The 57,059-nt window shown below is 68.7% G+C and carries 50 protein-coding genes and 1 pseudogene (1 of these 51 only partly in view); 26 read left to right on the forward strand and 25 right to left on the reverse strand.

Annotated features, from left to right (window positions below; translation table 11 throughout):
- Positions 1 to 6: 6 nt before the first annotated feature.
- Entirely contained in the window at positions 7 to 870 is an 864-nt protein-coding gene (locus ACFYWY_RS28025) for a sulfurtransferase (RefSeq protein ID WP_389190905.1), read from the forward strand.
- A 199-nt stretch (positions 871 to 1,069) separates the two neighbouring features.
- Here ACFYWY_RS28025 and ACFYWY_RS28030 read toward each other — a convergent pair whose 3' ends face one another.
- On the reverse strand, positions 1,070 to 1,327 hold the full coding sequence (locus tag ACFYWY_RS28030; protein ID WP_389190807.1) for a hypothetical protein: 258 nt from the start codon (positions 1,325 to 1,327) through the stop codon (positions 1,070 to 1,072).
- 213 nt (positions 1,328 to 1,540) lie between these two features.
- Here ACFYWY_RS28030 and ACFYWY_RS28035 point away from each other — a divergent pair, with 213 nt between their 5' ends.
- Both ACFYWY_RS28035 and ACFYWY_RS28040 read left to right on the forward strand, forming a co-directional pair.
- On the forward strand, positions 1,541 to 2,437 hold the full coding sequence (locus tag ACFYWY_RS28035; protein ID WP_389190808.1) for an LPXTG cell wall anchor domain-containing protein: 897 nt from the start codon (positions 1,541 to 1,543) through the stop codon (positions 2,435 to 2,437).
- A gap of 10 nt (positions 2,438 to 2,447) precedes the next feature.
- Complete coding sequence (locus ACFYWY_RS28040) at positions 2,448 to 4,307, forward strand: DUF4012 domain-containing protein (protein ID WP_389190810.1); 1,860 nt, start codon at positions 2,448 to 2,450, stop codon at positions 4,305 to 4,307.
- Between the two features lie 16 nt (positions 4,308 to 4,323).
- On the opposite strand, the gene ACFYWY_RS28045 is transcribed toward ACFYWY_RS28040, so the two are convergent.
- From ACFYWY_RS28045 to ACFYWY_RS28055, 3 genes are read right to left on the reverse strand one after another with little or no spacing between them, the layout of a single operon-like run.
- Positions 4,324 to 4,887, reverse strand: coding sequence for a low molecular weight phosphatase family protein (locus tag ACFYWY_RS28045; RefSeq protein WP_389190812.1), 564 nt, complete (start codon positions 4,885 to 4,887; stop codon positions 4,324 to 4,326).
- A 22-nt stretch (positions 4,888 to 4,909) separates the two neighbouring features.
- A complete protein-coding gene (locus ACFYWY_RS28050; protein WP_389190814.1) occupies positions 4,910 to 5,863 on the reverse strand; it encodes a class I SAM-dependent methyltransferase in 954 nt (317 codons plus the stop codon).
- Positions 5,864 to 5,888: 25 nt separating this feature from the next.
- Entirely contained in the window at positions 5,889 to 7,199 is a 1,311-nt protein-coding gene (locus tag ACFYWY_RS28055; RefSeq protein ID WP_389190816.1) for a hypothetical protein, read from the reverse strand.
- Between the two features lie 475 nt (positions 7,200 to 7,674).
- On the opposite strand from ACFYWY_RS28055, the gene asnB reads away from it, so the two are divergent.
- The 3 genes from asnB to ACFYWY_RS28070 all read left to right on the forward strand — a co-directional run bounded on the left by asnB (position 7,675) and on the right by ACFYWY_RS28070 (position 12,257).
- Positions 7,675 to 9,594 (forward strand): asparagine synthase (glutamine-hydrolyzing), encoded by a 1,920-nt coding sequence (asnB, locus tag ACFYWY_RS28060; RefSeq protein WP_389190818.1) that lies wholly within the window; start codon positions 7,675 to 7,677, stop codon positions 9,592 to 9,594.
- A complete protein-coding gene (locus ACFYWY_RS28065) occupies positions 9,587 to 10,903 on the forward strand; it encodes a lipopolysaccharide biosynthesis protein (protein ID WP_389190820.1) in 1,317 nt (438 codons plus the stop codon). The genes asnB and ACFYWY_RS28065 overlap by 8 nt, the downstream gene beginning before the upstream one ends.
- A gap of 235 nt (positions 10,904 to 11,138) precedes the next feature.
- Positions 11,139 to 12,257, forward strand: a complete 1,119-nt coding sequence (locus ACFYWY_RS28070) for a glycosyltransferase (RefSeq protein WP_389190907.1) — start codon at positions 11,139 to 11,141, stop codon at positions 12,255 to 12,257.
- 141 nt (positions 12,258 to 12,398) lie between these two features.
- Here the strand turns inward: ACFYWY_RS28070 and ACFYWY_RS28075 are convergent, their stop codons facing one another.
- Positions 12,399 to 13,286 carry a class I SAM-dependent methyltransferase gene (locus tag ACFYWY_RS28075; RefSeq protein WP_389190822.1) on the reverse strand — a complete coding sequence of 296 codons (888 nt, stop codon included), beginning with the start codon at positions 13,284 to 13,286 and terminating at the stop codon, positions 12,399 to 12,401.
- 308 nt (positions 13,287 to 13,594) lie between these two features.
- Here ACFYWY_RS28075 and ACFYWY_RS28080 point away from each other — a divergent pair, with 308 nt between their 5' ends.
- Together ACFYWY_RS28080 and ACFYWY_RS28085 are read left to right on the forward strand one after the other, a co-directional pair.
- Positions 13,595 to 14,803, forward strand: coding sequence for a glycosyltransferase (locus ACFYWY_RS28080; RefSeq protein WP_389190824.1), 1,209 nt, complete (start codon positions 13,595 to 13,597; stop codon positions 14,801 to 14,803).
- On the forward strand, positions 14,800 to 15,777 hold the full coding sequence (locus ACFYWY_RS28085; protein ID WP_389190826.1) for an NAD-dependent epimerase/dehydratase family protein: 978 nt from the start codon (positions 14,800 to 14,802) through the stop codon (positions 15,775 to 15,777). Before ACFYWY_RS28080 ends, ACFYWY_RS28085 begins: the two co-directional genes overlap by 4 nt.
- Positions 15,778 to 15,820: 43 nt before the next feature.
- On the opposite strand, the gene ACFYWY_RS28090 is transcribed toward ACFYWY_RS28085, so the two are convergent.
- Both ACFYWY_RS28090 and ACFYWY_RS28095 read right to left on the reverse strand, forming a co-directional pair.
- A complete protein-coding gene (locus tag ACFYWY_RS28090) occupies positions 15,821 to 16,855 on the reverse strand; it encodes an MraY family glycosyltransferase (protein WP_389190828.1) in 1,035 nt (344 codons plus the stop codon).
- The gene (locus ACFYWY_RS28095) at positions 16,843 to 17,913 is read right to left on the reverse strand and encodes an NAD-dependent epimerase/dehydratase family protein (protein ID WP_389190830.1); all 1,071 of its coding nucleotides are present in this window, start codon (positions 17,911 to 17,913) and stop codon (positions 16,843 to 16,845) included. Before ACFYWY_RS28095 ends, ACFYWY_RS28090 begins: the two co-directional genes overlap by 13 nt.
- A gap of 254 nt (positions 17,914 to 18,167) precedes the next feature.
- On the opposite strand from ACFYWY_RS28095, the gene ACFYWY_RS28100 reads away from it, so the two are divergent.
- From ACFYWY_RS28100 to ACFYWY_RS28110, 3 genes are all read left to right on the forward strand, one after another.
- Positions 18,168 to 19,436 carry a nucleotide sugar dehydrogenase gene (locus tag ACFYWY_RS28100; protein ID WP_389190832.1) on the forward strand — a complete coding sequence of 423 codons (1,269 nt, stop codon included), beginning with the start codon at positions 18,168 to 18,170 and terminating at the stop codon, positions 19,434 to 19,436.
- A gap of 125 nt (positions 19,437 to 19,561) precedes the next feature.
- Positions 19,562 to 21,061, forward strand: coding sequence for a polysaccharide biosynthesis tyrosine autokinase (locus ACFYWY_RS28105; RefSeq protein WP_389190834.1), 1,500 nt, complete (start codon positions 19,562 to 19,564; stop codon positions 21,059 to 21,061).
- A gap of 103 nt (positions 21,062 to 21,164) precedes the next feature.
- Entirely contained in the window at positions 21,165 to 22,001 is an 837-nt protein-coding gene (locus ACFYWY_RS28110) for a glutaminyl-peptide cyclotransferase (RefSeq protein ID WP_389190836.1), read from the forward strand.
- A 1-nt stretch (position 22,002) separates the two neighbouring features.
- On the opposite strand, the gene ACFYWY_RS28115 is transcribed toward ACFYWY_RS28110, so the two are convergent.
- A complete protein-coding gene (locus ACFYWY_RS28115) occupies positions 22,003 to 23,064 on the reverse strand; it encodes an NAD(P)H-dependent flavin oxidoreductase (protein ID WP_389190838.1) in 1,062 nt (353 codons plus the stop codon).
- Positions 23,061 to 23,675, reverse strand: coding sequence for a flavodoxin family protein (locus tag ACFYWY_RS28120; RefSeq protein WP_389190840.1), 615 nt, complete (start codon positions 23,673 to 23,675; stop codon positions 23,061 to 23,063). Before ACFYWY_RS28120 ends, ACFYWY_RS28115 begins: the two co-directional genes overlap by 4 nt.
- Before the next feature lie 121 nt (positions 23,676 to 23,796).
- Between ACFYWY_RS28120 and ACFYWY_RS28125 the strand changes: the two genes are divergently transcribed.
- The gene (locus ACFYWY_RS28125; RefSeq protein WP_389190842.1) at positions 23,797 to 24,399 is read left to right on the forward strand and encodes a TetR/AcrR family transcriptional regulator; all 603 of its coding nucleotides are present in this window, start codon (positions 23,797 to 23,799) and stop codon (positions 24,397 to 24,399) included.
- Between the two features lie 31 nt (positions 24,400 to 24,430).
- Here ACFYWY_RS28125 and ACFYWY_RS28130 read toward each other — a convergent pair whose 3' ends face one another.
- On the reverse strand, positions 24,431 to 25,522 hold the full coding sequence (locus tag ACFYWY_RS28130) for a sugar ABC transporter substrate-binding protein (protein ID WP_389190844.1): 1,092 nt from the start codon (positions 25,520 to 25,522) through the stop codon (positions 24,431 to 24,433).
- Between the two features lie 284 nt (positions 25,523 to 25,806).
- On the opposite strand from ACFYWY_RS28130, the gene ACFYWY_RS28135 reads away from it, so the two are divergent.
- The 6 genes from ACFYWY_RS28135 (at position 25,807) to pstS (ending at position 32,411) form a co-directional block, all read left to right on the forward strand.
- Complete coding sequence (locus ACFYWY_RS28135; RefSeq protein WP_389190846.1) at positions 25,807 to 26,736, forward strand: metal ABC transporter solute-binding protein, Zn/Mn family; 930 nt, start codon at positions 25,807 to 25,809, stop codon at positions 26,734 to 26,736.
- Positions 26,736 to 27,626, forward strand: coding sequence for a metal ABC transporter ATP-binding protein (locus tag ACFYWY_RS28140; protein ID WP_389190848.1), 891 nt, complete (start codon positions 26,736 to 26,738; stop codon positions 27,624 to 27,626). Before ACFYWY_RS28135 ends, ACFYWY_RS28140 begins: the two co-directional genes overlap by 1 nt.
- A gap of 8 nt (positions 27,627 to 27,634) precedes the next feature.
- Positions 27,635 to 28,552, forward strand: a complete 918-nt coding sequence (locus ACFYWY_RS28145; RefSeq protein ID WP_389190850.1) for a metal ABC transporter permease — start codon at positions 27,635 to 27,637, stop codon at positions 28,550 to 28,552.
- Between the two features lie 47 nt (positions 28,553 to 28,599).
- Complete coding sequence (locus ACFYWY_RS28150) at positions 28,600 to 28,911, forward strand: DUF1490 family protein (RefSeq protein ID WP_389190852.1); 312 nt, start codon at positions 28,600 to 28,602, stop codon at positions 28,909 to 28,911.
- 2 nt (positions 28,912 to 28,913) lie between these two features.
- On the forward strand, positions 28,914 to 31,097 hold the full coding sequence (locus ACFYWY_RS28155; RefSeq protein ID WP_389190854.1) for a heavy metal translocating P-type ATPase: 2,184 nt from the start codon (positions 28,914 to 28,916) through the stop codon (positions 31,095 to 31,097).
- 195 nt (positions 31,098 to 31,292) lie between these two features.
- A complete protein-coding gene (pstS, locus tag ACFYWY_RS28160; RefSeq protein ID WP_389190856.1) occupies positions 31,293 to 32,411 on the forward strand; it encodes a phosphate ABC transporter substrate-binding protein PstS in 1,119 nt (372 codons plus the stop codon).
- A gap of 66 nt (positions 32,412 to 32,477) precedes the next feature.
- Here the strand turns inward: pstS and ACFYWY_RS28165 are convergent, their stop codons facing one another.
- Positions 32,478 to 32,852, reverse strand: a complete 375-nt coding sequence (locus tag ACFYWY_RS28165) for an ArsR/SmtB family transcription factor (protein ID WP_389190858.1) — start codon at positions 32,850 to 32,852, stop codon at positions 32,478 to 32,480.
- Between the two features lie 169 nt (positions 32,853 to 33,021).
- Between ACFYWY_RS28165 and ACFYWY_RS28170 the strand changes: the two genes are divergently transcribed.
- From ACFYWY_RS28170 to ACFYWY_RS28180, 3 genes are all read left to right on the forward strand, one after another.
- Positions 33,022 to 33,807: a DUF72 domain-containing protein gene (locus ACFYWY_RS28170; protein ID WP_389190860.1), complete on the forward strand. Its 786-nt coding sequence runs from the start codon at positions 33,022 to 33,024 to the stop codon at positions 33,805 to 33,807.
- 186 nt (positions 33,808 to 33,993) lie between these two features.
- Positions 33,994 to 34,314, forward strand: coding sequence for a GYD domain-containing protein (locus tag ACFYWY_RS28175; RefSeq protein WP_389190862.1), 321 nt, complete (start codon positions 33,994 to 33,996; stop codon positions 34,312 to 34,314).
- 292 nt (positions 34,315 to 34,606) lie between these two features.
- Complete coding sequence (locus tag ACFYWY_RS28180) at positions 34,607 to 36,520, forward strand: protein-arginine deiminase domain-containing protein (RefSeq protein ID WP_389190864.1); 1,914 nt, start codon at positions 34,607 to 34,609, stop codon at positions 36,518 to 36,520.
- A gap of 124 nt (positions 36,521 to 36,644) precedes the next feature.
- On the opposite strand, the gene ACFYWY_RS28185 is transcribed toward ACFYWY_RS28180, so the two are convergent.
- Positions 36,645 to 39,077 carry a SpoIIE family protein phosphatase gene (locus tag ACFYWY_RS28185; RefSeq protein ID WP_389190866.1) on the reverse strand — a complete coding sequence of 811 codons (2,433 nt, stop codon included), beginning with the start codon at positions 39,075 to 39,077 and terminating at the stop codon, positions 36,645 to 36,647.
- Between the two features lie 269 nt (positions 39,078 to 39,346).
- Complete coding sequence (locus tag ACFYWY_RS28190) at positions 39,347 to 40,384, reverse strand: M28 family peptidase (protein ID WP_389190868.1); 1,038 nt, start codon at positions 40,382 to 40,384, stop codon at positions 39,347 to 39,349.
- Positions 40,385 to 40,547: 163 nt separating this feature from the next.
- Between ACFYWY_RS28190 and ACFYWY_RS28195 the strand changes: the two genes are divergently transcribed.
- Positions 40,548 to 41,288 carry a PP2C family protein-serine/threonine phosphatase gene (locus ACFYWY_RS28195; RefSeq protein ID WP_389190909.1) on the forward strand — a complete coding sequence of 247 codons (741 nt, stop codon included), beginning with the start codon at positions 40,548 to 40,550 and terminating at the stop codon, positions 41,286 to 41,288.
- Between the two features lie 58 nt (positions 41,289 to 41,346).
- Here ACFYWY_RS28195 and ACFYWY_RS28200 read toward each other — a convergent pair whose 3' ends face one another.
- Together ACFYWY_RS28200 and htpX are read right to left on the reverse strand one after the other, a co-directional pair.
- Complete coding sequence (locus tag ACFYWY_RS28200; protein WP_389190870.1) at positions 41,347 to 41,967, reverse strand: hypothetical protein; 621 nt, start codon at positions 41,965 to 41,967, stop codon at positions 41,347 to 41,349.
- A gap of 20 nt (positions 41,968 to 41,987) precedes the next feature.
- A complete protein-coding gene (gene htpX, locus ACFYWY_RS28205) occupies positions 41,988 to 42,923 on the reverse strand; it encodes a zinc metalloprotease HtpX (RefSeq protein ID WP_389190872.1) in 936 nt (311 codons plus the stop codon).
- A 207-nt stretch (positions 42,924 to 43,130) separates the two neighbouring features.
- Between htpX and ACFYWY_RS28210 the strand changes: the two genes are divergently transcribed.
- A complete protein-coding gene (locus ACFYWY_RS28210) occupies positions 43,131 to 45,266 on the forward strand; it encodes an NPCBM/NEW2 domain-containing protein (RefSeq protein ID WP_389190874.1) in 2,136 nt (711 codons plus the stop codon).
- Between the two features lie 43 nt (positions 45,267 to 45,309).
- Here ACFYWY_RS28210 and ACFYWY_RS28215 read toward each other — a convergent pair whose 3' ends face one another.
- The 5 genes and pseudogenes from ACFYWY_RS28215 to ACFYWY_RS28235 all read right to left on the reverse strand — a co-directional run bounded on the left by ACFYWY_RS28215 (position 45,310) and on the right by ACFYWY_RS28235 (position 50,031).
- Entirely contained in the window at positions 45,310 to 45,975 is a 666-nt protein-coding gene (locus tag ACFYWY_RS28215) for a potassium-transporting ATPase subunit C (protein WP_389190876.1), read from the reverse strand.
- Between the two features lie 4 nt (positions 45,976 to 45,979).
- A pseudogene (kdpB, locus tag ACFYWY_RS28220) lies at positions 45,980 to 48,129 on the reverse strand (potassium-transporting ATPase subunit KdpB).
- Complete coding sequence (kdpA, locus tag ACFYWY_RS28225) at positions 48,126 to 49,790, reverse strand: potassium-transporting ATPase subunit KdpA (protein WP_389190878.1); 1,665 nt, start codon at positions 49,788 to 49,790, stop codon at positions 48,126 to 48,128. Before kdpA ends, kdpB begins: the two are co-directional and overlap by 4 nt.
- An 8-nt stretch (positions 49,791 to 49,798) precedes the next feature.
- Entirely contained in the window at positions 49,799 to 49,888 is a 90-nt protein-coding gene (kdpF, locus tag ACFYWY_RS28230) for a K(+)-transporting ATPase subunit F (RefSeq protein ID WP_175264873.1), read from the reverse strand.
- On the reverse strand, positions 49,885 to 50,031 hold the full coding sequence (locus tag ACFYWY_RS28235) for a hypothetical protein (RefSeq protein ID WP_389190881.1): 147 nt from the start codon (positions 50,029 to 50,031) through the stop codon (positions 49,885 to 49,887). The genes kdpF and ACFYWY_RS28235 overlap by 4 nt, the downstream gene beginning before the upstream one ends.
- A gap of 222 nt (positions 50,032 to 50,253) precedes the next feature.
- Between ACFYWY_RS28235 and ACFYWY_RS28240 the strand changes: the two genes are divergently transcribed.
- A complete protein-coding gene (locus ACFYWY_RS28240; RefSeq protein ID WP_389190883.1) occupies positions 50,254 to 51,336 on the forward strand; it encodes a magnesium and cobalt transport protein CorA in 1,083 nt (360 codons plus the stop codon).
- Between the two features lie 113 nt (positions 51,337 to 51,449).
- Positions 51,450 to 51,833 carry an ArsR/SmtB family transcription factor gene (locus ACFYWY_RS28245; protein WP_389190885.1) on the forward strand — a complete coding sequence of 128 codons (384 nt, stop codon included), beginning with the start codon at positions 51,450 to 51,452 and terminating at the stop codon, positions 51,831 to 51,833.
- A gap of 68 nt (positions 51,834 to 51,901) precedes the next feature.
- Here ACFYWY_RS28245 and arsM read toward each other — a convergent pair whose 3' ends face one another.
- Both arsM and ACFYWY_RS28255 read right to left on the reverse strand, forming a co-directional pair.
- Entirely contained in the window at positions 51,902 to 52,681 is a 780-nt protein-coding gene (gene arsM / locus ACFYWY_RS28250; RefSeq protein ID WP_389190887.1) for an arsenite methyltransferase, read from the reverse strand.
- A gap of 76 nt (positions 52,682 to 52,757) precedes the next feature.
- Positions 52,758 to 53,564, reverse strand: coding sequence for a TIGR01458 family HAD-type hydrolase (locus ACFYWY_RS28255; protein ID WP_389190889.1), 807 nt, complete (start codon positions 53,562 to 53,564; stop codon positions 52,758 to 52,760).
- 85 nt (positions 53,565 to 53,649) lie between these two features.
- Between ACFYWY_RS28255 and ACFYWY_RS28260 the strand changes: the two genes are divergently transcribed.
- Positions 53,650 to 54,978, forward strand: a complete 1,329-nt coding sequence (locus tag ACFYWY_RS28260) for a phosphoribosyltransferase family protein (RefSeq protein ID WP_389190891.1) — start codon at positions 53,650 to 53,652, stop codon at positions 54,976 to 54,978.
- 54 nt (positions 54,979 to 55,032) lie between these two features.
- Here the strand turns inward: ACFYWY_RS28260 and ACFYWY_RS28265 are convergent, their stop codons facing one another.
- The 3 genes from ACFYWY_RS28265 to ACFYWY_RS28275 all read right to left on the reverse strand — a co-directional run.
- A complete protein-coding gene (locus ACFYWY_RS28265) occupies positions 55,033 to 55,218 on the reverse strand; it encodes a hypothetical protein (protein WP_389190893.1) in 186 nt (61 codons plus the stop codon).
- A gap of 81 nt (positions 55,219 to 55,299) precedes the next feature.
- Complete coding sequence (locus tag ACFYWY_RS28270) at positions 55,300 to 55,860, reverse strand: PadR family transcriptional regulator (RefSeq protein WP_389190895.1); 561 nt, start codon at positions 55,858 to 55,860, stop codon at positions 55,300 to 55,302.
- A gap of 24 nt (positions 55,861 to 55,884) precedes the next feature.
- A protein-coding gene (locus ACFYWY_RS28275; RefSeq protein ID WP_389190897.1) for an FAD-dependent oxidoreductase crosses the window boundary here: on the reverse strand, positions 55,885 to 57,059 show its 3' portion. It continues 853 nt past the right edge of the window; only the last 1,175 of its 2,028 coding nucleotides appear in the window; its start codon lies beyond the right edge, outside the window; it ends in the stop codon at positions 55,885 to 55,887.

Here is a 57,059-nt window from a genome sequence, read left to right on the forward strand (position 1 = left end):
GGCCCGCTGGTCGGCACCGACTGGCTCGCGCCCCGGCTGGGCGCGCCGGGGCTGGTGGTCCTCGACGCATCCGTGGGCGCGCACCGCGGCGCGGCGCATGGCGTATCCCCCGAGCGAGGAGCTTGGGGAAGCATCCCCGGCGCACGGCCCTTCGACATAGACGGGGCGCTGTCCGACCATTCCAGCCCGCTGCCCCACACCATGCCGGGCGCCGACCGATTCACGGAGGAAATGCGCGCCCTCGGGGTCGACGACGCCGACACCGTCGTCGTCTACGACGCCGCGGGCATCTATTCCAGCGCCCGCGCCTGGTGGATGCTGCGGGCGATGGGCTTCGACCGGGCCGCGGTGCTCGACGGTGGCCTGCCCGCCTGGGCCACGGCCGGGCAGCCGCTGGAGAGCGGCGATCCCGTGCCCGCGTGGCCGCGCGGCGCCTTCACCGCACGGCCACGCGCGGGGCTGGTCGTCGGCAGCGGCGAGGTGGTGGCGGCCCTGGCCGACCCGGCCTCGGCTGTCTTCGACGCCCGCTCCCGGGAACGGTTCTCCGGCGCGGCCCCCGAACCCCGCCCGGGGCTGCGCTGCGGCCACATGCCCAGCGCGGTGAACCTGCCCTTCGGGGAGATCCAGCACGAGGGCCGGATGCGCTCCGCGCCGGAACTGCGCGCCGCCTTCTGCGAACTCTCCGGGGGCCGGGAGAAGCTGGTCTTCAGCTGCGGGTCGGGGGTCACCGCCTGCATCCTGGCCCTGGGCGCGGAACTGGCCGGGTATCGCGAGCTGTCCGTGTACGACGGATCCTGGAGCGAATGGGGGCTGCCCTCGGATCTGCCCGTCGTGACCGGCGACGCGGAGAGCTGGGGCCCGCTGCCGTGACGGCATCCCCCACCGCACCGTAGAGGACCTTGAAGTAGAGACCTTCACCGGGCTTCAGCCAAGCCCGGACGCGCGCCCGGCCGCCCGGTGCGGCACCAGAGTCGGGCCGCAGCCGCGAGCGCTGAGGGCCACATGAGTGCAACCACTGCGCCGTCCTGCGGAGCACCAGGCGAGCCTGTTTGGCCCGAGCCGCCCACGTCTATGGATCCTGTTGCTTGATTTCGGTCAATGGCCTTGCTGTCCGATGAGTCGTGGCCCAGAAGTCGTCCGAATCGGGCAGTCGGCGATGGCAGAAGGCCTGCGGCAGTGCCGATTGAGGCAAGGGAGTGATCAGCGCGATGTTGGTGGAGGTGGTGCAGACGGCGGAACTGTTCAACGACGCCATGGTGCGCCCTTTCAGCGCGCGAACACGGACCGAGTCGAACTCGGACTGGGGCCAGTCCACGTGGTCGTCCACACCGAGCTGCTCGAGGACTACGCGGTGGGGCCCATGCCACACCGGCGCGGCGGTTCAGTCGGTAAGGAAGCGCTGCAGCACATGCCGAAAGGCGCCGAAGACCGGCGGGAGTTGCCACCAGGCCATAGCCGGCCACGGAGCCACGGCCTGAAACGGAAACATCCCACCACGAATGATCACTCATCAAGCGTCTTCCGAAGGAGCCCCGAACCGATGCCCAGACGTTCTAGATGGCGTGTCGCCATGGCCGTCGCCACCGCAAGCTTGATTGCAGCTGTTCCGCTGGTGGCCGCCGAGCCGGCGTTCGCACAGTACCCACCAGCTCCCGGTGTTGTGATCGACGACGCCACCGTGGCCCCCGGTGATCCGATCAACTTCACCGCTACTGGCTTCCAGCCGGCCGAGCCGGTTGTCGCCAGCCTCGTCCCCGGCGCCGCCGCTGGAGCCGCGGCTGCGGCCGCACGTTCACTGAGGACATCGCCCTCGTCCGTACAGCCCATTGCGGCGGCCACACCGAAGGGCGATGACTGCGATGACGGAGGAGACGGGGACACCGTTGTGCTCGGCACCTTCACCGCCGACGCCAACGGCATTGTGACTGGAACGGTCACCATCCCCGAGAGCGTCCCACCGGGCATCTACCTCTTCCAGCTCGTCGGCAGTACATCCGGAGTTACGGTGTCCGCGCAGGTGACCGTGACCGGTGACGCGAGCCCACCGCCCGGGGACTGTGACGGGAGCCCACCGCCCGGGGACGGTGACGGGAACGGGCGGCCCGGCGACGACGACGGGAACGGCCGGCCCGGCGACGGTGACGGCGACGACGACCACGGTCGGCCCGGTGACGGCGGCGGTGACGGCGACCATGGCCGCCCCGGTGACGGCGACGACGACCACGGCCGCCCCGGCAGCGGTGACGACGACCACGGACGGGGGGACGATCGTGGCAACGGATCCTCCGGTCACGGCGACCGATCCCCGGGGCTTGCGGACACCGGTTCCTCTGACGCACCGGTGGCGCTGCTCACCGCGGCAGGTGGTCTGGTGCTTCTCGGCGGCGCGTCACTGGTGATCGCCAGGCGTCGGCGTTCTGACACTGACCGCGGCTGAGCGGCAAACGATGCCGTGGACCATCCACAAACTCTCGGACAGCTCCGTTCTGTCCCATCTCACCGGCCTGGTGCGACGGAACCACCGTCGTACCAGGCCGTTGATGTGGGCGGCGGCCGGCCTTCTCCTCGCCGGTTCGGGCTGGGTGCTCGTAACGGGCCTGTACGCCCGTAGCGAGCTGCTCGCGGCCCAACACGACCTGGAAACGCTGCGGAACACAGTGACGGCTTCCCCCTCGCCGGTCTCGACGGCGAGGGAGGACACGGACCGGAAGGAGCGCGCCGAAGCAGCGGCCCGTTCTGCCGCGGCGCACGCGGCCCGGGCACATCGGCTCACCACCGGACCTGCGTGGTACGTGGCCGCGCATCTGCCCCGCCTCGGAGACCCTCTCGAGACCGTCCGCGGTACGGCCAAAGCCGTCGACCGGCTGACCGGCGAGGTGCTGCCTGCCGTCGTACGCACCGCCGCAAACCTCACCAACGACGCGGGCGCCAGTGGCGGTCACCTCAATCTGTCCGAACTGCGCAGGGCCGCCCCGCCTCTCGAGCAGGCCTCACGCCAGGTGGCCGCAGCTCGCACGGAGGCCCGCAGGTTGCCCCGCCGCACCTGGCTGCCCGCCGTGGACCGGGTCCGAAACCAACTCGTCAGCAGGCTGGACCGGTTGGCGCCCGCTGTGGAGAATGCCGCCACGGGTGCCCGCCTCCTGCCGCTGATGCTGGGGGCGGACGGTCCGCGGCGTTACTTCGTGGTGTTCCAGAACCCCGCGGAGTCGCGTGGAACCGGTGGAATGCCCGGTGCTCACGCCACGCTGACAGCCGACCGGGGCAAGCTCGCGTTGACGCAGTTCGGACACGACACCGAAATGCTGGACGTCAGCCCCAAGGTGGACCTCGGTGCCGAGTTCGCTGCCATGTACGGCCACAACAAAGTGGTGGGCACGTGGCCCAACTCCAATATGAGCCCGCACTTCCCCTACGCCGCGCGTATCTGGTCGGCCACCTGGCTCGGCAAAAGCCGCGAGCGTGTCGACGGCGTACTCTCCCTGGATCCGGGCGCCCTGGCCCGGCTGCTCGCAGCTTCCGGGCCGACGCGCACGACCGCCGGCACAGTCGTCGCCGCGGACAACGTGGTGGATCTCAGCGAGCGCACCAACTACATGACGTACCCCGACCCGCACGAGCGCAAGGCTTTCCTGCTGGACGTGGCCCGCGCCGCTGCCGGGCGGTTGCTGGCCGCCGCCGAAGACCCCCAGCGGCGGCCCGCGCTCCTCCTCGGCCTGTACGAGGTGCTGAGCAACGGGCAGATGACCGCCTGGAGCGCCCACCCCGATGAGCAGCGGGAGCTTGAATCACGCCCGGTCGGCGGCTCCTTGCCGCAGAGTCCGGAGCCCTATGCCGGGCTGGTGGTCAACAATGCCGCCGGCACCAAGCTGGACTACTACCTCGACCGCACCCTGGACTGGTACCCCGGCCGCTGCACCGCCGACGGCCGCGAGGTCACAGTCAAGGCGGTCTTCTCCAACGGTGCACCGTCCGCAGGACTTCCCACCTACGTCACCGATCGTCTCGACAAGCCCCCCTATCCGACGCGTCAGGGGGACAATCGCCTGCTGGTCTCCTACTTCGCGACCGGTGGGGCCCATCTGGTCAAGGCTGCCCTCGACGGGCGGCCCGCCCGCCTGACACCGGGTGTCGAGCGCGGCCATCCCGTGTACACGTTCGACGTCGAAGTGCCCGCAGGCAGCAGCCGGACGTTGACGCTGCATCTGCTGGAGCCCCCGGCCGACCACGGACCCGTCGTCTTCCACCAGCGACTGCCACGCCCCCTGCGGGCCAAGGTGCACCCGTCGGGCGGCTGCCCCGGAGCCTGAGCGAGGGCCCTGCCGATCAGCCCAGCACTGCTGCCGCGATCCGTTCCACGGCTTCGGTGATACGGGCGGCGCACGCCCTTGCCTCTTGCTCGGACGCACCGTACGGATCGGCCAGGTCGTCGTCCCACGATCCCCCTCCGCCCACTCCTCTCCGTGCGGCGGCCCCTTTGGTCAGGGCCTCGGCCCGCTCTGCCGGGTCGGTCAGACCCGCCGCGTCGTCCTCGTGCAGCAGCCGTGCGAACTCCCGCAGCGTGAAGGCGCGTCCGAGCCCATGCACCGGGCAGAGCCGTACCGCGGCCTCGCGGTGCTCTGTCGCGGCACCCAGAACCAGTGCCGCGCCGCTCACGAGGCCTGCGGTGAGCCTTCGGGCGGCGGCTCCGGTGGGTTCCCCGCCCATATCGGTGAGCAGGGATGCGGCGACCGGGTCCATCGGTGTGCCGTTCACCGCGACGGTCCCCGCGCTCGACACCCGGAACTTGCCTGCAGCCGACGCCAGTCGGAAGGTCAGCAGACGTTCTGCCAGTGGCGAGCGATGCACGTTTCCGGTGCAGACGACGAGCACGCGGAACGGTTCACGCACGGTTGAGCAGCGGATCACGCCATCACCCACGACGACGGAGCACCGCGAACATGGTGTGTCCGTACTCGCCCTGGGAAGGGAAGCGGCCTTCGGCGGCCAAGCGCGCATGGCGGCGTTCCGGCATGCGAACCCGAGCGGTGGCACGGCCCGCCCACTGCGCCACCCGTGGACCGGTCACCGGACGCAGCGTTGTCCGGACGGATCGCTGGCGTGATGCCCTGGCGTGGGACAGAGAAGGCGGCTGGTACTCGACCAGGGCGAGGTCCAGGCCGAGGACCTCGGCCACAGCCGTGAACTGCCGAGGGCTCCACCTGGAGAGGTGGTGCGGTGGGCAGTCGTTCGGTTCCATACCCTGACGGAACCGCTCCCGGTTCGGCACAGAGAGGAGAATCTCACCGCCCGGCACGACAATCGTCGCCAGCGCGGAGAGAAAGCCGCGTACGTCCGCCACATGTTCCAGGACCTGGAAAGCGCAGACGACGTCCGCCCGTCCGGGACGGACCAGGGCATCGGAGCGGACGTCGTCCTCGCTCACCTTGATGCCGGCCGCACGCAGCAGGTCCGCGGCGCGAGGGTTCTTCTCGATCGCTTCGGCGGACCTGCACCGTGGAAGTACGGAACGGAGGAAGGCTCCTTCGCCCGAGCCCACTTCGACGACCCGCGCCCCGTCAGCGATACGCTGCGCGGCTTGATCGAACTCCCAGCGCCATGTCTCGTACGTGATCCCGCCGGTGAAGAGCTGGGAGTAGAAGGTGGAATCGCCCTCAAGCGCCGGGTCGAACCATTCAAGCTCGCAACGGCTGCAACGGCGAAGGGCGACGGGACCGTTCCCGTACTTCGCGATGACATCGTCCGAGAATGACGTGGCCCACTGCTCCGCGTATGCCTGCCAGACGTCGGAGAGGTGGATCTGAGACAGCGCAGCCGCGGATGAGGCCCCGCAGAGCGGGCAGGGATTCGGTGAAGAAACCAACACCGAGCAATCCTTTCAGGAGGCGTGTCTACGTTCGGCGAACACGAAATCGGCGTGCTGCACCCTGCCGGAGGCTGAACATAAATGTCAGAAGGACAGTCAGAACTATTACGCACACAGCCAGCCACTTGCCCCACATCGTGGGCGTGAGGTGCGGGCTGTGAACAACGGCAACGCCTGCGACGAGAGCAAGCCACACATGGATCCGAGTCATTGCCTCGGCCGGAGAGAGAGGGAGGTAAAGCACGACCAGAATGATCAGCATGCATTCGAGCAGGGAACGCTGCCGGTAAAAAGCTCCGCCGAAAGTTGCCATATACACAGCGGCGTACGCCGCCGATCCCAGGACGGCAGCACGGCCGATCCCTGTGGTGTCCGCCCATGCCCTGCGCAACACCGTAGGAGCAAGGACAAGGGAGGCGATCCAGATGATGGTGCCAAGATAAAGCCAACGTCCCGGAACCGCGGTCCCAGGCCCGAACTCCCAAGGGAACGGCCCGAGCAGCAATGTCACCAGATACTGCGGGTGAGCCAACAGATTCTGTGAGCCGTATCCGCCGACGAAGCCCAGACGAGTCCCGTCCTCCACCTCCAGACTGTCCACAAGACCGAGCAGCATCATCAGGTGAGGCAGAACGAAGAGGGCCGCGGCCCCTACGACAATCAAGCAACCCGCAAGGTACTCGCGGCGGAATCTCACCCGAGCGAGCAAGGCGACCGCGAGAAAGAGCGCCGCTGCCGGTCTCAGGTACATGCATGCGTAGATGCTCAGCATCGTGGTGACACAAGTAAGCGAGAAGCGTGCTCGAGTCTGCACCAGCAAGGACCACAGGACGAAGGTGGTGATCAGCCCGTCCTTCAGACCCCAGGCATCCCACAGCAAGAGGGACGGACTCGTGCCGACCATCACCCCGACGACGACGGCGCGCTTGCGACCCCGCCCGGATGCGATGGCCAATCCGTACGCTGCGACCGCGCCGGTGGCCGCGAGAAGGGCCAGTACCGTCTTGGCGGCAAGCCACCCACCGCCGGTCATGACTCTGCACAGCGCCATGATCGCTGGGTAGCCCCACACCGCCGAACCGGCCAACCCTGACAGATCTCGCGCCTCTAACCGGCTCCCGCTGCGCCAGGCTGCGGCAATCGCATTGCTGGTCGAATCGTATCCCCGAGCGTCGGGAAAGAGTGCGTATCCGTTCGTCTGCGAGTGAACGACCAGGACAACACAGACGTGGAGAACCGCCGCTACCGTGAATACCGCGAGAGCGCCCCAGAGCGAACTGCGCGGGCTGTCAGGGGTGGAGGGATGAGCAACGGCTGGTGTCCTGAGCACAGTCACTGCGCGCATGGTGAAACCGGCCTCTTTCGATCTGTGCGCTGGCGCATACCGGCCATTGGGACTGTGGCCTACCCCTTGCGTGCAAGCACGACCCGGGTATGAAAGCCCCGTACAGCGACTCGACCACGGGCCACGAGATTACAGGAACCAGAAGTCCGGAGGCCCGGCTGATGTTCCGTGTCGCCACGACGAAATCACGCTCTACAAACGCGACTCGAGAAGTGACGAACGAAGGCTTGAGAAATTTCGTGCCTGCTGAGGTGCCGGACGGAAGAGTTCACCGGATCAGAGCACACGGTGATATTTCTCGAAGTGCAAGGAGTGGCCGTTGCGCGGACAGGGCTCGACGAAATGTCCACATACATGTGGTATGTATCAGGCTTTGGTGGTCAGCCCGGGAAGCAGTGCACCGGCAAGCAGGGGCCGACGATGTCGGCGGACCAATCATCTGACGGTGCATCACGTTGGGAGCGTCATGTGCGGTGTAGCTGGAATCGTGTCAACCAGCCCTCCCGATCCCGAACAGGTGCGCGTGATGTGCCGCCTCATCGCCCACCGGGGGCCGGACGGAGAGGGCTACCACACCGACGCCAACGCGGCCCTGGGAATGCGCCGGCTCGCCATCATCGACGTGGCCGGCGGAGGACAGCCGGTTTACAACGAGGACGGCACCGTCGCGGCGGTCTTCAATGGCGAGATCTACAACTTCGCGGAGCTGCGGGAGCGGCTGACCGGGCGCGGGCACCGGTTCACCACCGACAGCGACACCGAGGTACTGGTCCACCTCTACGAGGACCACGGAGAGGACCTTGTCGGGCATCTGCGGGGCATGTTCGCCTTCGCGATCTGGGACGCGGCGCGACGCCGACTGCTGCTTGCACGGGACCGCGTGGGCAAGAAGCCGCTGTACTACCGGCAGGCCGGGGCCTCACTGTCGTTCGCGTCGGAGCTGAAAGCTCTTGTGGCCGATCCGTCGGTGCCCCGTGAGCTGGACCCGGTGGCTCTGCATCACTATCTGACCTACCAGTACGTGCCGGCTCCGTGGTCCATCTACCGCGGTATCCGCAAGCTGCCCCCCGGGCACCTGCTGGTATGGCAAGAGGGCGAAGTGCGCCTGCGGCGCTACTGGAAGCTGGATTTCACGCCGCAGCCGGTGGGCTGCGAGCAAGAGGCAGCAGAGCGGGCACGGCAGTTGCTGCTGGACGCCACTCGGGTCCGCATGGTCAGCGAGCGTCCGCTAGGGGCGTTTCTGTCCGGCGGTATCGACTCCTCCGCGGTGGTGGCCGCCATGGCCCGGCTCAGTGATCAGCCGGTGAAGACGTTCTGCATCGGATTCGACGACCAGCGTTACGACGAGCGGTCCTACGCGGCGTCCGTGGCCCGCCGCTATGGAACCGACCACCACGAGTCCGTGGTGGCCGGGTCGGCCGCGCTGGAGATTCTGCCCACGGTGACCCGGCACTTCGACGAACCGTTCGCCGACTCCTCGGCCATTCCCTCCTTCTTCGTGGCCGAACTGAGTCGCCAGCACGTGACGGTGGTACTCAACGGCGACGGAGGGGACGAATGCTTCGGAGGCTACCGGCGCTACGCGTTCATGAAGAGAGTGGGACGGATGCAGCCCCCGGACCCGCTGCGCGGCGTGCTGAGTCGTATCGGATCCGCGCTGGCACAGGGGAGGTCCACGCCCCGGTTGCGGAGGGTCGGCCGGGGGTTGCGGGTGCTGGGCGAGGCACCACAGCACCGCTACGCCAGCCTCATGTCCTACTTCACGAGCGAGGCCAAGGACTCTCTGTACACCAAGGCGATGCAGGAGCAGGTGGTCGGCGTCGACAGCTACGAGCTGGTCAGACAGGTGTTCGACGCTTCCCGCGCTGGTGAGGACGTCAACCGGTTGATGGACGTCGACGTCAACACCTATCTGCCGGGCGACTTGCTGGTGAAGGTGGACATCACCACCATGGCTCACTCACTCGAGGCTCGCTCTCCGTTCCTGGACCACCATCTGATGGAGTGGGCCGCAGGCCAGCCGGGCCGACGGAAGGTCGACGGCCAGGTGACCAAGGCGCTGCTGAAGAAGGCGATGATTCCGTGGCTGCCATCTGAACTGCTCTCCAGGCCGAAAGCAGGCTTCGGGGTGCCGTTGGCGGACTGGCTGCGCTGCGAACTGCGGCCGCTGGCCTTCGATCTGCTGACCGACCGCACCGCTCGCTCTCGCGGCCTGTTCCGGCCCGAGGTCGTGCGACAACTGCTGCAGGACCATGACGAGGGACGCGACCGCTCCAATCAGCTGTGGTCACTGCTGCAGTTCGAGCTTTGGCAACGCACCTGCGCAGAGCCCTCATCGGACACCACGGCTGCCGCTGCCCAACCCGCCCAGGGATTCCGTGGCTGACACCGCGAGGCAAGTGCTCGGCATGCTGGGCAGCCGGGCCGCGTGCCTGGTGCTGTCCGTGTTCACCAGCGCTGTCATCGCCCGGTCGCTGGAGCCGGAGGGCCGCGGGATCTACTACATGGCGGTGACGGTCGCCACCACCGCCACCATGCTGGGGCACCTGTCCGGGGAGCAGGCGCAGAGCGCGTTGTGGACGGACGCCGAGCGCCGGGAGGCGCTCGCCGGCAACAGTGTGCCCCTCGCCCTCGTGCTCGGGACGCTCAGCGGGCTGGCGGCGACCGCACTGGTGGTCGTGATCGGCCCTGAAACCCTGAATCTGCCAGGGCAGTTCCTCGTGATGGTGGCCTGCCTGAGCGTTCCGTTCGGCATCGCGTCGAACTACGCCGGCAATATCGCACTGCTGCGGGGGCGAGTGCATCTGGCGAACTGGTCGATGCTGGCCGGCTCGCTCGCCCAGTGCGCTGCTGTGGCCGCGCTGGCGGCCGGTGAACGGTTGAGCGTCGTAGCGGCGCTCATCGTCTGGGTCGCCACCGGAAGTGTTCCGCTGGTGGTACTCATCGCCGACGGGGCGACCGCGCGGCTCCGCCGGGATTTGAAGCTGGCGCGTACAACGGTGTTCACCGGCGCCCGGTACCACCTCGGGCCCGCCTCGGTGTTCCTTCTGATGAACGCAGACATCTACTTGCTCAGCGCATACGCCGGCGCTCGGGAGGTGGGCATCTACTCATTGGCGGTCGGCCTGGCCGGGTACAGCCGCGTGCTGGCGGATGTCGTCTCCCAGGTGATGCTCAAGCGCCAGTTCGCATCCAGCGACACCGAATCCGCCGACGTCACCGTGCGGATTACCCGGTACGCGATCCTGCTCGCCCTGGCCTCGGCACTGGTGCTGACGCTGGCCGCACCGGTGCTGGTTTCCGCCGTGTACGGTGCGGCGTACTCCGATGCGGTGCCGCTCGTGATGCTGCTGGCTCCTGGCGTGATGGCTCTGGGGGCGAGTCGGCTGCCGAGCGCCTACTTGCTGCGGATGCGCCGTGCGAAGCTGGTTGTCCTGCCGTCCGTGATCGCCCTGGCGGTCAACATCGCGCTGAACCTGCTGCTGATTCCCGTGTGGGGCGCTGCCGGCTGTGCGCTGGCCTCCTCAATAGCATACTTACTGCTGGCTGCCCTTCAGACGCGACTGTTCACCAAGATGACGGGGATCCAGGCCCGGAACCTGCTCCCCGTGGCCGCCGACCTGCTCACTCTCCTCGCCGCCGCGCGTCGATGCGTCCCGGGCAAGCACGTTGCAGCCTCGCTGCCGCCCGGATAGCCGCCCTCGGCCTGCCGGACGCCACCGGAGGGCCCATCACCCGGACGACGGCGCGTCGCGGTTGATATCGGTGCAAAAACTGCTGAGAGCCTGAACAGGACGGAAATGCACGCTGTGTCGTGCCTCAACTGCTGGCTGGATGGAGCTGATGTCAGTGACTGGATGCCGCGAGACCAGGGCCGTAACGATCGCCGGGAATGTCGTCGGCGATGCCGAGCTGTCCCGAGTGTGCCTGATGATTGGCCAATTGGGACTGGGTGGCGCGGAAAAGCAAGTCGCGATGCTGGCCCGCGGTCTGGTCGCTCGAGGTATTGAGACCACATTGCTACTGCTGTCCGAATCAGGGCCGCGTGAGGCGGAGTTGTCCGGTTCCGGGGTGAGGATCGTCTGCCTGGGATATCGGGGAATCACCCGGCCATGGGTCGATCTCCGGGGCACCGTGAAGGACACCGCGGCCGGCATGAGGGCGTTCGCCCGACTCATCGCACACCTGCGACGCACGCGGCCGCAGGTCTTCCACGCCTACCTGTTCCACTGTTACGTCCCGGCGCCTCCCGCAGCCCGCCTGGCACGGGTTCCGGTGTGCGTGGCCGGGCGGCGCAGCCTGGGCACGTTCAAGGAGGGGCGCCGTGGACTGCTCGCCGTGGAACGGGTCGCAACCGGCATGACTGACTTCGTCGTGGCGAATGCGCATGCCGTCGCCGAGGATGCCCGGCGCCAGGAGGGCCTGCCACAGGACAAGATCACCGTCATTCACAACGGAATGGAGGAACGGGATTTCCAGACGGTCGCTCCGGCCGACCTGACCACGGACCTGCCAGTGGTGCTGTGTGTGGCCAACCTGCGTACCTACAAAGGCCACCGGTACCTGCTCGACTCCGTCGGCCGGATGCAGCAGCGGGGGCAGCGCTGCACACTCGTGTTGATCGGTGAGGGTCCCCAGCGACTCCAACTGCAGCAACAGGCCGACCGGCTGAGCATCGACGTACGCTTTCTGGGCCATCGCACCGATGTGCCCGCCTTTCTCGCTCGGGCGGACGTCGTCGTGCTGCCCTCCCTGGAGGAGGGCCTGAGCAACGCGGTCATGGAAGCAATGGCGGTCGGTCGGCCCGTGGTTGCCACCGCTGTGGGCGGAACACCGGAGTTGCTGCGCGACCGAGGTGTACTGGTGCCCCCAGCAGACACCGAAGCTCTGGCGCAGGGCCTGCAATGGATGCTCACCGACCGCGCCGCTGCAACACAGCTGGCGAAGTCTGCCCGGCATTGGGCTCTTGAGCACTTGAGTGCGGACGCCATGGTGGAGCGGCACATCGGCCTGTACCGGCACCTGCTGGAGCGCAGATCCGTCAGGTAAGCGCGGTGAGCAGCGGGGCCGGAGCACCGTTGCGGTGGCACGCCAGGCACGGCCGGCCGCCGCCCGTCTGCTGACGTCGGCGGCGCCGGCCGGGCCCGGCAGCACAGAAGGGACCGCGGGCACCTCAGCTCGTAACGCTGGTCAGGCCACCGCCGTCGCGCTGCGAGCCGCGGGTGAAGTCTGCGGGGTGTCCTGGTCGGCGAACGATGCAAAGACGTACTCGTTGCAGCCCAGCCCCCCTCCGCAGGTCTTGAGATGACGCAGTTCCAGCCCATGGCGCCGGCCCAGGCGGAACACGTCTTCCGGAGCGGCGACTTCGAAGGGATAGCCTCCGACCCAGTCGATGAAGTCGTACCGGGCGGACATGCCGCGAGCCCGTCGGCCCTGGCCTCCGGCAGGGCGTCGCCCCTTCCCCGCCAGCTTCAACAAGGCGACCGCGCTTCGAGGAGCCGTCAGATACATCCGGCTGCCGGCGACCAGCAAGCCCCGCATCACCGGGCCGGAGGTGTTGTAGGTGCGCTTGACGTGCGTCCACGCGCGGCTGCGCAGGCCCTGATCGTTATAGATCGACACATACAGCAGCCCGCCAGGGGCAACCAGTCGGCAGGCGGTGTCCAATGCCTCCCACAGGGCGCCCGTGTGGTGCAGCACTCCCCAGGAGTAGACGATGTCGAACTGTCCGAGGCGGGAGATCAGTGAGGAATCCAGCACCGAACCGTGCTCCACCCGCCAGTCGCTGTCGGGCGCGTACCGGTCACGCAGCTGCCTGGTGGTCTCCACGGCGTCGGGGTCGTAGTCGAAGGAGTGTACCTTCGCACCGAGTTGGGTTGCGGCCAGCGAGAACAGCCCGCTGCCGCAGCCGATGTCCAAGAACGAACGCCCGGCAAGGTCGCCGGTACCCAAAGCCGCAACGAGGGAATCCCGAGCGGCGGCGATACGGTCCTCGTCGACCAGCCTGCTGAACTTCTGCCAGTTGCGGCCGAAGGCGAAGCGCTTGCCTTGCTCCACCTCGCTGGTGCAGTCGATCACCTCATGGTCTCCTTCATCCTGGGAGCATGTACCGCGGACGACACACGAAGCCGTCACGGGAACAGCTCTTTGGCCACGCGAAGTGATCGCCCGAACAGGAAACGTGCGTACTGACGCGGGTATATCAGACGCCGGCCGAGAAGGGCGTCGACGTTGCGGTGATGGACACGAGAATCGACCGAATACCGGGCTCTCGGCGATCCATCCATGGCCTCTCGAAATATTTCCGAGAGGGTTGTCCAAAGCAGCGGACACATACTTCGCGCCCTTGACAGATACCGGAGTGTGTTCGGCTTAATATCTGGCACATGTCGACCGCCACGTACCGAACCACGGGTTTCGGCATCCCACGCCTGCGCGTGATGAGAGTCATCACCAGAATGAACATCGGTGGTCCGGCTGTCCAGGTCTCGGCCCTCATGCGGGGGCTGGATCCCGAGCGATTCGACCATCGCCTTATTTCCGGACTTGTGGGTTCGGGTGAGGCGGACTATCTGGATCAGCGGGCACCCGACCTGCCGGTCCATCGGCTCGAAGGGCTGGGACGGGCTGTGCGGCCCACGGATGATGTGCGCTGCCTGCTCGAACTGGCGGCAGCCATGCGCCGATTCCGGCCCCATATCGTCCACACGCACACAGCGAAAGCGGGCGCACTGGGGCGGGCGGCTGCCGTGCTGGCGCGGGTCCCCTCAAGGGTGCACACTTTTCACGGCCATCTCCTGCATGGCTATTTCTCCCCGGCGAAGACTCGCGTCGTGGTGCAGACCGAACGCAGGCTTGCAGCCCTCACCGATCGGTTGGTTGCCGTGGGCAGCCGAGTGCGGGACGACCTCGTCGCCGCCAGCATCGGAAAGGCCGGCCAATACACGGTCGTGCCGCCCGGCACGACGCTTGCAATCGCACCGGAGCCCGCCGCCGCCCGGCGACAGCTCGGACTCCCGCAGGACTGTCCTGTGGTTGCCTATGTGGGACGAATTACCGGAATCAAACGCCCCGACCGCTTTCTCGCCGTGGCACGCGAAGTGCGCCGTACCGTGCCCGCAGCGCATTTCGTGGTGTGTGGATCGGGCGACTTCCAACCGGATCCGGAGGCGGTCACCGATCTCGGTGACTCGCTCCACCTGCTGGGCTGGCGCGCAGACGTGGAGACGGTGTACGCGGCGGCCGACCTGGTGTTGCTGACCTCGGACAACGAAGGCATGCCCGTCAGTCTGATCGAGGCCGGCCTGGCGGGGCTGCCTACGGTGGCCACAGACGTCGGCAGCGTCGCGGAGGTCGTACAAGACGGAACGACGGGGCTCCTGGCAGGCCTGTCGTCCGGTGAACTCGCTCGCCACACGGTGACTCTTCTGCGCGACGGGGAACTGCGCCAGGAGATGGGTGCACGAGCGCGTACGTTCACCACCCAGCGCTTCGGCGAGGAACGTCTGGTGGCCGACACGCAGGCTCTCTACACCTCCATCGCCGTCGCCCGCGGATGGTGGACCGCATCCCGTTCGAAAGGTGAGCACTGTTGAACGTCCTTGTTACCGGAGGCGCCGGCTTCATCGGCGCCAACCTTTGCCAAGAGCTTGCGTCGCGTCCGAATGTGGGCAAGGTCATCGCTCTCGACGACCTGAGCACAGGTTCTGCGGCCAACCTGGCGGGAGTCGACGCGCAGCTGATCGAGGGCAGCATTCTCGACCCCGACCTCCTCGACAGCGTCGTTGCCAAGGTGGATGCAGTCGTCCACCTCGCAGCCCGCCCGTCTGTGCCGCGCTCTCTGACGGACCCGATCGCCAGTCATAACGTCAACGCGACCGGGACGGTGTACGTCCTCGAGGCATGCCGACGCAGAAGCGTCTCGGTGGTGGCCGCCTCGTCCTCCTCGGTCTACGGTGCCGTTCCCGTGCTTCCGAAACACGAGGACCTGCCGACCCAGCCCCTGAGCCCCTACGCCGCGAGCAAACTCGCCACCGAGTCCTATGTCCTTGCCTACGGTGCGTCGTTCGACCTGCGGGTTCTGGCGTTCCGGTTCTTCAACGTCTACGGGCCGTTGCAGTCGGCCGGCCATGCCTACGCCGCCGTGATCCCGGCCTTCATCGACGCTCTGCTGCGCGGCACACCCATGAGGATTTTCGGCGACGGACTGCAGACGCGGGACTTCACCTATGTCGGAACCGTCGTCAGGGTGCTGGCCGATGCGGTCCTGCGTAAGGTCACGTACCCCGGTCCGGTGAACCTGGCCTTTGGTACGCGGGTGCCTCTCATCGACCTGGCCCAGCAGCTCGCGGAAGTCGTCGGAGCTCCGGCCGAGATCCAGCACGAGGCGGCGAGGGCGGGCGACGTCCGCCACTCCCAGGCCGCGGACGGTCTGCTGCGCGGGCTCTTCCCCGATATCGCGCAAGTGCCGCTGCAGACCGGACTGGCTGAGACAGTGCGCTGGTTCCGTACCCTGCCCGAGTATGCGGAGCGGCCGCCGTCTGCGCCGCGCACGGTGGAAGTGGGCTGACGGCAGAGCTGAGGGGAGTCACGGCGCGTCGCCGCGGCTCCCCTCAGCTCTGTCCGTCCCCGCTTACGGCGTACACCGGGACTCTGAGCAGCAGGCCCCAGGCCACGACGGTCACCGTGACAACCGTGATCAGCACCGCGCTCTGCGGGACGACCTTGAACATGACGAGCACAGCCGTCAGGCACGTCATGGCTGCGAAGCCCCCGATGACGACGGTTACCTGCCGGACGGTCAGTCCGAGCCGCCGGAGCCGGTGGGCGATGTGATCCCTGCCGCCCTGCAGCACAGGCCTGCCCTCCCTGCGTCGCGCGACCATGACCAGGCCGGTGTCGGCGGTGACGACCAACGTGATGAGAAACAGACTGGTGTACCCGGAAAGGGCGGCGTTGTCCCTGTGCAGAACCACAGTGGCGGACGACACCAGGAAGCCCACGAAGAGTGAGCCCGCGTCACCGAGGAAGATCCGCGCCGGATGCCAGTTGTGGAAGAGGAAGCCTGCGCAGGCCCCGGCCAGGGCCGCCATGACCGCTGCAGTGCCGACCAGACCGACGGAGAGAGCGGCGCAGCAGAGGAATCCCGCGGTGACCGCGGTGACCGTGGACACCACCCCGTCCATGTTGTCCAGCAAGTTGAACGCGTTGGTGGTGAAGAGGATCCACGCGACGGCGAGTACCACGTCGAGCCAGGTACCGAAGAGCACGGGATGGCCGCACCACAGAACCACCACCAGGGCAGCTGCCGCCTCGATGCAGAGACGAGAACGGATGCTGAGCGGACGCAGGTCGTCGGTGAGACCGAGAACGGCGATGAGCGCAGCGCACGCGAGTACGACGCCGACCGTGGTGTCGTACTCCGTCGCGGCGATCGTCGCCGCACCCGCGGCGGCCAGGGTGGCGATCGCGACCGCGATACCGCCGAGATAAGGCGTGGGACGGACATGGACTCTGCGTGCGTTCGGCTGGTCGGTGTATCCGCGCCGCAGGGCCAGCCGCCGCAGCGGTTCGGTCAGCAGGGCGGCGATGAAGAGAGCTCCCAGCCCTGCGACCGCCGACACCAGCCACGGACTCAGACCGGACATGGACCCGCCAGCACGGTCTGACCGGTGGAGTCGCCGGTCTCCCCCTTGGTCTGGCCGTCAGCGACACGCTCGAGAACCTGCCGCGCAGCCTCACTCCGGGCATCGGCGACGGCGTCCGCAAGCACGTCGTCGAGGTTCCGCCTGGGCTGCCAGCCGGTGAAGGCCCTCAGTTTCGTGGTGTCGGGGACGCGGCGCTCCATGTCCTCGAACCCCGGTCCGTAGGCCTCGCAATAGGAGAGGTGACGCACGGACGAAGTGCTCTCGGCGCAGGCGATGATCCGCTCCGCCAGATCCAGAATGCTGATCTCCTCGTCGCTTCCGATGTTGAAGGTCTCACCGACGGCATCCGGAAGGTCGATCAGCGACAGGAGCGCGTCGACCACATCCGCGACATGGAGGAAGCAGCGGCTCTGCTGCCCGGTGCCGTAGACGGTGAGGGGTTCTCCCCGGACCGACTGACCGGCGAATCTCGGGATGACCATGCCGTAGGCGGGGCTCTGCCGAGGGCCGACGGTGTTGAAGAACCGCACGACGGTGGAACGCAGTCCGTACTCCCGGCGGTACAGCTCGGCGAGGATCTCGTCGACCGCCTTGGCGGTGCTGTAGGACCACCGTGGGACAGAGGGACTGCCCAGGATGCGGTCGGAGGTCTCGCTCAGCGGTCCGGAGGAGTTCTTGCCGTAGATCTCCGATGTGCTGGCGAGGATTACTCTTCTTCCATGGCGGTGAGCGGAGCCGATGACGGTTTCTGTGCCTTTGGTGTTGATGGTGAAGGAATTCAGCGGCTGTTCGACGATGAGTTTCACGCCTACGGCCGCCGCCAGGTGCACTACGAAATCGCAGTCACGCACCAACTCGTCGACGAGCGCCGCGTCCAGCACGGAGCCCTGGACAAATTGGAAGTTATCCTGCCCGCGTGCACTTTCAAGGTTCTCCGGGCGTCCAGTGCTGAGGTCATCGAGTGCGACGACCGGCTCACCACGTGCCAGCAGCGCATCGACGAGATGGGAGCCGATGAAGCCGGCTCCTCCAGTGACCAGGTACTTCGGACGTTCCATCACGCCGTCACTCCATTTTGCCGGTGGGGCGTTGCCGGGGTATGTGCGCCGACGACGCAGGGCAACGATAGCCAGGGATAACGCAAATAGAATGAATGGAATCCTGCAATTAGCCCATTCGTGCCCCCTTGACGGCTGACATGGCTCCATTCGCCCTACGAGTGTCACTCAAGAGATGGACGGGAAGCCGCGTCGAGCGAGTGCCAGGCATATTCCTCCGAAACATTCTGCTTGGCAAGCAGAGAGGAGTCACCGTGTCGGTGGCAACAAAGAAGGTGGTCGTAGTCGGCCAGGGGTACGTGGGCCTTCCACTCGCTGTTCGGGTGGCGGAAGCCGGGCACAACGTCGTGGGTCTCGATGTGGACGAGATGCGAATCAAGCGTCTTGCCGCCGGTGAGTCGTTCGCAGAGGACGTGACGTCCTTTCGCCTACTGGCAGCCCTCAATTCTGGCCGCTACGCCCTGAGCACCGATTACGCCGATGCCGCGGGCTTCGACGTCTGCGTCATCACCGTGCCCACTCCTTTGAAGGACGGAGTCCCCGACCTGAGTTTCGTGGAGGCCGCCGCGCAGGCAGTCGCCCAGCAACTCCGGCCCAACGCCACGGTGATCCTCGAGTCCACCACGTATCCGTGCACGACCGAGCACGTGGTCTGCCCGATCCTGGAGGCCGGCAGTGGGCTCCTGGCGGGCAAGGACTTCTTCCTCGGATACAGCCCGGAGCGAATCGACCCGGGAAACCCGACCTGGCGGCTTGAGAACACCCCCAAGGTCGTCTCCGGTCTGAACGACATCTCCCTGCGGCATGTCGAGCAGTTCTACGACGACGTCGTGGACCGTACCGTCCCGGTGAGCTCACCGCGCACGGCCGAGCTGACCAAGCTCCTGGAGAACACGTTCCGCCATGTCAACATCGCCCTCGTCAACGAGCTTGCGATGTTCTGCAAACCACTCGGCATCGACATCTGGGAAGTGATCGACGCGGCGGCGACCAAGCCCTTCGGCTTCATGCGCTTTCTGCCCGGGCCCGGCGTCGGAGGGCACTGCCTGCCCATTGATCCCTCCTATCTCTCGTGGCAGGTCAAGCAGACGCTTCGGCACGACTTCCGCTTCGTGACACTGGCCAACGACATCAACAGCCATATGCCCGACCATGTGGTGCTGCGCGTTGCCAGAGGGCTCAATGCCCGCCGCAAGCCCGTCAACGGCAGCCAGATCCTGGTCCTCGGGCTCGCCTACAAGAGGAATGCCGGCGACATCCGGGAATCGCCTGCCGTTGCCGTGGCTCTGGGACTTCGGCAATTGGGCGCTCACGTCCTGGCGGTGGAACCGCATGTCGACGCTCTTCGGCTGCCCGGGGACATCCTGTGCGTCGAACTCACAGAGGAACAGGTCGCGTCAGCCGATGCCGTGGTCATTGCCACTGACCACGACGTCTTCGACTACGCAATGGTGGAGAAGGTCGCCGACTACGTGTTCGACGCCTGCAATCGCTGCAGCGCGGAGACTGTTGAGCGCCTCTGATTGCGACGCGGGACGCCCATGCACTCCGTTGGGGTACGAAAAGGTGAGTATGCATGCCATGCGCCCTGAATCCCTCAGCGCGGTCCTAGGGTGACCGTTCACTCACTCACTTGCTCCGATCGGGGATGACCTTGGATCTGCGCGACTACCTTCGAGTCCTTTCCCGCCGGTGGCGGGTCATCGCCATTGTGGCTTTTCTGGGGACGGCGGCAGGCGTCCTGGCAAGTGTCCTCGCCACTCCTGAATACCGGGCAACGACCACGCTGTTCGCTTCCCTCCAGAGTGGCGCCGACACGTCCCAGCTCAATCAGGGGAACGCGTTCACCCAGGCGAGAGTCCAGTCCTACGCCGACGTGGCGGCCAGCCCGCAGGTGACCGTGCCGGTCGTGAAATCCCTCCGGCTCGACATGACGCCGACGGAGCTGGCTGAGCGGATCTCGGCCGAGGCACCGCTCAATACCGTGCTGGTCCGGCTGACCGTCACGGACACCCGTGCGGAACGAGCGGCCCGGATCAGCAACGCGGTGGCTGCTCGCTTCGCCCACATGATCAGGGAGCTTGAGCGCCCTGAGAAGAAGAAGTCCGTGTCTCCGGTGCGGCTCACCGTCACCCAGCCTGCCACCGTGCCGACCGCGCCTTCGTACCCGAACACCGTTCTCAATGCCACGCTCGGTCTGGCGGTGGGCCTGGCTCTCGGGCTGGGGCTGGGCGTCGCACTGGAGACAGTGGACACGTCGATGCGTGATTCCAAAGCCCTCGCAGAGTGCCTTGCAGGGGCCGGCGGACCTCCCGTGCTTTCAAGCATCGTGCAGGACCCGCGAGCCGCGAGGCAGCCGGTCTGCCTGCGCGACGACACGCACGGCCCTCGCGCGGAGGGCTTCCGGAAGCTTCGCGTCAATCTGCAGTTCGCGGAAGTGGACCAGCGGCCGAAGGTCATCGCCGTCACCAGCCCGCTGCCCCGTGAGGGCAAGAGCAGCGTGTCGGTCAATCTCGCCGCCACCCTGGCCGAAGAGGGGGCAAGGGTATGCCTGATCGACTGCGACCTGCGCCGCCCTTCGATCGCTCCAGCCCTCGGCCTGGTCAGGGACGCCGGGCTCACCACGGCTCTGGTGGGCCAGGCCGAACTGCATGAGGTACTGCAGTCGGCCGGGTCCTTCTCCGTACTCACCAGTGGGATGATTCCCCCCAACCCGACCCAGCTCCTGGGAAGCACCCACTTCGCCGCCTTGCTGCACACTCTTGCCGAGCAGTTCGACCATCTCGTGGTGGACACCCCTCCGGTGCTCCCCTTCGCCGACACCCCGGCAATGGCACCCTCCATCGACGGCTACTTGCTCGTGGCGCGCGCCGGGCGGACAAGCCGGAGCCAGCTCGTCGACTCCTTGCGCATCCTCGAACGCGTCAATGTCCCTGTGCTGGGGGCCGTCATGAACGGCGCTCCGGCCCGAGGGGAGGGCGAAGCGTACGGCTATGCGTACAAGTACCGGCCGAAGCGGGGCGCGAAGGCCCGGATCACCGCCCTGGTGTCGTCGCGCCTGATGGCGGTTGTTCCCAGCCGGGGATCGGCTGCCAAGGGGCACGGGGCGCCGGTGCCCGTGCCGCTGCCGGCCAAGTCGCGATCGTAGAACCTGGTGGCACCGGCCAGTGGGGTTCATCGGCGCGCTGCGACGAACGTCCGCTCCGGCGGGGCAGAGTCGTGCCTGCCGGCCACTGTGGAAGTGTGAACTCATGCGTCTTGCGCTGGTGCTCCCTGTCGCGGTCGTGGCCCTGGCCGGTGGGATGCTCGTCCATTCCTGTGAGACGAGTGGCGGAGCGGGGAACCGCGGCCCGGGCCCACATGGGCGGGCCGCGGCAGGGGTCGGGGGCGAGGTCGAGCAACTGAGGGTCGAAGTAGTCGAGATCCTGCCCCACGACCCGAAGGCCTTCACCCAGGGCCTGGAGATGACCGGCGGCACGCTGTACGAGAGCACAGGCCTGGTCGGACAGTCCTCGGTCCGGGCGGGGCCGCTGGGCAAATCTCCCGCGGTCCGCGCCGATCTGCCCTCGCCACTGTTCGGCGAGGGAATCACCGTCATGGGGGCCACTCTGTGGCAACTCACCTGGCAGAACGGCATCGCGGTCGAAAGGGACGCAAGGACCCTGGCCGAGCTGCGCCGGGTCCCCTACCGGGACGAGGGCTGGGGAGTGTGCCACCAGCGGCATCGCGACCGGCTGGTGACGAGCAACGGATCCTCCCGGCTCACTTTCCGGGACCCCGGAACACTCGCGAAGACGGGGGATGTCGCCGTCACCGCCCATGGGGAACCCGTGGGGCGGCTGAACGAGCTGGAATGCGTCGGCGACACCGTGTACGCCAACGTCTGGCCTGCCGACCGCATTGTGCGTATCGACGCCAACACCGGCAGGGTGACCGGAGACATCGACGCTCCGGCCCTGCTCAGCGCGGCCGAGAAGAGCCGGGCGCACGTCTTGAACGGTATTGCGGCCGTTCCCGGGACCGATCAGTTCCTGCTCACCGGCAAGTCGTGGCCCAAGATGTTCCGGGTCGCCTTCGTCCCCAGGTGACTCAGCGGCCCTCCACCAGCGAGGCCAGGTACTCCCCCGCACCGAGGGATTCGTGCGTCATCGCCGCCGCCTGACCGGCCCACAGGTTGACGTACTCCGCCCTCCCCTGGGCGCCGGCCGCGCGGCGGATCGGCTGCATAAGAGCGTTCTGCACGGGGTACGGGGGCACCTCGTCCTCGTAGGCGGCCATGTCGCGGACGAATTTGTTCAGGATCCCGCGCGCGGTCCGGCCCGAGAAGAGCCGGGTGAGCACCGTCCTTCGCGCTTCGGGCCCGCTCAGGGCCTGCTTGTGGACGGCACTCGCCCCCGATTCCCTGGTCGCCAGGAATCCGGTGCCTATCTGCACGGCGTCGGCGCCCAGGGCGAGCGCGGCGGCGATACCTCGCCGGTCGGCGATACCACCGGCTGCGACGACGGGTACCGACACCGCGTCGGCCACCTGCGGCACCAGCGAGAACGTCCCGACCAGGGACTCCCTCACGGGCCGCAGGAACGCACCCCGGTGGCCCCCGGCGTCGCTGCCGGATGCCACGACCGCGTCGATCCCGGCCGACTCCAGAGCGACAGCCTCGTCCACCGTGGTCGCCGTGCCGATCAGCACGATGCCACGGGCCCGTGCCTCGTCGATCACGCGCTGGGGCGGAATACCCATCACGAAGCTGATGGCAGAAGGATCCGCCGCCAGCAGGACGTCCACTTGATCGTCGAAGTCCGGACGGTCCGAGACGTCCTCGGCCGATGGTGCGGTGAGGCCGAGTTCGTCGTAGTACGGGCGCAGCCGCTGTGTGTGCCTGGCCAGCTCGGCGGCGTCCGGCCGCAACTGCGCCTCCCCTTCCAGCGGCACCCAGAGGTTCACGGCGAACGGCCGGTCCGTAGCCGCCTTCAGCTCCGCGACCAGGTCCGTGATCGCGTCCGGCGACAGGATGTGTGCGCCGTACGAACCCAGGCCACCGCCTTCGGATACCGCCGCCGCCAGTGCGACGGAGGACAGACCGCCTCCGAACGGCCCCTGCACGACGGGGTGTTCGATGCCCAGCAGATCACCGAGCCGTCCGGCGCTCATGCCGTCACCGCCAGGGAAGCGGCCGCACGGCCGTGGACGAACTGCAGCGCCGTCCGCGCGACCCGCTGCCCCAGATGCCGGGCGGTGCGCAGGTCCGAATCGCCGGGCGCCTGCTCGGCACTGAGGTCCGAGGCGGACTGCGCCATGGCGCCCACGAAACCACCCAGCCGGTTGAGGTCCTCGGTGCTGCCGGTCGAGGTGTAGAGCCAGCCGGGAAGCAGCCCGAGGGACACCCAGTTCATGCCGTGCTGCGCGGCCAGGACGGCCATCGAGAGCAGCGCGTTGTCCTTGTTGCCGTTCAGGCCCGCCGAGTTGGTGAATCCGGCAGCCAGCTTGCCCTGCCAGCCCTGTTCCGCCCAGACCCGGCCGCTGGCCTCTGCGAACTGCTGGAAGACGGCCGACGTACTGCCCAGGTAGGTCGGCGAGCCGAAGATGATCGCCTCGGCGGACTCCAGCGCCTCCCAGAGCTCCGTGTCCAGCGTGGCGACGTCCCGCAGATCGGCCCGCGCCCCGGGCACCGAGTCGACGCCCGCGGCGACTGCGGCGGCCTGACGTGCCGTATGCCCGTAGCCGCTGTGATGGGCGATGACGACAGAGATCGGTACGGACATGGCAGTCCTCCAGAATCGTCGGCGGGCCGTTTCCCCGCCGCTGCCCACGACACTAGACAACCGGTCAACTAAAAGCTACCACAGATCGGGGGAATAGTTGACCGGGCGTATACTCGCCGCCATGGGACGCACGAGCACCGCACGCGAACGCCTCCTCGACGCCACCGGTGAGCTGATGCAGAGCCGCGGCTACGGCAACCTCGGCGTCGCCGAGATCTGCGCCAGGGCCGACGTGAAGAAGGGCAGCTTCTACCACTTCTTCGAGTCGAAGCAGGCTCTCACCGTGGAAGTGGTCAACGCGTACTGGCACGGTCAGCGCGGTTGCTGGACCGCCGAGCTGGACGGAAGCGACCCGGCTCTGACCCGGCTCCAGCGCCTCCTGGCCGCGATGACGACGGCCCAGCGGCACATGAAAGAGACGTCCGGAACCGTCGACGGCTGCCTGCTGGGCAACCTCGCCCTGGAGCTCAGCACTCAGGAGCCCGACGTCCGGGCCCGCCTGGAGGAGATCTTCGACGAGCAGATCGACCTCGTCGCCGCGATGCTCGAGGACGCCGCGGCCGAAGGCAGCGTCCCCCGGGACCGCGCCACCGCGGCCACGGCGCGCGCGGTGGTGGCCCAGCTCGAAGGAATGGTCCTGTTCGCCAAGCTCAAGAACGACCCGACTGTCCTGGACAGCCTGTGGCCGCACACCCTGCTGCTGCTAGGTGCCGGTCGTTCGTAGCGGCTTGCGGGCCCTGCTCCGGGCGCGGGCCCTACTTCAGTCCGAGGTCGTCGCAGGCGGCCTTGTACTTGGGGGTGCAGATCTCCTGGACGGTGTAGACGCCGTCCAGGATGACGGTGTCCTTGATGTTGTCCTTGGTCAGCGAGATGACCGGGACCAGCACGGAGGGGATGCGCGTGTCGGTCGGACTGTCGACGTCCGCCTGGGCCATGGAGTTGAGTGACATGCCCCTGGCGAGCAGGATGGCCATCTCGGCCGCGGCGTTGGCCTCCGGGGCGTACGGCTTGTAGACGCTCATGAACTGCTCGCCGGCGACGATGCGCTGCACGGCGGCGAGCTCGGCGTCCTGGCCGGTGATCGGTGGGAGCGGGGAGACGCCGGCGGCCTTCAGGGCGGTGATGATGCCGCCCGCCATGCCGTCATTGGCGGAATAGACCCCGATGATCTTGTCCTTGCCGAGGGCCGAGATCGCGGCCTCCATGTTGGCGTTGGCGTTCTCCGGCTTCCACTCCTTGGTGTCGTACTCCTTGCCGATGTTCACCTTGCCGTTGAGCTCGGCGTGCGCGCCCTTCTTGAACTGCGCGGCGTTCGGGTCGGTGATCGCGCCGTTCATCATCACGATCTCGCCCGACTTGGCGTTGGAGCCCAGCGCCTGCAGCAGCGCTGTGCCCTGGACGTGGCCGACCTCTTCGTTGTCGAACGAGGTGTAGGCGTCGATCGGGCCCTCGGCGAGACGGTCGAAGGCGACGACCGGGATGCCCGCGTCCTTGGCCTTCTTGACCGAGTCGGCGATGGACTTGGAGTCGACCGCGTCCACGATCAGGACGTCGACCTTGTCCGAGATCATGGTTTCCACCTGCTGCGTCTGCAGAGTGGCGTCCTGCTTCGCATTGGCGTAGAGGACCTTGCCCTTGCCGTTCGTCAGCTGCGCGACCTTCTCCTCGATGACCGGCTTGTCGAACTTCTCGTAGCGGGCAGCCTGGTTCTCCGGAAGGAGCAGACCGACAGTGATGTCGTCGCTCGTCTTCACGCCCGAGCCCTGAGCACTGACACAGGAAGCGAGCGTGGCGGCCGTCGCAGAAGCAGCGACAGCAACGGCGGCGAGACGCAAATGTGCGTTCATCGGTGGAAATCAACCTCCCTGACTGGCCACGTAGTTGTGGCCGAGGTGGCTGGAAGTCAACTCTGCCCCGACAAAAGCGTCAAGAAGCACAATATTAACGAGATGGCAACGGGTCTTGTTTGCCGGTCAAACAATGGCGGTTCCGGCCGGCAGAGCGCTCTGAGAAGTGCCACGCGGCTCCAGTGGATGGCGTGAAGCGATGGGGCGATACTTCAAGTGATAACCGTTTCGCTTTCGCTTCGGTTGGGAGGACGCCTATGCGGATGCCCTCAGCCCGTACGCGAATGCCCCCAGCGCGCGGCCCGGCCTTCCTCATCGGTGTCGCCCTGGCGTTGACCTGTGGCTGCGGCAGCTTCTCGGACGCCAGTTCCCGCGACGGCTCGCGGAGCGCGACCGCGTCGGCCGCCATCCCGGTCGTTGCCTCGAGCGACGTATACGGCGACATCGTCGAACAGATCGGCGCCGACAAGGTCAAGGTCGTCTCGATCATCAGCGACCCGGCGCAGGACCCCCACTCGTACGAGGCCAGTACGCGCAACCAGCTGGAGCTGTCCAGGGCGAAGGTCGTCGTCGAGAACGGCGGCGGCTATGACGACTTCGTGGGCAAGATGCTCCGCAGTGCGAAGAACTCCTCGGCCGACGTCATCAACGCCGTGGAGGTCTCGGGAAAGACCCCGGCAGCGGGCGGCGAATTCAACGAGCACGTCTGGTACGACTTCCCCACCGTGGGAAACCTGGCCGACCGGATCGCGGACGCCCTGGCCAAGGCCGCCCCGGCAGACGCCGACGTCTTCCGCCAGAACGCGAAGTCGTTCAAAGAGAGGCTGACGTCCCTCCAGGACACGGAAGAACAGATCAAGGCGGATCACGCGGGCGCCGCGGTGGCGGTCACCGAGCCAGTGCCGCTGTATCTCATCGAGGCGAGCGGGCTGCGCAACCGTACGCCCGCGGACTTCAGCGAAGCCGTCGAGGAGGGTGACGACGTCTCTGCGAGGAGCCTGCAGCAGACGCTTGAGCTGTTCACCGGCAGGCAGGTCGAGGCACTTGTGTACAACGAGCAGACCTCCAGCCCTCAGACGGAGAAGGTCGGGCAGGCGGCCGAGGACAGCGGGATCCCGATCGTCCCGGTCACCGAGACGCTTCCCCAGGGCGAGGACTACATCAGCTGGATGACAGCCAACGTCGATGCACTCAAGAGCGCCATGGGCACGTAATGGACCGCACGGAGGCCGAGGCCGTCGCACCGCTCTCCCACCCCGGCGAAGCCGCCCGCGGGAGCGCGGTCCATGGCGACCCGGTGATCAGTATGCGGGGCGCCGCACTGGCTTATGGCGACCGTGTGCTCTGGTGCGACCTGGACCTCGATGTGCGGCCCGGGGAGTTCCTCGCGGTGCTGGGCCCGAACGGATCGGGCAAGACCAGCCTGCTACGAGTGCTCCTTGGCCGGCAGCAGCTCACCGCGGGGTCGCTTACGGTCCTCGGCCGGGCTCCCCGGCGCGGCAGCAGCCACATCGGATACGTACCCCAAACGAAGTCCCTGCCCGCAGACACGATGCTGCGCGCCCGCGACCTGGTGCAGCTCGGTATGGACGGGCATCGCTGGGGACTGTCGCTCGCCCCCCGCGCGAGCCGCCGCCGGGTGGACGACATCCTGGCTTCGGTCGGAGCGACGCCCTACGCGGATGTTCCCGTCGGCAGGCTCTCCGGCGGCGAGCAGCAGCGCGTCCGCATCGCGCAGGCGCTCGCCACCGACCCGCGGATCCTCCTCTGCGACGAGCCCCTGCTCTCCCTCGACCTGCAGCACCAGCGCACGGTCACCACGCTGGTGGACCGGCGGCGCAGCTCCGCCGACACGGCCGTCGTCTTCGTGACGCATGAGATCAACCCCGTCCTGGGGCTGGTGGACCGGGTCCTGTATCTGGCCCAGGGCGGATTCCGGATCGGGCCGCCGGACGAGGTGATGACCTCGTCCAGCCTGTCGCAGCTGTACGGGACGCAGGTCGATGTCGTCCGTGTCAGGGGTCGCATCGTCGTCGTCGGGGCGCCCGACGATGCCACTGTGCACAACCATGGGAACGGGCCGGACGGGGGCGGGCGGTCGTGATCCGGCGCGTGCCACTCACCGACGGCGGGGACGACACCGGTATCTGGCAGCAGATCTTCAATTTCGACAACTACGGCGAGCTGCTCGGCCTGGTCCAGAACTCCCTTGTGGCCGGGGCTCTGCTGGGTCTGGCCGGCGGCCTGGTCGGGGTATTCGTGATCATGCGCGATCTGCCGTTCGCCGTGCACGGGATCAGTGAGCTGTCGTTCGCCGGCGCCTCTGCCGCGCTGCTGCTGGGGCTGAACATCGTGGCCGGGTCCATCGCAGGATCGCTGCTCGCGGCAGGAGCCATCGGTGTACTGGGCGTCCGCGCCCGCGACCGCAACTCCGTCATCGGCATCATCATGCCGTTCGGACTCGGACTGGGCGTGCTCTTCCTGTCCCTCTACAAGGGGCGAGCGGCGAACAAGTTCGGCATTCTGACCGGCCAGATCATCGCCGTCGACACCCCGCAGATGTCATGGCTGGTCGGCACGTCCGCAGTGGTGCTCGTCGCTCTCGCGGTCATCTGGAAGCCGCTGACCTTCGCCAGCGTCGATCCGGAGGTGGCCGAGGCCCGGGGCGTACCCGTCCGTGTGCTGTCCCTGGCATTCATGCTGGTCCTCGGCCTCGCGGTTGCTCTCTGCGTACAGATCGTCGGAGCGTTGCTGGTGCTCGCGCTCCTTGTCACCCCGGCGGCCGCCGCCGCGCGGATCACGGCCTCCCCCGTGCTGCTGCCCGTGCTGAGCGTCGTCTTCGCGCTCGTCTCGATGGAGGGAGGGATTCTGCTCGCCCTCGGCAGCACCATCCCCATCAGCCCGTACGTCACGACGATCTCGTTCGTGATCTACCTCGGCTGCCGCCTGGCGAGCACGCGGCGGGCAGGCCGGGCGCCCCAGGCCTCCGGCCTCGGTTCGACCAGGCGCGCCGTACGGGCGCACTCTTGAAAGAGAGGTCCGTCGAGCCCGATCAGTGCAGACGGAAGGAGCCCTTCATGCATCCCGTCGCTCTCGCCGGTGCCGCAGCCGGCCGTCTCGCTCACTACGTAGTCTCCGGGGTGGTGGGCGGCCTGATCATCCGAGGGGTCTCCAAGCGCCTTCCCGAGGCCAAACCGGCCGCCCGCAAGGCGCTCGTCGGGGGTATCGCGAACGGCATCGTCGCCGGGCGGTGGGTCGCCTCGGCCGCTGAAGAGGCCCGGCTCAAGGCTGCGGACATGCTCGCGGAGGCCCGGACCACACTCGGCGAGGAGGCGCCGCCGCCCTCGGCGGTCAGCGTCGAGAACCACGATCACGGACACGAGCACTGATCATGGCCGGTGTGGTCGTCTGCTCCGTCGCCGCAGGCAGGGCCCGCCTGACCGTCCCCTGGATAAGGGCCCGCCCCGGCAGCGCCGGACTGGTCGACGAGCGCCTGACCGGCGTCGCCGGGTTCCGTGCACTGCGGATCTTCCCGCGCACCGGAAGCGTGGTGATCTGGGTGGCGCCGGACCGCCTGGACGTCGACCGGCTGGTCGCCGCGCTCGAAGAAGCCCCGCCCGCGTCCGCGCCCGCCAAGGCCACCCGGTCCGCACCCGACTCCTCCACCGGCGAGGTCGCACGGCTCGTGGTCGGCGGCGCGGTCCTCGCCCTCGTGGCGCTGCGCCGCCTGCTGCGCCGGCCCCGGATCACCGTCGGATCCTCAGGCTTCCTCGGTGCGGTCACCCTCTTCACCGGTCTGCCCTTCTTCCGCGGCGCGCTGCGCTCGCTGCGCGGCCGAAGTTCTCCCGGGACGGACACCCTGGTCACCGCGGCGACCGTCATCTCACTGGTACTGCGCGAGAACGTCGTGGCCCTGACCGTGCTGTGGCTGCTGAACATCGGCGAGTTCCTCCAGACACTGACGCTGCGCCGCACCAGGCGCGCCATCGAGGAGCTGCTCACCATCGGTGAGGAGCGCGTGTGGCTGGTGCGGGACGGCGTCGAGGTCGAGGTGGCGCTGGAGGACGTCGAGCCGGAAGACGTGGTCGCCGTGTACGAGCACCACCGGATCCCCGTAGACGGACACGTCGTCTCCGGCGATGCGCTGGTGGACCAGGCCGCGGTCACCGGCGAGGCCCTGCCCGTCTACGCCCGGGCCGGCGCCCACGTCTACGCCGGCACCATCGTCACCTCAGGCTCGCTCACGGTCCGGGCCACCTCGGTCGGACGGGACACCACCGTGGGCCGGATCATCAGCCGCGTCGAGGAGGCCCAGGCGGACCGGGCGCCGATCCAGACCGTCGCCACCCGCTTCACCCAGCGTTTCGTGCCGGTCTCCTTCGCCCTGGCCGCCCTGACGTACGCGTTCACCCGCGACGCGAGACGTGCGATGACCATGCTGCTGATCGCCTGCCCGTGCGCGGCCGGCCTGGCCACTCCGACCGCCATCAGCGCGGCCATCGGCAACGGAGCGCGCCGCGGCACCCTCATCAAGGGCGGCACCCATCTCGAGGGCGTCGGCCGGGTCACCGCCGTCGTCTTCGACAAGACCGGCACCCTCACCTTCGGGCGACCCCTGGTCACCAGCGTGGTCACCCTCAGCAACCGGTTCACCGCCGACGACGTGCTGAGCCTGGCCGCCTCCGGCGAGCTGCACGCCAGGCATCCGCTCGCGCAGGCCATCGTCGCCCGCACCGAGGAGCAGCACCTGCACGTACCCATCCACCAGGCCTGCGAGGTCGTCCTCGGCATGGGCATGCGCGCCGAACTGGACGGCACCCGCCTGCTGGTCGGCAGCCCGGCCCTGCTGCGCCAGCACGGCGTCGAGCCGACCGAGGAGGCCCAGGGCTGGACCGAACGGCTGCGGAGCGGTGGCGAGACCGTCATTTGTCTGGCCCTCGACGAGGACCTGATCGGCATGCTCGGTGTGTCCGACGCCGTACGCGCCGGGGCCGGGACCGTCATCCAGCAGCTGAGGGACCTCGGTGTGTCCCGTCTGGTGCTGCTCACCGGCGACGCCCCGGAGACCGCGCAGGTCGTCGCCGACACGCTCGGCATCAGCGAGGTGCACGCACACGCCCTGCCGGAGGGCAAGCTCCAGCTGATCCGGGACCTGCAGGCCGAGGGGCACACGGTGGCGATGGTCGGCGACGGCACCAACGACGCCCCGGCCCTGGCCCTCGCCGACGTCGGGATCAGCATGGGCGAGCACTCCTCGCACGTGGCCCTGGAGACCGCCGACATCGCCCTCGCGGGCAACGACCTGCGACAGGTCGCGGCCGTCGTCGAACTCAGCCGTCACACGCTGCGGGTCGTACGGCAGAACTACGGCCTCGCCATCGGCGTCAACCTGATCGGCCTGCTCGCCGGCGCCGGAGGTTCCATGAACCCCGTCCTCGCCGCGCTGCTGCACAACACCAGCAGCATCGCGGTCGTCGGAAACTCGGCCCGGCTCGTCAACCACACCCCGCATCTGCCCCGGACGACGGACGAGGTGCTCCAGGCGGCTCCCATGGAGGACCGACGAGTGCGGTGACGCCTCTCGACGGCGCCGCCGCCGGTCGAGCACTCCGCGCTCACCCCGCATACGACGGCACGACGGCTGATGTTCGTACGGATGTCGCCCATGGACGCAGAACATCGCCGAGCATCTATGTTCCCGGGCGACACGAGATGCCCACCGGGCGTCCTCCTACCGCTTCGCCCAAGCGTGGTGTCCGAGGAGTACAAAGTGCAGCGTCGACGCACGAAGGGACGGATCCCGCTCGCCGCGGCGGCCGCGCTGACGAGCATGCTGCTGGCCGCCTGCGACTCCGGCGGCTCCCCCGTCGGTGACGCCTCGTCCGTCGACCCGGCCGCGGCCCGGATCGAGTGCGCCACGCAGGGTCAGGTGCCCGGCTCGGGGTCGACAGCCCAGCAGAACGCCATGGAGTACTGGATCGAGCAGTACCAACGCGCATGCGCAGGAGTGCAGATCAAGTACAACCCCCTGGGCTCGGGCGCCGGCGTGGCCCAGTTCCTCCGGGGGGCGACCGGTTTCGGCGGCTCGGACAGCGCGCTGAAACCCGAAGAGGTCCAGTGGTCGAAGGACGTCTGCCCGGGCGGCAGGGCCATCGACCTCCCGATGGTCGGCGGCCCTATCGCGATCGGCTACAACCTTCAGGGCGTGGACGATCTGGTGCTCGACGCCCCGACCCTGGCGAAGATCTTCGACACGCGGATCACCTCCTGGAACCACCCCGACATCCGGCGGCTGAACCCGGGTGCGGACCTGCCGTCGATCCCCGTTCACCCCGTGCACCGGTCGGACGACTCCGGCAGCACCCAGAATCTCAACGCCTACCTGGCCGGCGCCGCAGGCGATTTCTGGCCCCACCCGGTCAAGAAGTCCTGGCAGGGCAAGGGCGGGGAATCCGCGAGCGGATCCACCGGGGTCGCGTCGCAGGTGCAGACGCTCGACGGCTCGATCGGCTACTTCGAGCTGTCCTTCGCCGCTGCCAGCAAGATCAGTACGGTCAAGATCGACACGGGGGCCTCCCGGCCCGTCGCCCCGTCGCCGCAGACCGCCTCCGCCGGCATCGCCGAAGCCAAGATCGCAGGCACGGGCAAGGACCTGACCTTGAAGTTCGACTACGGAACCTCCGCCGACGGCGCGTATCCCATCGTCCAGGTCACCTACGAGATCGTGTGCGACACGGGAAACCAGGCAGAGACCCTTCCCGCCCTGAAGTCCTTCCTGGCCTATACCGCCGGCGAGGAAGGGCAGAAGGCCCTGCCCGAAATCCACTACGCCCCGCTGCCGGACTCGGTCGCGCGCCAAGTGCGTCAGGTCGTTCAGACGCTGTCCTGATCGTCGCCTGCCCGCGGGGAGGACGGCCGATGGTGTGGGCGCAGGCGGGGCCCGGCCCGGCCGCCGTCAGGTCAGCGCGCCGACAGGTGAGCGCAGGATGTTCTGCACCGCTTCCATTCCCTCGCGGTCGACGGAGTACCAGACCCAGGTGCCACGCTTCTCTCGCGTGAGCAGTCCGGCGTTGACCATGGTCTTCAGATGGTGACTGATGGTGGGCTGCCGCAGCCCGAGCTTCTCGGTCAGATTGCAGACGCAGGCCTCGCCGCCGGGCGCGGTCTGGATCAGACACAGCAGCTGCAACCGGGTGGGGTCGGCGATCGCTTTCAGCACGCGCGCGACGCGCGCGACCTGGTCCCGCTCCACCAGGGGGGCGGTCAGGGAAGGCACGCATCCGCCGGTGGGCTCCTCGCCCGATTCCGGGCCCGATGCGGAGACGGTCATCGCTGCAGCATACGAAGCGGATTCATCCGAATGTCTGAGCGAAGGCCACCGGTACAACCTTTTCGCCTGGAGTTCACCTTGCCCGGGACCCGGTCAGAGGGTCACCCTGGCCTGGGATATGCCCCGAAACATGGCAATAGTTTCTTTCCTCCTGGGCAGGGATTGGACCATGCCCATGCTCGTCGGCACCTCGGGATGGCAGTACAAGGACTGGCGCGGCGTCCTGTATCCGCCCAGGCAACCGCAGCGGCTGTGGCTGGAGGAGTACGCCCGGCACTTCGCCACTGTGGAGAACAACAACGCCTTCTACCGGCTCCCCACCACAGAGATCTTCGCCTCCTGGCGGGAGCGGACTCCTGAGGGGTTCGTCATGGCGGTCAAGGCCAGCCGCTATCTGACCCATATGAAGCGGCTGCGCGCCCCGGAGGAGCCCGTGCGCCGGCTGATGGATCGCACCGAGGGCCTGGGCGACCGGCTGGGGCCCGTCCTGCTGCAACTGCCTGGCCACTTCCGCGAGGACATCGATGCTCTGGACGCCTGCCTGAAGTGCTTTCCCGGCACGGTTCAGGTGGCCGTCGAATTCCGCCACACGTCGTGGTGGGAGGCGGAGCGAGAGCTCCGGGCGCTGCTGGAACGGCACGGCAGCGCCCTGTGCTGGGCGGATCGGGGGTCCCGCCCGGTGACGCCACTGTGGCGCACCGCGTCATGGGGGTACATGCGATTCCACGGCGGCATCTCCGAGCCGCCGCCGCGCTACGGCCGCCAGGCGCTGAAGTCCTGGGCCCGGCGTATCGCCGACGCCTGGCCGGACGAGAACGATGTGTTTGTGTACTTCAACAACGACCTCGGCGGTGCGGCACTGCTGGACGCCGCGAAGTTCGCCCGGGCAGCGGCCGCGTTGGGCCGGACGGTGAGCCGTACGCCTCCGTCCCTGACGGCGCGGTCCACCTCCTGAGCGGGCCACAGCAAGACCCCCCGTCGGGATGCAGTCGTGCCGGGGCAGCGCGACGATGGACGTACGGCCACACGGCGCTGCGAATCCGTCGCACATCGCGCGACGCCGGCACACTTCGACGACGTCCAAGCCGGTCTCCAGGCATACGGCTCCGGCTGACCGGTCGAACCTGAAAGGCGGAGACCGATGCCGAAATACCTCTTCAGGGTCAAGTTGACGGTGGACGGGCTGAAGGGCCTGCTCAAAGAAGGCGGTACCGCACGCCGTGAGGTCGTCGACCGCATGGTACAGAGCCTGGGCGGCCGGCTCGAATCAATGCACTGGGCATTCGGCGACGAGGACGTCTATGTCACGGTGGACCTGCCGAGCAACGCCTCCGCCGCGGCGATGGGTCTGGTCACGTCCGCGGCCGGTGGCGTTCACACAAGCACGGTCGTCCTGCTGACGCCCGAGGAAGTCGACGAGGCGGTCCGCCAGAAGGTCGACTACCGCGCACCTGGCGCCTGACGCGCCAACCCCGTTCAGGATCCCGCGGATCAGGCGGCCCTGCGTGTCGTGCTCGTAGCGACACGCAGGGCCGCCTGCTGCTGTCGCGCGTACGTCCTCGCCATCCGTCGACGTTCAGCCGGCGATACCCCAGTTCCCCTGATTCGTCGTCATTCCCTGGGCTGACACGGCCTCCTCCACCAGTCGCACCCACACATGCCTCCGGGATGAACCCGGCGCCGGAAGGCAACGCACCACGCGTCCCTGTCCTCTTCGGGCTCGGTAGCACCGATCCTGAGGAAAGGGACGCATCGTGGGTACGAGCCATGCGAGACACGCCGCACTGGCCATCACCGTGATCGGGGCCGTACTGGCGCCCGTGTCACCGGTGTTCGCCGCAGAGCCACCCCGGGTGGACCTCCGGGCGGACGTGAACCGGGACGGGCGGGTGGACGTCGGCGGTACGACGGACACCAGCGGTGAGGACGGCTGGACCGCCGCGAGGGGAGCGGTCTTCCTCCCCAACATCGACGACGACACCAAGCGGTGCGCGGTCAAAGGCCCGGGCGGCAAGCCGCTCCCTGATGCCAAGCTCGCCGCGTGCAACGACGCGGCCGACACCACGGTGAACGGCTCCGTCGACGCGGCCGACCTGGCCCGGGTGCGCTCCGTGCCGATGGCGAACCTGCCCACCACGGCTACGGGCGCCCTGAAGGTCGTGGCCGGCGCCAAGAACACCCGAATATTCGTCAAGCGCTCCACCGGCTGGACCTGGGTCACGGCCAAGACCCGCCTGTCCGCCGCCGAGCTCCGCGCAGGTGTGGAGTTCGGGGTCGAGAGCACTGACGTGATACGCGACAACGCCCGCTGGGGCGGTCGCTCCGTGATCCGTCTGACCGTGGCCTCCGGCGGGAAGAGCACCTCCGACGAGGTCACCCTGCGGGTCGCCCCGCTGCTCACACACCATCACCTGCAGAACGCGCAACAGTTGCTCGTCACCCAGGTGCCCGGGAAGGACGAATACGCGCGCCGGCAGCAGGCGTTCGTCAAGGGCCTCGCGGCAGAGGTCAAGTCGGCGGGCATCAACAAGCCGTTGACGACCTTCGACAAGTACGGGGACGTCTGGGCACAGGACTTCGTCGAGCCCGGCTACGTGAGCATGACCGGCCCCGGTGGGGGTCGGCAGGCGATACGCGTGATGCTGCGCTCCGCGCAGGCGGACCGTGAGGCCGGCCGGGAGCTGTTCGAGAAGCTGCGCGGCAACGGCGTCGGCGTGGTGCAGGTGTCCGGGGTCCGCGACTCGGAGGAGTGGACCCTCAACTCGATGGGGAATCTGGAGACCATCCCTCCGTACGACCACGGCGGCCGGTCCTTCCCCGCCGGGCGCATCATCATGGGCGAGCGCAAGGACAACGGCTCGAAGCCCGCGCAGGTGATGCGGACGCTGCTGAAGTCCCAGGGGTTCCAGGACCCGCTGCTCCTGGACACCTCATGGCTGCATGTGGGTCACGTGGACGAGTTCGTCCAGTTCCTTCCCGCGGACACTCCGCGCGGCTGGAAGATCTCAATCGCCGACCCCGAGGCGGGACTGCGGCTGCTGCGCGAGGCGCAGCAGGCCGGCCACGGCAAGACGCGGATGTTCTCCGTGCCGGGAAGCAAGGAACTGCCCGCCCCGAAGGAGACCATCGACCAGGCGCTCGCCTCGAAGTGGCTGGTGGCCGACAACACCATGGCCGCGAAGCGGATCACCGCGAATCTGGAGGTGCTCAAGCGCGAGACGGGTGTGACCGACGCCGAGGTCGTACGGGTGCCCGCGCTGTACACGCGGGGGACGGGAGACGAGGAGCGGGGCGACCGCATGCCGCGGCTGAAGCGGATGGGCGCCGGCGAGGTACCGGACGCGGTCCGCGAGTACGGGCAGCAGAGGGAGCTCGCGAGGCACGACGACCGCGGCGAGGCCCCGGGAACGGTCATGACCAGCGCGTACGTTCCGGGTGCGGTCAACGGGATCCTGCTCGGCCGCGACCGCTACCTGGCCCCGCGGCAGTGGGGTCCGGTCATCGGCGGCAAGGACATATTCACCTCCGCCGTGACTGCCGCGTACACGCAGGCGGGCATGAAGGTGTCGTACATCGACGACTGGTACACGTACCACCTCGGTATGGGCGAGATCCACTGCGGCACGAACACGCTGCGCGACGCCTCTGCCGCATGGTGGAAGCCGTAGCAGGCCGTGGTTCGCAGCGGGTGACCGTCGGGTGCGCACATCCGTGACAGCGGGCGTGCGCACCACCCGGCCGGTCAGGGACCGGCCGGGTGGGGGCAGGCGGTCAGGGGGCAGCCGGCAGGGTTCAGGGCACACGGGGTGGCAGGATGATCTCGGCCCACACCTGCTTGCCGCTGCTGAGCGGCACGGAGCCGTACGACGCCGACACCGCCTCGACCAGCAGGATCCCCCGGCCGCCGGTCGCCTCCCAGTCCACGTTCCCCGGTTTGACGGGAGCGCGCGGCGATGCGTCGCTCACCGCCACCCGTAGCCGCTCCCCGGCCAGCATGAGGTCCAGGCGCACCTGGCCCAGGGTGTGCACCAGCGCATTGGTGACCAGCTCGGAGACGATCAGCAGGACCGTGTCGGACTGTTCCGTCACGCGCTCGTCCGTAGCGCGCCAGGAGCGCAGGGTGCGGGAGGTGAAACGGCGCGCGTGCGCGACCGCGTCAGGCAGCCTCCACACCGTCCAGCCCGCCCGGAGCGGCCGGACTCCAATACCGTCGTAGCGCAGGAGCAGCAGCGCCACGTCGTCGTCACGCCGGTTGACGCCGCCGAGCAGCTCGTCGGCCATCCGCCCGGCGTCGGACGGGTCGGCGGTGGAAAGCGCGTCGCACACCCGGCGCATGCCGTCTTCCAGGTGCAGGCTCGACGACTCGACCAGGCCGTCCGTCAGCAGGGCGAGCACCGTGCCGGGAGCCAGTGCGACCGCGGTCATCGGGAACTGGGCCTCCGCGAGCACGCCCAGCGGAGGCCCGCCCTCGACCTCCACCTCACGGGTGACGCCTTCCGGGGTGCGCAGCAACGGCGGCAGATGCCCGGCCCTGACGCACCAGGCGTTGCCCTCCTCCATGTCGATGGCGACATAGCAGCAGGTGGCGAAGAGGTCGGTCTCCATGCCGACGAGCAGGTGATTGGCCCGGGAGACGACCACGTCGGGCGGGTGGCCCTCCACGGCGTAGGCCCTGATCGCCGTACGCATCTGGCCCATGATCGTCGCGGCGCCGGCGTTGTGCCCCTGCACGTCCCCGACAACCAGCGCCACATGGTTCTCGGAGAGCGGGATCACGTCGTACCAGTCGCCGCCGACCTCCAGGCCCACCGTCGCGGGCAGATAGCGGGCCACGGCCACCGCACCGGGCAGCCGCGGAAGCTTGCGCGGCAGGAGGCTGCGCTGAAGCGTGGTGGCGAGTTCGTGCTCGGCGTCGAACGAACGGGCGCGCACCAGGGCCTGCCCCACCAGGCCCGCGGTCGCGGTCAGCATGGACCGTTCCTCGGGCCCGAACGCGTGCGGCTCGTCCCATCCGACCAGGCACCCGCCCACCACCCGGCCCTCGGCGGGGATCGGCAGCACGGCGAGGCCGCCGGGGCCGATGCCGACGAGGCCCGGTTCGAGCGCGGAGCCCGCCGTCCACAGGCTCGCCCGGCCCTCGCGCAGCGCGGCCTCCAGCGTGGGCAGGGCGCCGGCGGGCGCGTCGGGCCACTCGGACCGCCATTCGGACCGCCAGAGCTCCGGCCAGGCATCGGGCTCCGGCGGGTCGAGGACCGTGACCACCAGCCGGTCCCCCTCGAGTTCGGCGAGAGCCACCCGGTCGGCTCCCAGCGGGTGGCGCAGGGCCGCGACCACGGCCCTGCTGACGTCCCTGACGGTCATCGCACCGGCCAGCGCGACGGACAGCTGCTGCACCCTGGAGACCTCGTCCGCGCTGGGCCGCAGATGCGAGGCGTCGGCGACCACGCCGAGCACCCGCTCCGGCTTGCCGACGCCGTCCGCCACCACCCGGCATCGCAGGCGCAGCCAGCGCAGCTCGCCGGTGGGGCGGCGGATACGGAATTCGAGGTCCCGGCCGACGGACGTCATATGGCCCGGCTCGACGATGGACATGAGCGAGGGCAGGTCGTCGGGAACGGTGTGCGCCAGCAGCGTCTCCACCCGTCCGTCGAATTCGTCCCGGGGGATGTCGACGAGGTCGAGCACCCGGTCGTCCGCCTCGATCTGCCCGCTGCTCAGGACCAGGGTGAACGAACCGACACGGAGGCGGTCCAGGGCAGGGCCCAGTACCGGCCGGGTCCCCGCACGGCCGATGGCGTGACTGTTCGGTTCGCCGGTCGCTTCGAGCCAGGCGGCGACCTGGTCGGCGTAGAGCTCCAGAAAGTTGCGCCGTTCGGCGTCGAAGCCGTTGCCCACGTCGTCCACGACGACCAGGCAGCCCAGCGGAGAGCCGTTCGCTCCGAGCGGCAGTGCGCCCAGCGAGATGTCGGGCAGCGTCCGGTCGGCCTTCTCTCCGGGGCTCTCGCCGTACGCGGCGAGCCCTTCCGCGTTCAGCCACAGGGCGCGGCCCGTGCGGAAGGCTTCGACGACCGGTGCATGGCCGGACAGGGGATAGCGGGGCGACAGCCCGTACATCGCACCGGAGTCTCCGGCCGATTCCGCCAGCCGCAGACTGTCGTCCCTCTTGCCCAGCACATAGACAGCGGCCAGCACCGCCCCGCCGAATACCCGGATTCGCTCTCTCACGGCTCGCAGCGCCCCCGTGGCCGGAAGCGGGCACGGGCTGCTCGGACAACCGGGTGCATCCGTGGCTCGGTAACGCCACGCCTCATCATCCCTCGCCTCCGACCAGTCTTCGCCGGCCGAGTCGCCTTCCGAGGTGGCCCACCCACCTCGTCATGCGTACGGGACCAGTCATGTCCAGCGTAGGGAAGGTGAACGCCGAGTGCGGGCTTCTACGGGGGTTCCGCCGATCTCGGCCGCCCGAGACGGGCCGAGACGGGCCGAGACCGGGATCAACCGGTCGGGTCGGCGGGCCAGGACGTGACGGTGGCGGCGGTCGCGACGGCGACGGCCGCCAGACGCCGGTAGTCGATGGTGTCCGGGGTGTCGGTCGGCCGGTGGTAATTGCGGTTCCGGAAGTTCGCCGTGCTGGTGAGCATCAGGGCCGGAATCCCAGCGTTCCAGAAGGCCGCGTGGTCACTTCGGTCGAGATGTTTCACCGGCGGCACCGCGAGGCCGACGAGCGCGCCCAGCCGGCCGTCCGGCCGCGGGTCGCGCAGGGTGACGGCGGGCAGCGGGGGCTCGACGGCGCCCGCTGCCCGGCGCCACAGACGCGCCGCCGCCGTCGTGGAGCGCCGGTGGACGACGAGGGTGAAGTCGCCACGTTGCCCGGCAGAGCGGACCTCGGCGGCCGCTCGGGGGAAGGCCGCGCCGAACCCGGCGGGCAGCAGCTGGGTTCCGGGCTCGTTCGCGAAGAAGCCGACCGACTCGAGGCAGACCATGCCCACGATCTGCCGGGTGCGGCCCGGCCGCCGGACGGCGAACCGGGAACCGATCAACCCCAGCTCCTCCATGTCGAAGAACATGAGGGTGACCGGGGGCGGTCGCGGCAGCCCGGCGATGAGGCGCGCGATCTCCAGCAGCGCGGCGACGCCGGAGGCGTTGTCGTCGGCGCCGGGGCAGCCGTCGACGGTGTCCAGGTGCGCTCCGGCCACCACCGTGGGGCGGCCGTCGCCTCCCGGCAGCCCGGCCAGGAGGTTCGCGCCGGTCAGCCGCCGGTGCAGGCGCGGTGTGAGCGCCAGTGCCCGATGGCCGTGGCGGTCGGTGGAGCCCAGTCGCCACCGTACGTCGAAGGGCTGACGCTCGGTCCGCCAGCCCGCGGCGGCCAGTTCACTCGTCACATGGGCCTCTGCGCGCAGCATGGCCTCGGGCGCGTGGGTGCGGCTTCGCGGGCGGTCGGCGAGGTACTCCACGTCATGGCGCAGGCGCAGCGGATCGGCCCGCCGGGTCAGTTCACGTACGAGCGCGGGCACGTCGGGGGCGAGGTCCATGACGCGGTCTCACCGCCTTCGCCTTCGCCGGTGCAGTACGTCTGATGGTGGTCCACCCAGTCTGCCGCCACGATCCGGCCGCGCAGCACCCGCGCGGACGTCCGCGGCGTAACAATGGTTGGTGAGAGGCACGTCGGCCGTTGCCGAGAGGCGGGACATTCCGGTGCCGTACATAGCAGTGACTGCCTTGAGCCATGCCGGGCTGATCCGTGAGCACAACGAGGACAGCCTCGTCGTCGGACCGTGGACGCTGTGCGGCACCGTGACCGAGAATCCGCAGACGTTGCTGTTCCCCCTCGGCTCACCGCTCGTCGTCGCGGTCGCCGACGGACTGGGCGGGCAGCCGGCCGGCGAGGTGGCCAGTGCGCTGGTGGTCCGCCAACTCGCCACACTCGGCCCCTCGTTGGACGACGAGGATGCCGTCAGTGACGCCCTGGACATCTGCAATCACGCGGTGTACTCCGCCGCCCGCGACCATCCTGAGCTGGTCACCATGGGGACCACGGTCGCGGGTGCCGTCGTCCTGAAGGAGTCGCTGCTGACGTTCAACGTCGGGGACAGCAAAGTGTTCGACGCGGCTCGGAACGGGCTTCGCCAGGTGAGCGTGGACGACAGCCCGCCGCTGCGGCCCGGACAGCGCATCACGTCAGCCGTCACACAGACGCTCGGCGGCAGCCACACGTTCAACGCCATCACGCCCCATGTGGCGGCCTCGGCGCTCTCCGTAGGCGATCGCTACCTGGTGTGCACCGACGGGCTGACCGACCCGGTGCCTGACGATGAGCTCGAGGGCCTGCTGCGGGTGCACGACGACGGGAGGGCCGCCTTCGAGCTCTGGAAGGCGGCGATCGCGGCCGGAGGGCCTGACAACATCACGTTCGCGCTGGTACGGATCGCCGAGTAGGGCTTCTGCGCCGGTCCGGCCGTCCGGTCCGTCTGGTCCGTCCGGCCGTCCGGCCGGTCTACAGGCCCGTCGTGGGCACGTGGCCCGTCCCGCCGAGGCCCGGCGCCCCCCACACCGGGAACCACCGGGCCAGGTCCGTCTCGATGCGCAGATCGTCCGTGAGCAGCGCCCTCGCCTGGAGTTCCAATCCGTTGTCGCGCTTCTCCGTCGTGCCCGGGAGCGGCGCGAAGGGGTAGAAGGTGCCGCGCTTGTAGAGGTAGACCAGCGCCAGCGCGCGATCCCCCGTGGCCTCGCGGAAGGCGATCAGGGAGCAGAGCAGCTGCGGGCCGAACCCGGCTTCCTCGAGGAGGGTGTTGACCGCGTGCAGGTCGTTGACCAGGGAGGCCGTGTCGTTGGCGGGATGGCGGGCGAGGAGCCAGGTATAGCCGTACGCGTCCTGGCTGAACTCGACCGGGATGCCGCCGCGCCCGGTGTCCGCGTCGAGCAACTCCCGTACGTCCTCCTGGAGTTGAGCGAAGGCCCCGCCCTCGACGCTGGCGAAGCACACCGAGCCGACGCCGGTCGGGGTGAATCCGGCGCCCGCCTGGAGGGTGATCGCGGCGGCGGGCAGGCCGAAGAGCTGGTCGAGGTCGGGGCGTACCGGCTTGCTGCGGCCGAGGATGGTGTCGAGGAGTCCCACGAATGAACCTCAGTTCGTCGTCACGGGCGGCCGAGCTGCGCCGAGATCCTGCCCAGCTGGTCCAGGCGCTGCTCCAGCGTCGGGTGGGAGGAGAGCAGCCTGCTCAGGCTCTCCTTGGAGGAGAAGGCCGGCACGAACCAGAAGGCGTTGAACGGCTCGGCCCTGCGCAGGTCCCGCGTCGGGATCGCCGCCATCTCGCCGGTCACCTTGGTGAGCGCGGAAGCGAGTGCGGAGGGGCGGCCGGTCAGCATCGCGGCGGCGCGGTCGGCGGACAGCTCGCGGTAGCGGGAGAGCAGCCGGGTCAGCAGGAAGCTGATCACGTACACGGCAGCGCTGACCAGGGGTACCAGCAGCATGGCGATCGCGGCGTTGGGGTCGCGGCTGCCGTCGGGCCGGCCGAAACCGCCCCAGACCGCGACACGGGTCAGCACGCCCGCGAGGACGCCGAGGAACGACGCGACGGTCATCACGGCGACATCACGATGTGCGACGTGCGACAGCTCGTGCGCGAGGACGCCCTCCAGCTCCTCCGGCTCCAGACGGCGCAGCAGGCCGGTGGTGGCACAGACCAGGGCGGAGTTCTCGTTACGGCCGACGGCGAAGGCGTTCGGCACATCGCTGTCGGCGATCGCGACGCGAGGCTTGGGCATGTCGGCGAGGGCGCAGATACGGTCGACGGCGCCGTGCAGCTCGGGCGCCTGCTCCGGGGTGACCTCGCGGGCACCCATGCTGAAGGCCGCGATGCGGTCGCTGAACCAGAACTGAGCGATGAACAGCACGCCCGCGATCATCAGGATGACCGGCCACGAGCCGCGCAGGAGGGCCAGCAGCACACCCACGAAGACCACATAGACCAGCCCGATCAGGAACATCGTCGTCACCATGCGGGTGGTGAGTCCCCGATCCGGGGCGTAGCGGGACCGGGGCCCCTTCCCCACCATCGTCCGACCGGCCATGTGATCACCCTCCAGACCGAGCCTGCCGCCGCACTTCTCCCTTCAGTGTGCCCCTTTCGCTCCTATTTGCGGGATAAGTGAGCCTGAGCTGCCCCGCCCGCAGGGCGTGTGCGATGTCTTGACATGAACCTGGCCTAGCGCTGAAATGTGGTGGCTTTCGTTCGTCCCCGTTTGTTTGTGCGCCAATCACCCCCCTCGGAGCCGCACATGCATGCAGAACGACACACCTCACTCGGCGCCCGCCTGGCCGCCGTCGCCACGACGCTCGCGCTCCTCACAGCAGGCGCGGCCGTCGCCGTCACCGGGCAGGTGGCCGCCGCTCCCCCCGCAGCCGCCGTCGACAACGGGCTCGCACGTACGCCCCAGATGGGGTTCAACAACTGGAACTCCACCCACTGCCGGGCCGAGTTCAACGAGGCCATGGTCAAGGGCATCGCCGACGTCTTCGTGTCCCAGGGCCTCAAGGACGCCGGGTACACCTACGTCAACATCGACGACTGCTGGGCCCTGCCGCAGCGCGACGCGAACGGCAATCTCGTCCCCGATCCGGTCCGCTTCCCCAATGGGATCAAGGCGGTTGCGGACTATGTGCACTCCAAGGGGCTCAAGTTCGGCATCTACTCCAGTGCCGGCACCAAGACCTGCGACGTACAGGGCTTTCCGGGCGGGCTCGGGCACGAGCAGCAGGATGCCGACCTGTGGGCTTCCTGGGGCGTGGACTACCTGAAGTACGACAACTGCAACAACACCGGCGCCGACGCAAAGCAGCGCTACACCGCCATGGCCAACGCCCTGAAGGCCACCGGGCGGCCGATTCTCTACAGCATCTGCGAGTGGGGGGAGAACCAGCCCTGGAACTGGGCGGCGGACGTCGGCAACTCATGGCGTACGACCGGGGACATCAGCGATTCCTGGTCCAGCATGATCGGCATCGCGCACCAGAACCAGGGGCTCGCGCCCTACGCCAAGCCCGGGGCGTGGAACGACCCCGACATGCTCGAGGTCGGGAACGGCGGGATGACCGACACCGAGTACCGCACCCACTTCAGCCTCTGGGCGCAGATGGCCGCGCCGCTGCTGATCGGCAGCGATCTGCGCAGCGCCTCGCCCGCCACCCTCGCGATCCTGAAGAACACCGACGTCATCGCGGTCGACCAGGACAGCCTGGGCAAGCAGGGCACGGTGGTGTCCAGCTCCGGCGGTCTTGTGGTGATGTCCAAGCCCCTGGCCGACGGCAGCCGTTCGGTGACGCTGACCAATGAGACGACCTCTGCGAAGACGATCTCGACGACGGTCGAGGCGATCGGGATCGGCGGCGCCTCCTCGTACGCGCTCAAGGACCTGTGGTCCAAGCAGACCGGCACCACAACGGGCACGATCAGCGCCTCGGTGCCCGCCCACGGGACCGTGATGTACCGGGTGACGCCGGGCGCTCCGGTGCCGCCGCCCGCCGGGATCCAGCAGGTCAGCGATCTGCCGTGGACGTCGGCGATCAACGGCTGGGGGCCGGTGGAGCGCGACCGCAGCAACGGCGAGCAGACCGCGGGCGACGGCCGGACCCTCACCGTCAACGGCACCGCCTACGCCAAGGGCCTCGGTACACACGCGGCGAGCGACATCACCTACTACCTGGGCGGCGGCTGCCGGTCGTTCACCGTGGACGTCGGCGTGGACGACGAGTCGACGGCGGGCGGATCGGTCGTCTTCCGGGTCTATCGCGACACCGCCCTGGTCGCCGACAGCGGTGTGCGCACGGCGAGCGATCCGCCGAAGCGCCTGAGCGCCGACCTCACCGGCGGTACGAAACTGAGGCTGGTCGTCACCGACGGCGGGGACGGCATCGACTACGACCACGCCGACTGGGCGGACGCCAAGCTGGTCTGCGGCAGCGGCCCGGCGGCCGGCAACCATGCGCTCAGCGGGCTCACATGGACCTCGGCCGCGAACGGCTGGGGGCCGGTGGAGCGCGACCACAGCAACGGCGAGAAGGCCGCGGGCGACGGCCGGACCCTCACCGTCAACGGCACCGCCTACGCCAGGGGCCTCGGCACACACGCGGCGAGCGACATCACGTACTACCTCGGCGGCGGCTGCACCAGGCTCACCGCCACCGTCGGCGTCGACGACGAGTCGGGCGGTACGAACGGGTCGGTGGTCTTCCAGATCTACCGGGACGGCACCAAGGTCGCCGACAGCGGCCGCCTCACCGGAGCCGACGCCGCCAGGCCGCTCACGGCGGATCTCACCGGCGGCCTGGAGCTGAGGCTGGTCGTCACCGACGGCGGCGACGGCATCGACTACGACCACGCGGACTGGGCATCGCCCCTCCTGACCTGCGGCTGAGCCCTGGGCAGCGGCGGACCTGGTCTGCCGCTGCCCAGCACGATCACTTCTCGGTGAGTGCCTTCAGCGCGATGTTGAGGTTGAGGACGTTCACCGTGGGCTCGCCCATGAAGCCGAGGATCCGGCCGTCGGTGTTGTCCTTGACGAGCTTGTCGACCTGGGCCACGGAGAGGTCGTTCTTCTCGGCGACGCGGTGGACCTGGAGCTCGGCGTACTTGGGGGAGATGTCCGGGTCCAGGCCGGAGCCGGAGGAGGTGACGGCGTCGGCCGGCACGTCCGAGGGCTTGACCTCGTACGTGGCCGTGGCGTTGTCCTTCACCACGGCGGCCTTGGCGTCGGTGACCCACTTGATCAGTTCGGCGTTGTCGCCGGACCGGTTGGTCGCGCCGGACAGGAGCAGCTTGTACTGGGTGTTGACGGTGTTGGAGCCCAGGCCGTTGGAGGGGCGCGGCTGGAACCACTTCAGGTCCGGCGCGGGCGTCTCCTCACCCTTCTTCAGCGGCAGGTCGTAGCGCTGCCCGATGAGTTCGGAGCCGACGACCTTCCCCTCGGACCTGATCTCGGAACCGTTGGCCTTGTTGTTGAACAGGGCCTGTGCGACACCGGTGACGGCGAGCGGGTAGATGACGCCGCAGATCACGGTCAGGACGAGCAGGGCACGCAGTCCGGCCCACATCAACCGGGCGGTGCTGCTGACTGAGTTGTTCATGGGATCAGCCGACTCCGGGGATGAGGGAGATGATCAGGTCGATGAGCTTGATGCCGATGAACGGGGCGATCAGGCCGCCCAGGCCGTAGATCCCGATGTTGCGGCGGAGCATCTTGTCCGCGCTGGTCGGCCGGTACTGCACGCCCCTGAGGGCGAGCGGCACCAGCGCGATGATGATCAGCGCGTTGAAGACGACGGCCGACAGGATCGCCGACTCCGGAGAGGACAGCTGCATGATGTTGAGCTTGTCCAGGCCCGGGTAGACCACCGCGAACATCGCCGGGATGATCGCGAAGTACTTCGCGACGTCGTTGGCGATCGAGAACGTCGTCAACGCACCCCGGGTGATCAGGAGTTGCTTGCCGATCTCGACGATCTCGATCAGCTTGGTCGGGTTGGAGTCCAGGTCCACCATGTTCCCGGCCTCCTTGGCGGCCGAGGTACCGGTGTTCATCGCCACGCCGACGTCCGCCTGCGCCAGCGCCGGGGCGTCGTTGGTGCCGTCACCGGTCATCGCGACGAGCTTGCCGCCGGCCTGCTCCCGCTTGATCAGCGCCATCTTGTCCTCGGGGGTGGCCTCTGCGAGGAAGTCGTCCACACCGGCCTCGTCCGCGATGGCACGCGCGGTCAGCGGGTTGTCACCCGTGATCATGACGGTCTTGATGCCCATCCTGCGCAGCTCGTCGAACCGCTCCCGCATGCCGTCCTTGACGACGTCCTTCAGGTGGATGACACCCAGGACGCGGGCACCCTTGTCGTCCTCGACGGCGACCAGCAGCGGCGTACCGCCCGCCTGCGAGATCCGGCTGGCCGTGATGTCGGCGTTCTCGACAACGCTGCCGCCGTGCTCGGTGACCCACCTGATGACCGAACCCGCCGCGCCCTTACGGACCTTGCGCCTGGTGCCGTCCTCGACGAGGTCGACACCCGACATACGGGTCTGGGCGGTGAAGGCCACCCACTCGGCATCGATCAGCTCGCCCTGGTGGCGCTCGCGCAGCCCGTACTTCTCCTTCGCCAGCACGACGATGGAGCGGCCCTCGGGCGTCTCGTCGGCCAGCGAGGAAAGCTGCGCGGCGTCCGCCAGCTCGGCTTCTGTGACGCCCTTGACCGGAACGAACTCGGCGGCCTGACGGTTGCCGAGGGTGATCGTGCCGGTCTTGTCGAGCAGCAGCGTGGAGACATCGCCCGCGGCCTCGACCGCGCGGCCCGACATCGCCAGCACGTTGCGCTGCACCAGCCGGTCCATGCCCGCGATGCCGATCGCGGACAGGAGTGCGCCGATGGTCGTCGGGATCAGGCAGACCAGCAGGGCGGTCAGCACGATCAGCGACTGCTCGGCGCCCGCGTACTTGGCGAACGGCTGCAGCGTCACGACCGCGAGCAGGAAGACGATGGTGAGGGAGGCGAGCAGAATGTTCAGCGCGATCTCGTTGGGCGTCTTCTGCCGGGCCGCGCCCTCGACCAGGGCGATCATCCGGTCGATGAACGTCTCGCCGGGCTTCGTCGTGATCCTGATGACGATCCGGTCGGAGAGCACCTTCGTACCGCCGGTGACCGCGCTGCGGTCGCCGCCCGACTCGCGGATGACCGGGGCCGATTCGCCGGTGATGGCCGACTCGTCGACCGACGCCACACCCTCGACGACGTCGCCGTCGCCGGGGATGATGTCGCCCGCCTCGCAGACGACCAGGTCCCCGATGCGCAGGTCGGTGCCGGGTATCCGCTCCTCGGTCGTGCCGACGAGCCGCCGCGCGACCGTGCCGGTCTTCGCCTTGCGCAGGGTGTCGGCCTGCGCCTTGCCGCGGCCCTCGGCCACCGCCTCCGCCAGATTGGCGAAGATCGTGGTCAGCCACAGCCAGCCGGCGATCGCCCAGCCGAACCAGCCGGTCGGGTCCTTGATCGCGAAGACCGTGGTCAGCACGGAGCCGACCAGGACCACGAACATCACGGGCGACTTGATCATCACCCGCGGGTCGAGCTTCCTGACGGCGTCCGGCAAGGACTTGATCAGCTGCTTGGGGTCGAACAGCCCCCGCCGACGCGTCCGGGCTCTGTCCTGTGACCGGTGGGCACATCGGAGTGCGGCGCCCGGGTCGCAGTGGCGGTGGACATGGAGCCGGGCTCCTCTTGCTTCTTGATGTCGGGGGTCATGACGCCAGCCCTTCGGCGAGCGGACCCAGCGCGAGGGCCGGGAAGTAGGTCAGACCGGTGATGATCAGGATCGTGCCGACCAGCAGCCCGGTGAACAGCGGCTTCTCAGTCCGCAGCGTGCCCGCCGTGGCCGGCACCGGCTTCTGCTCGGCGAGCGAACCCGCCAGCGCCAGCACGAACACCATCGGCAGGAAGCGGCCCAGCAGCATCGCCAAACCGATCGTGGTGTTGAACCACTGCGTATCCGCGTTCAGACCCGCGAAGGCCGAACCATTGTTGTTCGCGCCCGAGGTGAACGCGTACAGGATCTCGGAGAAGCCGTGCGCACCCGAGTTGGTCATCGAGTTCACCGGAGTCGGCAGCGCCATCGACGCGGCGGTGAAGCCGAGAGACAACGCCGGCGTGATGAGGATGTAGCAGGCCGCCAGCTTGATCTCACGCGTGCCGATCTTCTTGCCCAGATACTCGGGCGTACGGCCCACCATCAGGCCCGCGATGAACACCGCGATGATCGCCATGATCAGCATGCCGTACAGGCCGGAACCCACCCCACCGGGTGCGATCTCGCCCAACTGCATGCCCAGCAACGTGATACCGCCGCCGAAACCGGTGAACGAGGAGTGGAAGCCGTCCACCGCTCCCGTCGAGGTCAGGGTCGTGGAGACCGCGAAGATCGACGAAGCTCCGATGCCGAACCGGGTCTCCTTGCCCTCCAGCGCGCCACCGGCGATCTGGAACGCCGGACCGCGGCCCGCGAACTCCGTCCACCACATCAGGAAGACGAAACCGACCCAGATGACCGCCATCGCGGCGAGAATCGCGTAACCCTGCCTGATCGAGCCGACCATCTTTCCGAACGTGCGGGTCAGCGCGAACGGGATCAGCAGGATCAGGAAGAGCTGGAAGAGGTTGGTGAAGGCGTTCGGGTTCTCGAAGGGGTGGGCGGAGTTGGCGTTGAAGTAACCGCCGCCGTTGGTGCCCAGCTCCTTGATGGCCTCCTGCGAGGCGACCGCGCCGCCGTTCCACTGCTGCGAGCCGCCCATGAACTGGCCGACCTCATGAATCCCGGCGAAGTTCTGGATCGCCCCGGCAGAGACCAGGATGATCGCGCCGATCACCGAGATCGGGATCAGGATGCGGACCGTGCCACGCACCAGGTCGGCCCAGAAGTTGCCCAGCTCACCGGTGCGGGTGGGGGCGAAGCCCCGTACGAGCGCCACCGCCACCGCGAGGCCCACCGCGGCCGAGAGGAAGTTCTGCACCGCCAGGCCACCGGTCTGCACGACGTGGCCCATGGTCTGCTCGCCGTAGTACGACTGCCAGTTGGTGTTCGACACGAACGACGCGGCGGTGTTGAACGCCTGGTCCGGGTCGATCGAGGAGAAGCCCAGCGAACCCGGCAGGGAGCCCTGGATACGCTGCAGCAGGTACAGGAAGAGGACGCCGACCGCGGAGAAGGCCAGCACACCGCGCAGATAGGCGGGCCAGCGCATCTCGGCGGCGGGGTTGGCGCCGATGGCCTTGTAGATCCACTTCTCGACGCGCAGATGCTTCGTCGAGGAGTAGACACCGGCCATGTAGTCGCCCAGCGGACGGTACGCCAGCGCCAGCGCGGCTATCAGCGCGAGCAGCTGGAGCACACCGGCGAGGAAGGGGCTCATATCGGGGCTCAGAACCTCTCCGGATACACAAGGGCGAGGACGAGGTAGCCCAACAGGGCGACGGCCACGACCAGGCCGACGATGTTCTCGGCAGTCACAGCTTTGCCACCCCCTTGGCGATGAACGCCACCAGCGCGAAAACCGCGATCGTGGTGACGACGAAGGCCACGTCGGCCATCGTGAGCTCCTGGAAGAGATTCGGAACGAACGGACAGCTCGAGGAAACCTCGCTTCCGAGCACCCACGCGCCGCGTTGACGCGCCTCATACGGCCATTGGCGTGCTCTTGACGGACTTCATACGCACCCCCTCCCCGGCCCTTGAAAACGCAGGGCCCGCAGGGCTCCGGAGGGCGGCGCACGGTCCACCGGCCCGTTCGTTTCCGGTCAGATGCACCGGTCACCGGTCACCTGCACGGCGGTGGCACACTGGCGACTGGTTGTCCGAAGGAGCCAGCTGTGCCGATGATCCGCAATCTCCGCCGCGCCGTGCGCCGCGCCACCCGCAGGACCGTGGACCTGAGCCACCCGGCCCGCTCCCCGCTGGGCAGCACGGTGGTCAACTGCGTGATCTACGAGGACGGGGTGCGGCAGCCCGACACCGGCCCGGTGGACGAGGCTCTGCGGCGGGTCCGCAAGTCCAGCCGCGGCTTCGTCTGGATCGGGCTGCACGAGCCCTCCGAGACGGAGTTCGCCGGGGTTGCCGAGCTGTTCGGTCTGCACCCGCTGGCCGTCGAGGACACGGTGGTCGCCCATCAGCGGCCCAAGGTGGAGCGGTACGACGAGACCCTGTTCGCCGTCTTCAAGACGTGCGGCTATGTCGAGCACGAGGAGCTCACGGCCACCAGCGAGGTGGTGGACACCGGCGAGCTAATGATCTTCACGGGGCCGGACTTCGTGATCACCGTCAGGCACGGCAGGCACGGCTCGCTCGGCCCGCTCCGGGAGGCCCTGGAGGACATTCCCGAGCAGCTGGCCAAGGGCCCCGCCGCCGTACTGCACGCCATCGCCGACCATGTGGTCGACGACTACCTCGCCGTGGCGGACGCCGTACAGAACGACATCGACGCCGTCGAGAGCACCGTCTTCACCGAGCACGCGGGCAGGGGCGACGCGGGCCGCATCTACCAGCTCAAGCGCGAACTGCTGGAGCTCAAGCGCGCGGTGGCGCCGCTGGCACGGCCGTTGCAGGCCCTCGCCACCCAGCCGCTGCCCCCGGTCGGGCCTGACATACAGCCGTACTTCCGTGACATCACCGACCATCTGGCCCGCGTCACCGAGCAGATCGCATCCTTCGACGCCCTGCTCGACTCGATCCTCCAGGCCCACCTCGCACAGGTGACGGTCGCCCAGAACGAGGACATGCGCAAGATCACCGCATGGGCGGCGATCATCGCCGTGCCGACCATGGTCTGCGGTGTGTACGGCATGAATTTCGACCACATGCCGGAGCTGCGATGGACCTACGGTTACCCCTTCGTTCTCGGTGTCATGGTCGTCGCCTGCTTCGTCATCCACCGCAGCTTCCGCCGCAACGGCTGGCTCTGACGCCCAGTTCGCCCCCTGCTGCGCGGCGGCCGCGGGGGCACGTCGGCTGACCGGCTTCCCGGGGGCGGCCGCGAGCCCTGGGCGGTTGGTTCGACATGTGTCAACATAGACGTATGTCGAATGTGAAGGCGTTGCCGCTGCTGGAGTCCGATGCCGGCCTGCATGCCGGGCCCGATGTCGAGCCGTGCTGCCCGCCGCTGACCGAGCGCCCTCTCACGGCGGCGGAGGCGGTCCGCACCGCCGCCATGTTCAAGGCGCTCGGCGACCCGGTGCGCCTGCGGCTGTTCTCGTCGGTCGCCTCCCACGAGGGCGGCGAGGCCTGCGTCTGCGACATCTCGGACGTCGGCGTCTCGCAGCCGACCGTCTCCCACCATCTGAAAAAGCTGAAGGACGCGGGCCTGCTCACCTCCGAGCGGCGCGGCACCTGGGTGTACTACCGGGTCGCGCCCTCCGTGCTGACCGCGATGGGGAAGATGCTGGGGCAGTACGCAGGCTGATCCGCCCCGCCGCCTGATCGGCCCCGGCGCTTGGAGCCCGCCCGGGGGCGCTTGACTCGCCCCGACGCTCACGCCGCCCGCGCGGACGGCTTGACCGCACGGACCACGGCGGACCGCATCCCGTCCGCGACCTCATGCGTAGGCGTGATCTCGACGCCGCCGAACCCGGCCGCCTCTAGGCCCTCGCGGTACTCCGCGAAGGACAGCGCCCCCGCGACGCAGCCCACATAGCTGCCCCGCTCGGCGCGCTCGGCGGGGGTCAGGCGGTCCTCGGCCACCACGTCTGTGATGCCGATACGGCCGCCGGGCACCAGCACCCGGAACATCTCGGCGAAGACGGCGGGCTTGTCGACGGACAGATTGATCACGCAGTTGGAGATCACGACGTCGACGGTGTTCGCGGGCAGCGGTACGGACTCGATGGCGCCCTTGAGGAACTCGACGTTGGTGACGCCCGCCTTCTCCGCGTTGGCCAGGGCGAGGGCGAGCATCTCCTCTGTCATGTCCAGCCCGTACACCCTGCCGCTCGCGCCGACCCGGCGCGCGGACAGCAGTACGTCGATACCGCCGCCCGACCCCAGGTCCAACACGCGTTCACCCTCGCGCAGTTCGGCGACGGTGAGCGGGTTGCCGCAGCCGAGGGATGCCGCGACCGCGTCGGCGGGGAGCGCCTCGCGGTCCTCGTCCCCGTACAGTCCCGCGCCGAAGTTCTCATCGACCTCGGCGGACGGGGAACCACAACAAGCGGACTGGGAACCACAGCAGGCCGTGCCGCCTTGGGTGACCTTGAGGGCGGCGGTGGCATATCCGGCGCGGACCGTCTCGCGGATGTCCGACTGATCGCTCATGACACACTCCCCTGCATCGATGTCTGTGGAATCAACAGTGCACGCTGAATCGACGAGCGTCAACATAGAGAGATGTCTAATCAGCTGCGTCCGGTCTACCGTTCTCCAGCAGCGCGGGAAGGTCGGCGAACGAGTCGAGCACGTGGTCCGGTGAGCCGTCGGCCGCCCGGTGCGTCTCGGGCAGGTACTTGCCCGTCCTGACCAGTACCCCGGTGATTCCGCTGCGCTGCGCCGCCAGCACATCGGATTCGATGTCGTCGCCCACCATCAGCGCTTCGGACGCGGTGGCGCCCAGGTGCGCCAGGGCGGTGGCGAAGAACGTAGCGGCGGGTTTGCCGGTGACCTCCGCCTCGACGCGGGCGGCTTGCTCCAGCCCCAGCAGGAAGGCCCCGGTGTCGAGGTCGAGCCCCTCCGCGGTACGCCAGTAAAGGTTGCGGTGCATGGCGATCAGCGCGGCGCCACGCTGCACATGACGGAAGGCGGCATTGAGAGCCGCGTAACTGAACTCGTCGCCCGCGCCGCCGAGGACGACCACATCCGGGGCGGCGTCCCCCGTCCCGTCGACGAGCGTCACCCCCTCGAGATCGTCACGGACGTCGCCGCTGCTGAGCAGCAGACAGCGGGCGCCCGAATGGTGCTCCCGCAAGTACGCGGCGGTGACGGCGGGCGCGGTGAGGATGTCCTCTACGCCGACGGGAAAGCCCTCCCCGGCCAGCTTCGCGGCGATCGACGCGCGAGTCCGTGAGGTGGTGTTGGTGACGAGCGCCAGCGGAAGGCCGGCGTCGCGCAGCCGCTTCATGGCCTCGACGGCGCCGGGCAGCGGCTTCCAGGACACCGTGAGCACGCCGTCGATGTCGATCAGGACCGCTCCGATTCGTTCCATGCGACCGACCGTATCGCCGCCTCGCCTCCCGCTTGCGAAACAGCCACAGATGGGGTTATTACGAAAGGGATGGGAGTGAACCGCTGTGCTGTTCACCGATCGCATGGATGCGGGACGCCGACTTGCCGAAGCGCTACGGCACGTACGGGGGGAGAATCCCGTCGTCCTGGGCCTGCCGCGGGGCGGAGTCCCGGTTGCCTCCCAGGTGGCGCAGGCTCTCGGCGCACCACTCGATGTGATCGTGGTCCGCAAGCTGGGGGTGCCGTACCACCGCGAGCTGGGGTACGGCGCGATCGGCGAGGGCGGGGTACGCGTCATCAGCGACGACATCGTCCGCCGCAGCGGAGTCGGACGGGACGAACTCGAAACGGTCGAGCGCGCCGAGGAGACCGAGCTCGCACGGCAGGCGAAGCGGTTCCGCACGGACCGGCCGCGGACGGCCATCGGCGGCCGCACGGTGATCATCGTGGACGACGGGATCGCGACCGGCGCGACGGCCGCGGCGGCGTGCGAGGTGGTACGGGCGCAGGGCGCGGCCCGCGTGGTGCTTGCCGTGCCGGTGGCGCCTCCGGACGCGGTCGCCTGGCTGCGCACAGAGGCGGACGAAGTGGTGTGCCTGTCCACGCCGAGGGCGTTCCGGGCAGTCGGCGAGTGGTACCAGGACTTCTCCCAGACCCCCGACGAGGAGGTCGTCGCCCTGCTCGCGCAGGCGGCCGAGAGAGGAGACGAGAACCCGGCCGGGGGTGAGACCGAGGTCGAGGTGGACGCCGGCGGGGTCCGGCTGACCGGGGACCTCACCCTGCCCCGGGGCACCGAAGAGATTGTGATGTTCGCCCACGGCTCCGGCAGCAGCCGGCACAGCCCGCGCAACCGGCTGGTGGCGGCCGCCCTGAACCGGGCGGGCCTGGGCACCCTGCTCTTCGACCTGCTCACCCCGGCAGAGGAAGCCGACCGGGCGAACGTCTTCGACATCGAAACCCTGGCCGGGCGGCTGGCGGACGCCACCCGCTGGCTGCGGGAGCGCGAGTCGGCCCGGATCGGCTACTTCGGTGCGAGCACCGGAGCCGCGGCCGCGCTGCGGGCCGCCGCGTCATTCGGCGCCGCATCCGCGGGTGCCGACGGCGACAGCGACGTGGACATCGCCGCCGTGGTCTCCCGCGGCGGCCGTCCCGACCTCGCCGGTCCGCACCTCGCCGACGTACGCGCGCCCACGCTGCTCATCGTGGGCGGCCGCGACACGTTGGTCCTCGACCTCAACCGCCAGGCCCAGGCGGAACTTCGCTGCGAGAACCGGCTCGAAGTCGTCCCGGGCGCCACGCATCTCTTCGCGGAACCGGGCGCCCTGGACGAGGTCGCCGACCTGGCCCGGGACTGGTTCACCAGCCACTTGGCGGCGAGTCACCCCATGCGGTGACGTCGACGTCACCGCCGGCCGCGAGCCGCCGCTGACGGTCCGACAGGCGTCCGCTCACGCCAGGGCGATGAACAGGCCCAGCGTCAGCACGGCGATGCCGCATCCGTACAGCGCCAGCCTTACGGAGTGCGCCTCCGCGGACGGGTCGGTGCTGCCGACGGCGCGGCAGAGGCCGAAGACAGACTTCAGCAGCAGGGCGAGCGCGGCCGCGGAGAAGGCGGCGATCAAGGAATCCGTCACGCCGCGACAGTCTCACGGGCCGTCAGGTGTCGCATGTCGGCCTACTCCGTCCCGGCGGCGCCCCTCACCCCCGCCGTTCCGTCACCCGGCGCCTCGCTCGTCGAGTGCCCCGGCCCTCAGGCCGGTCAGCGCCTCTGTCAGCCACTTCGTCCAGAACGTCTCCAGCTCGATCCCGCCCCGCAACACCAGATGCCGCAGCCTGTCCTGCTCCGTCGACTGCCGCTCCGGCGGGAAGTCGCGCGCCTCGATCGCCTCGTACTGCGCCAACTGCCGCCGGTGCAGCGCCAGATGACGGCCGACCTCCGCCTCCAGGCCCGCGCTGCCGACCACCCCCGCCGCGCGCAGCCGCAGCAGCAGCGGGTCGCGGACCGGCTTCGGGTCCTCGGAGCGCGCGACCCACTCGGTCAGCTCCTCGCGGCCCGCGGGCAGGACTTCGTACTCCTTCTTCTGCCCGCGGGTCGGCTGCGCGGAGGGCAGCGCGCGGATCTGGCCCGCCTGCTCCAGCTTCCCCAGCTCGCGGTAGATCTGCTGATGCGTGGCCGACCAGAAGTAGCCGATCGACTTGTCGAAACGACGGGTCAGCTCCAGCCCCGACGAGGGCTTTTCGAGCAGAGCCGTGAGGATCGCGTGCGGGAGGGACATGGCCCGCATCCTAGGCAGGAGGCATCAGAGCGTCGCCGCGAGGCGGGTGCCCTGGTCGATCGCCCGCTTCGCGTCCAGCTCCGCCGCCACGTCCGCCCCGCCGATCAGGTGCACCGGCCGGCCCGCGGCGCTCAGCTCCTCGTACAGCCCGCGCTGCGGCTCCTGACCGGTGCACAGCACGACCGTGTCGACGGGCAGGACTGTGGCCGTCCCGTCGACGCTCACGTGCAGGCCCTCGTCGTCGATCCGCTCGTACGTCGCCCCGGCCGTCATCGTCACCCCGCGGTGCTTGAGCTCCGTACGGTGGATCCACCCCGTCGTCTTGCCGAGACCCGCGCCGACCTTGCTCGTCCTGCGCTGGAGAAGGTGGACGGTACGCGGCGGCTTCGGGCGCTCGGGGGCCGTCAGGCCGCCCGGCGCGCTGTAGTCCGTGTCGACGCCCCACTGCCGGAAGTACGTCCCGGCGTCCAGGCTCGCGCCCTCGCCGCCGTCCGTCAGGAACTCCGCGACGTCGAAGCCGATGCCGCCCGCACCGATCACCGCGACGCGCTCGCCGACCGGCGCGCCGTCGCGCAGGACGTCGAGGTAGCTGACGACGCTCGGGTGGTCGACGCCCGGGATCTCGGGGGTCCGTGGCGTGACCCCGGTGGCGACGACGATCTCGTCGTACGCGGCCGACGAGAGGTCCTCTGCGGTGACGCGGACGCCGAGACGCACCTCGACGCCGTGCAGTTCGAGCTGCGTACGGAAGTAGCGCAGCGTCTCGTTGAACTCCTCCTTGCCCGGGATCCGCTTGGCGATGTTCAGCTGCCCGCCGACCTCCTCCGCCGCGTCGAAGAGCGTGACCTCGTGGCCGCGCTCGGCGGCCGAGACCGCGCAGGCGAGCCCGGCAGGACCCGCGCCGATGACCGCGACGCGCTTGCGCAGCCGCGTCGGCGAGAGCACCAGCTCGGTCTCGTGGCAGGCCCGCGGGTTGACCAGGCAGGAGGTGATCTTCCCGCTGAAGGTGTGGTCCAGGCAGGCCTGGTTGCAGCCGATGCAGGTGTTGATGGTCTCCGCGCGGTCCGCCTTCGCCTTGGCGACGAAGTCCGGGTCGGCGAGGAAGGGGCGGGCCAGCGACACCATGTCCGCGCGCCCCTCGGCGAGCAACTGCTCTGCGACCTCTGGGGTGTTGATGCGGTTGCTGGTCACCAGCGGCA

The sequence above is a fragment of the Streptomyces sp. NPDC002870 genome, assembly GCF_042888505.1.
Classification (GTDB): Bacteria; Actinomycetota; Actinomycetes; order Streptomycetales; family Streptomycetaceae; genus Streptomyces.

Excerpts from the sequence above, each read along its gene's own strand:
- ACFYWY_RS28155 (WP_389190854.1), top strand. The coding sequence starts at position 28,914 with ATGGCCGGTGTGGTCGTCTGCTCCGTCGCCGCAGGCAGGGCCCGCCTG.
- ACFYWY_RS28150 (WP_389190852.1), top strand. The coding sequence starts at position 28,600 with ATGCATCCCGTCGCTCTCGCCGGTGCCGCAGCCGGCCGTCTCGCTCAC.
- ACFYWY_RS28110 (WP_389190836.1), top strand. The coding sequence starts at position 21,165 with ATGCGTCTTGCGCTGGTGCTCCCTGTCGCGGTCGTGGCCCTGGCCGGT.
- ACFYWY_RS28095 (WP_389190830.1), bottom strand. The coding sequence starts at position 17,913 with ATGGAACGTCCGAAGTACCTGGTCACTGGAGGAGCCGGCTTCATCGGC.
- ACFYWY_RS28125 (WP_389190842.1), top strand. The coding sequence starts at position 23,797 with ATGGGACGCACGAGCACCGCACGCGAACGCCTCCTCGACGCCACCGGT.
- ACFYWY_RS28090 (WP_389190828.1), bottom strand. The coding sequence starts at position 16,855 with ATGTCCGGTCTGAGTCCGTGGCTGGTGTCGGCGGTCGCAGGGCTGGGA.
- ACFYWY_RS28165 (WP_389190858.1), bottom strand. The coding sequence starts at position 32,852 with ATGACCGTCTCCGCATCGGGCCCGGAATCGGGCGAGGAGCCCACCGGC.
- ACFYWY_RS28270 (WP_389190895.1), bottom strand. The coding sequence starts at position 55,860 with ATGTCCCTCCCGCACGCGATCCTCACGGCTCTGCTCGAAAAGCCCTCG.
- ACFYWY_RS28245 (WP_389190885.1), top strand. The coding sequence starts at position 51,450 with ATGTCGAATGTGAAGGCGTTGCCGCTGCTGGAGTCCGATGCCGGCCTG.
- ACFYWY_RS28105 (WP_389190834.1), top strand. The coding sequence starts at position 19,562 with ATGACCTTGGATCTGCGCGACTACCTTCGAGTCCTTTCCCGCCGGTGG.
- ACFYWY_RS28115 (WP_389190838.1), bottom strand. The coding sequence starts at position 23,064 with ATGAGCGCCGGACGGCTCGGTGATCTGCTGGGCATCGAACACCCCGTC.
- ACFYWY_RS28080 (WP_389190824.1), top strand. The coding sequence starts at position 13,595 with ATGTCGACCGCCACGTACCGAACCACGGGTTTCGGCATCCCACGCCTG.
- ACFYWY_RS28255 (WP_389190889.1), bottom strand. The coding sequence starts at position 53,564 with ATGGAACGAATCGGAGCGGTCCTGATCGACATCGACGGCGTGCTCACG.
- htpX (WP_389190872.1), bottom strand. The coding sequence starts at position 42,923 with ATGGCCGGTCGGACGATGGTGGGGAAGGGGCCCCGGTCCCGCTACGCC.
- ACFYWY_RS28175 (WP_389190862.1), top strand. The coding sequence starts at position 33,994 with ATGCCGAAATACCTCTTCAGGGTCAAGTTGACGGTGGACGGGCTGAAG.
- ACFYWY_RS28120 (WP_389190840.1), bottom strand. The coding sequence starts at position 23,675 with ATGTCCGTACCGATCTCTGTCGTCATCGCCCATCACAGCGGCTACGGG.
- ACFYWY_RS28170 (WP_389190860.1), top strand. The coding sequence starts at position 33,022 with ATGCCCATGCTCGTCGGCACCTCGGGATGGCAGTACAAGGACTGGCGC.
- ACFYWY_RS28135 (WP_389190846.1), top strand. The coding sequence starts at position 25,807 with ATGCCCCCAGCGCGCGGCCCGGCCTTCCTCATCGGTGTCGCCCTGGCG.
- ACFYWY_RS28035 (WP_389190808.1), top strand. The coding sequence starts at position 1,541 with ATGCCCAGACGTTCTAGATGGCGTGTCGCCATGGCCGTCGCCACCGCA.
- arsM (WP_389190887.1), bottom strand. The coding sequence starts at position 52,681 with ATGAGCGATCAGTCGGACATCCGCGAGACGGTCCGCGCCGGATATGCC.
- ACFYWY_RS28040 (WP_389190810.1), top strand. The coding sequence starts at position 2,448 with ATGCCGTGGACCATCCACAAACTCTCGGACAGCTCCGTTCTGTCCCAT.
- ACFYWY_RS28215 (WP_389190876.1), bottom strand. The coding sequence starts at position 45,975 with ATGAACAACTCAGTCAGCAGCACCGCCCGGTTGATGTGGGCCGGACTG.
- ACFYWY_RS28140 (WP_389190848.1), top strand. The coding sequence starts at position 26,736 with ATGGACCGCACGGAGGCCGAGGCCGTCGCACCGCTCTCCCACCCCGGC.
- ACFYWY_RS28070 (WP_389190907.1), top strand. The coding sequence starts at position 11,139 with ATGATTGGCCAATTGGGACTGGGTGGCGCGGAAAAGCAAGTCGCGATG.
- asnB (WP_389190818.1), top strand. The coding sequence starts at position 7,675 with ATGTGCGGTGTAGCTGGAATCGTGTCAACCAGCCCTCCCGATCCCGAA.
- ACFYWY_RS28130 (WP_389190844.1), bottom strand. The coding sequence starts at position 25,522 with ATGAACGCACATTTGCGTCTCGCCGCCGTTGCTGTCGCTGCTTCTGCG.
- ACFYWY_RS28210 (WP_389190874.1), top strand. The coding sequence starts at position 43,131 with ATGCATGCAGAACGACACACCTCACTCGGCGCCCGCCTGGCCGCCGTC.
- kdpA (WP_389190878.1), bottom strand. The coding sequence starts at position 49,790 with ATGAGCCCCTTCCTCGCCGGTGTGCTCCAGCTGCTCGCGCTGATAGCC.
- ACFYWY_RS28190 (WP_389190868.1), bottom strand. The coding sequence starts at position 40,384 with ATGGACCTCGCCCCCGACGTGCCCGCGCTCGTACGTGAACTGACCCGG.
- ACFYWY_RS28240 (WP_389190883.1), top strand. The coding sequence starts at position 50,254 with ATGATCCGCAATCTCCGCCGCGCCGTGCGCCGCGCCACCCGCAGGACC.